Genomic DNA, 53,079 nt, shown 5'->3' on the forward strand with positions numbered 1-53,079 from the left:
CCTTAGCGTCGTACTCATGAGGCCACAAACCCTGATCGCGGTGCGCGATGTCGAGAAGAGCAGTGCCTGGTACTGCGAGGTGCTCGGAGCTGTCAGCGGTCATGGCGGGCCGGAGTACGAGCGGCTTGTCGTCGACGACGTACTGGTGATGCAACTGCACCAACTGCAGGTCGAGCACCACCACGGGGAGTTCGGGGATCCCGCGCACCCGTTGGGGAACGGGGTCGCGATCTGGTTCGAAGTCGACGACCTGGAGGCGGCCGCCGAGCGGGCTCGTAGCCTCGGCGCCACCGTCCAGACCGACATCCATCACAACCCCAACGCCGACCACTTCGAGCTCTGGCTCCGAGACCCGGACAACTACCTCGTCGTGCTCGCGTCGGTGTGATCAGGCGGTGCAGAGGAGTTCGCCGTGGAGGACGGAGATCCAGCCGTCGGGGCGGGCGGCCCAGGTGCGCCAGGCGGCTGAGATGCGTTCGAGTGTCTCCTCGGGTACGCCGGAGCGGCGGGCTTGGTCGGCCATCGCCGACTGCAGGACGCGGTCCGCCCACATACCGCCCCAGAACGCGCGCGAGTCCTCGTCGGCGAACGCCCAGTTGCTCGCGCTCGCGTGGACTTTTTCGAAGCCGGCTTCCACGGCCCAGGACAGCAGGCGTCGGCCGGCATCCGGCTCGCCCTGGTTGGCACGCGCCATCCGCTGGTAGAGGTCCATCCACTCGTCCAGCTCGGGCAGCGCCGGGTACCAGGTGAAGCCGTGGTAGTCGGAGTCCCGGACGGCGACGATCCCACCCGGTTTGCACACGCGGCGCATCTCTCGCAGCGCTCGCACCGGATCCGCCACGTGCTGCAGGACCTGGTGCGCATGTACGACGTCGTACGAGTCGTCGGGCAGCTCCAGCGCGTGGACGTCGCCGACCACGAACTGCACGGGCAGGTCGAGCTCGGCGAACGTCGCCTTCGTGATGTCGAGAGCCGCCTCGGTCGCCTCGAGTGCCGTGACCTTCCCCGGATCGACCAGCCGGGCCAGGTCGGCGGTGATGGTGCCCGGGCCGGCGCCGACGTCGAGCAACGACATCCCGGGCCGCAGGTGCGGAAGCAGGTAGCCGGCCGAGTTCTCCGCGGTCCGCCAGCTGTGCGACCGCAGTACGGATTCATGGTGGCCGTGCGTGTACACGTTGTTCATTACAGGCTCCCTTGCCCTTGGCGACAGATTTCACCGTAGTACAGAGTCTTGCTAAATGAGACATATTGTCTTGCATAGTGATACATATAGTTGCCTGCGGCAAGACACGCCAGCACGTCGGACTCCGGACGTGGGTCTTACGCCGGGTAGCGACCCGGTGCGGCGGCTGGCTAGGGTGCGGCGGTGCAGTCGAAGCCGATGGTGGTTGTCGTGAGCGGCCCGCCGGGGACCGGGAAGACGACGCTGGCGCACCGGGTGGCGGCCGCGATCGGGTGTCCGGCGATCTGCCGGGACGAGATCAAGGAGGGGATGGCGCACGCGACCCCGGGTTTCGTGCCCGGGCCGGGCGATCCGCTGACGATGCGGACACTGTCGACGTTCTTCGACGTGATCGGTTTGCTGGTCGGCCGCGGTACGACGGTCGTCGCCGAGGCCGCGTTCCAGGACCGGCTGTGGAATCCCGGCCTGACCCCGTTGCTCAGCCGGGCCGACGTACGCATCATCCATTGCACGATTCCGGCCGACCTCGCGCTGGCCCGGATCCAGGCCCGGACCGCAGCCAACCCCAACCGCGGCGCCCACGAGGACGCCCAGCTCAGCGACGACGCGCGGCTCCGCACGCACAACGCCTTCCAGCCCGTCGACCTCCCCGTCCCGACTCTCACCATCGACACTTCCACCGAGGCTTACGACCCGCCACTGCCAGAAATCCTCAACTTTCTGTCGCGTTGACCTGCGGAGCACATTGCCTGACTAAGGTCAGGGGATGGAGCGGTTCGAGAAGTTGACCACCGCGCATGTCGCGGACGCGTGTATCCGGGCCGGCCTCCCAGTGCGAACGGTTGCACTGACGGCTGTCGCGGGTGGACGAGTCGCCGGGCGTGTGTTGCCGGCTCGGCACGTGGGCAGTGTCGACGTGTTTCTGGAGGCATTCGAGTCGGCCGGGGAAGGCGACGTACTGGTCGTCGACAACGGCGGCCGACGGGACGAGGCCTGCGTCGGAGACCTGGTCGCGCTGGAGGCCAAGGAAGCCGGCGTCGCGGGGCTCGTCGTGTGGGGACTGCATCGCGACACTGTGGACATCGCCGCGATCGGGTTGCCGGTGTTCAGTCTCGGCGCGCTGCCGACCGGCCCGTTGCGACTCGACCCGCAGCCCGCCGATGCGTTGTCCTCGGCAACCATCGGCGACTGGACCGTCACCCGCGACGACGTCGTACTGGGTGACGAGGACGGGGTCGTATTCGTACCGGCCGACCGGCTCGACGAGGTCTTCGATCTGGCCGAGTCCATCCGCGACACCGAGCATGCGCAGGCGGACACGATCCGGGCCGGCCGGTCGTTGCGGGAGCAGGTGCGGTTCGCCGACTACCTGACCGCCCGGGCAGCGAACCCATCACTCACTTTCCGGCAACACCTCCGCGCCGTCCGAGGCGCCATCGAAGAGTGATCCACCTCAACTGACCGCGGCGCGGACGGCTGGGGCGATTTCCTGGGCCCACCTCGCGAGTTGTACGTCGTACGCGTCCGGGCCGGTCGGGAACAGCGTGAAGCCGGCGGCGCCGTGGTTGAGGACGGCATCGGTCAGCTCCTCGATCCACTGGTCCGGGGAGCCGCCGATCCATCGGCCGTCGTCGTCGCGAGTACGGCGTACCGGCGACGACGTGATCGCGCCCGGGAAGTTGTAGATGGTGGCGACGTCGGACGGTTTGCGGCCGGCCGCAAGGGCCGCCTCGTCGATGATCGGGCGGGACCAGCGGTAGCGCTCGCTCAGCCAGTCCGCGGCGCGGCCGGGGATCCAGCCGTCCGCCTGCCGGCCGGTCGCGGCGAGCGACTTCGGGCCGTTCGAACCCGTCCAGATGAGCGGTGCCGCGACGCTCGCGGGCTTCAGCGCCCCGATCGGATAGTGCTTCGTCGGGGCCGGGCGGCCGCCGTCGGACATGGCGCGGACCAGCTGCATCGCCTCTTCGAAGGCCTGGACCGCCTGGCCGGGCCGTAGCTCCGGCACGCCCATGCTGGTGATGTGGTTCCACGCTCCGCCGGCGCCGAGACCGAGGATGAACCGCCCACCGGACAGCGCCGACAGCGCGGACGCCGTACGGGCGAGAACCGGGGCCGGGCGCAGCGGCAGGTTGGTCACGTTGACGAACGCCGACAGACGCTCGGTCCGGCCGAGCAGAAAGGCGATCGTCGCGTAGCCGTCCAGCAAGTCGGCGACGTACGGGTGGTCGGAGAGGCTGACGTGGTCCAGCCCGTCCCGGTCGGCCTGCGCGGCCAGCCGCAGGATGCGGTCGACGTCGCGGAGCTTGTCGGGTGAGCCGTAGCCGAAACGCACATTCATATCGGGTCTCCTCAAATGCTTCGTAGACCTAAATAGTAGCTCTACGAACTATCAGGAGCACAAACTGTCCGTGGTACGGACTACAGTGGAGGGATGGCGACCACGACAGCGCAGGCGACGGATCTGGCGGGCGCCCTCGTCCAGGCGATGCACGTCCTCCAGGACCTGTACGCCGAGACGAGCCGGCCGCTCGGCCTGACCCCGCAGCAGGCTCACCTGCTCTGCGTACTCCTCAGCGGCCCGCTCGGGATGACAGAGCTGAGCCGCATCCTCAGCATCGAGCGCTCCAGCCTGACCAGCATGGTGGACCGGCTCGAGCGCCGCGACCTGGTCGCCCGGATCCCCGACCCGAAGGACCGCCGCGCCTACCAGATCGAACTCACCGACCCCGGCCGCGCCCTGGCCCATGACGCCCACAACGCCTTGACCACCCGGATCGAAGACCTCACCGCCCACCTCAGCCCCACAGCCCGCCGCACCCTCACCGCAACCCTGATGAGCACCTTCAACCGGGACTGATCACCCAAGCGGCGGCCGGCGCTGGCGGTTCCAGCCTCGGGTGGCCAGCGTCAGACCGGCAGCGGCTATTACGGCGGCGGTCAGGAAGCCGCCGTTGCGGGTTGTGGCGGCGGCGGCCAGGCCGAAGGTGGCTGGGCCCAGGCCTTGGGCCAGGTCGATGCTCATGCTGACCACGCCCATGACGGCGCCGCGTTCGGAGGCGCGGGCGCGGTCCAGGGCCAGCGTCATGATCGCTGGGGTACCGAGGGCGACGCCGATTCCGAGGACCACGGTGCCGAGGACGAGACCTGGCACGGATCGCCAACCACCCATCAGGGCCAGGCCGATCGTCGCGCAGAGCAGCGAGAGTCGGACGCTGCGGGCCGCACCCAACCGGTCGGGGATGCGAGCGCCGGCACTCCGGATCACCACGACGATCGCGGCGAAACCGAACAGCAGGAAGCCGGCTCCCGGCAGCCCGAGATCGAGCGCGTACAGCGGCACGAACGCCAGGAATCCCGCCATCCCCCACACCAGCGCGAGCAGCAGCAACGCCGGTACGACGGCCGCCCGCGGGATCAGCCTGACCGGCCCGCCGCCCGCTTCGCCCGTCGCGGGCTCACGGGTCTCGCCGACGCGCAGGGCCAGGAGTACGGCGAGAAGCGCACAGCCGGCCGCAACCAGCCAGACCGTGGTGAAGCCGGCGGCGCCGACGACCGACTCCCCGATCGGCGGGCCGACCGCGAGACCGACGTACAGCGAAAGGGAGAACAGGCTGATCGCTTCGCCGCGGCGTTCGGCCGGGGCAAGGTCGCTCATCGCAGTGACGGCGCCGACGAAGAAGAACGCGTCACCCACCCCGGTGAGCAACCGGAGCGCCGCCAGTACGCCGACGGAGTCGGCCAGCCCGTAGCCCGCGACCGAGACGGCGAAGATGATCCCGCCGACGACCATCGCGATCGACCGGCCGTGCCGGTCGGCGAGTCGCCCGGCCCAGGGACGCAGGATCAGGGCGGACAGGCTGAACACGGCGACCGCCAGGCCGACGGCGATGTTACCGCCGGTAAGTTCGCCCGCCACGTAGCGCGGCACCGCGGGAACCAGCATTCCGTCCGCGAGGAAGTAGGCCAGCGCGGCCGAGCCCAGCAGGACGAACTGCGGTGTGACGAGACGCGGTCTGGCCATTGCCCTTGTGCTCATGAGGCTCACAATGGCCGTACGGGGAAGCGCGGGCATCGGTAGTTCTGCCCATCTCCGGGGAGGGTGCGATGGCACAGCAGGAGGTGCGGCTCGCCGAACTGCTCTGCGCGCTGTCGGTGACACTGGACGTCGCCATGGCGCAGCCTGCGGAGAAGTCGATTCGGAGCTGCCTGGTCGCGACGCGCCTCGCCGACCGACTCCACGTCACCGACAAGCGCACGGTGTACTACGCGACCCTGCTGCGTCACCTCGGATGTACTGCGACCACCCACGAAGAGGTCCACCTCGCCGGACCCCGCGCGGCCGACCTGCGCCCGTTGGCCGAGCGTACCGACTCCAGCAGCGTGAGGGAGTCACTCAACTACCTCAGGCACGTGGGCAAAGGCGCAGGCGTCAAGAGACTTCAGTACGTCGCTCGCACCCTGACTACAAGTCCAGACGACCTGCTGCGAGCCGTCTGCGAAGTAGGCAGCATGCTCGCCGAGGGCCTGGGACTTGGCCCGGACACCGCCGAAGCCATCTACCAGAACTTGGAACGCTGGGACGGCAAAGGTACGCCGAGAGGCCTGGCCGGCAAGGAGATCCACATCGCCACCCGCATCGCTGAGGTCGCGACCCAGGCGGTCATCGCGGGAGACCGCACACTCCGGAAGCGAAGTGGCGGCTGGCTCGACCCGTTCGTGGTCGCCGAGTACGACGACAGCCTCGTCGCTGACCTGGACGAGATCGACGTGTGGCAAGCAACTCTGGATGCGGAGCCACGACCCTGGTCCGCCGCGCACGACCTGGACGAACTGGCACGCACCTTCGCGTACTTCGTCGATCTCAAGTCGCCGTACCTCTTCGGCCACTCCACTGGCGTGGCAGCACTCGCGGACGAAGCTGGGCGCCTACTGCACCTCGAAGACGCCGAGAGAGCCACTCTGCGACGTGCAGCCCTACTGCACGACCTCGGCCGAGTCGCGGTGCCTACTGCCGTGTGGGAACGCCCCGGCCTACTAAGACGAACAGAGTGGGAACAGGTGCGCCTCCACCCGTACCATGCCGAGCGGATCCTCGCCCGATCACCAGTGCTGGAGCCCATCGCCGTACTGGCGGCTCTGCACCACGAGAGGCTTGACGGCAGCGGCTATCCGCGGCAGGCAAAGGGGGCTGAGCTCTCGACCGCCGCCAGGATCCTTGCCGCGGCCGACTGCTACCAGGCACTCACGCAGGACCGCCCTCATCGGTCCGCGCACTCACCTAAGGGCGCTGCGGAGCTCATCCTGGGGCAGGTTGCGGCCGGACGACTCGACGGCCGCTGTGTCAAGGCAGTGCTCGCGGCGGCCGGGCAACACGTGCCCGGCCGCCGTATGAGCCGTCCCGCCGGTCTCACCGAGCGGGAGATCGACGTACTGCGTCTACTCGCTCGCGGCACGTCCAACGCGGACATAGCGCGCGAGCTGGTGGTGTCACGCCGTACTGCCGAGCATCATGTCCAGCACATCTACGGCAAGATCGGTGTGTCGACCAGAGCCGCCGCAGCGCTGTACGCCATGCAGCACGGGCTCTTTACGCCGTGACGTCTACAGGGACGTCTACAGGGACGAGCTTCTCGAAGAAGAACTCGTGCTTGAGGAACGACACGTCGTACTCGTGCCCCGGGAAGGGTGGCAGCAGCTGCGCGGCCTGGAACAGCCGCCAGCCGTCCTTCAGCGCGTCGAGCCCGGTCGCGTACGGCGGGACATCGCTGTCCCCAGTCGTGGGCGATGTCGCGCCGGTGCCGTCGTAGGTCGACCAGCCGACCACCCGCGCGTCGAGCGCGGAGGAGGCCAGGTAGAGCACCAGCACCTGCTGGCGGACCGTCTGCTGGGCGGACTCTGTCAGGGCTGCGCTGGTCATACCATCTCCTTCTTCGCATACGCGGCGTGCGGGTTGAGGCTGCGCTGGGCGACCACGCGGGTCGGCCGGTTGGACACCCGGGTGACCCAGAACTCGGGGTCGAAGGTGTCATCACCGGTGAGGGCCTGCCACAGCTTGATCCGGTTGTACTTCTCCAGCCGGCCGGTCGCGTTCTCGTACCACGGGAACGACTGATCGAGCTCGCGCGCGACCTCCTCGTCGTACAGGTCGTCGGTGTTCCACAGCTGGACCTGGCGGACGGTCGGGTTGAACCGGATCTTGAACATGTAGCGGTCGATGTCGCTGTCGTTCCTGCGGCCGCCGTGCCAGATGCCGTGGTGCAGGAACACCACGGTGCCGGCCGGGCAGACCAGCCGGGTCTGGCCGAGCAAATTCTGGTACCGGCCGGTGTCGGACTCGTTGGTCCGGCGCAGGTGGCTGCCGGGCACGCTCAGGGTGCCGCCCATCTCGAGTGTCACGTCCTGCGGGTAGTACATGAGCTGTACGTCGAACGCGTCCGGGCGGACGTCGATGATCGCGTCGCCGTGCAGGTTCTGCGCCTCACCCTCGTTCGCCCTGCGGATGTGCACCGCGTGGTGGTCGACGGTCGGCTCCGGCCCGACCAGGCTGTGGATGGCGCCGGCGACCTCGGGCAGCTGCACCAGCCGCTGGACGAACTCGCTGCCGGTGAACGCCTCCGACAGTGGAGTGCCGTACGGGACACCGGGAATGCCGGCCTTCAGTACGTCGATCGCCTGCTGGTTCATCTCGTCCGGTACGACGGCGTCCATCCGGAACGATCCGGTGGCCACGAAACGCGCCATCTGAACCGAGGTGAGCAGGTTCTTGCGATGCGGATGGGGCATGAGTCTCCCTCTCGGGGGTAGTGGTAACTACTCCACCAGGCTATGCAGAGACCGCGTTGCCGCGCGTGGGATGTGATCACCACTGGTGGTAATTTCTCACCATGATCGAGCTGCACTTGGCCGCACCGCCGGACGTGGTGAACGTCGGTGCGGGCATCCACGGCGTGCGCAGCCTGCGCGACGTGTTCCGGCTGCCGGACCTGTGGCAGCTGCATCTCTACAGCTACTCCGCCGAGCTGACGCTCGACGGTACGACGTACGCCGTGGCGCCCGGGTGCGTCAGCCTGACGCCGGCCGGGGCGCAGGTTCAGTTCGACTATCGGGGTCGGTCGGAGCATCTCTACGCGCACTTCCGGCCGGCGCTTGTCGGCGAGCCGTCGTACCTGCCTGTCGTGCAGGACGCAGGGTCGGCCGCGCCGGTGCTGGCCGGTCTGCTGCGCTCGGCCCTGGAGGCGTCCCCGTCGGGGTCGGCGCGGGTGACGGCCGAGGTGTGGACGGCGTTGTGGCGGATCGCGGAACTGGGGTCGTCGGCCAGCTCCGAGGCCGCGACCCACCCGGCGGTGTCGGCGGCGATCGCCTACATCGAGGCGCATCTCGCCCAACCGCTCACGATCCCGGCGCTGGCCCGGATGGCCGGCGTCTCGCACAACCACCTGACCCGCCTGTTCCACGCCGAGACCGGCCTGACCGTGATCGCGTACATCCGCCGGCGCCGGATGGCCCGCGCCCGCCACCTGCTCGTCTCGTCGACCCTGTCCATCCCCGCGGTCGCCGCCTCGGTCGGCATCCCGGACCTCCAGGCCTTCAACAAGACCTGCCGCCGCGAGCTGGGCGGCTCACCCCGCGCGGTCCGAAACGCGGTGGCCGGGACGGCCTCGGGCACCTAGCCTTCGGCGCATGGACGATCTGATACCGGTCGGGCAAGCACCTGAGCTGGACGACGAGGCGAGCAAGCGGTTCGCCGAGGACTGGCCGGAGTTCATCTTTCACGATCTCGAGGTGAAGAAGTACACCGATCGGCGGGTGAAGTACTTCCGCGACTGGGAGTTCTACCTGGTCAGCGAGGAGCGGCGGTTGATCGCGGGCTGCTGGGGTGTGCCGATCGCATGGGACGGGACTGTCGACGACCTTCCGGGCGGGTTCACCGACTCGCTCGCTCGGGCGGTCACGTCGTACGAGGAAGGCGTCGTACCGAACACGTTCGTGCTGATGGCGGCCGCCGTACGTTCGGACGAACAGGGTCGCGGGCATGCCGGCCGGGTGATCAGTGCGGTGCGGGACCGGGCGGCCGCCGGTGGGCTGCCGCAGGTGATCGCACCGGTCCGGCCCACGTTGAAGTCGCGGTATCCGCTGGCCGGCATCGAGTCCTTTATGACGTGGACGCGGGAGGACGGGCTGCCGCTCGATCCGTGGGTGCGTACGCATGTCCGGCTGGGCGCGACGATCCTCGCCCCGGCCCCGGTCTCGCAAACCATGACCGGAACCGTCGCCGAGTGGGAGAAGTGGACCGGGATGGTGTTCCCGGAGTCCGGCTCCTACGTGATCCCCGACGGTCTGGCTCTGCTTGAGATCGATCGCGAGGCCGGCACAGGGTGCTACCGCGAACCGAACATCTGGATGCGTCACCGCTGAAACACCCTCCGCAGCGGTCACTGATTGTGATCGCTTGTGCTCTTGAAACCTGATGGGCTGTGCTGGCACAGTGCTCGAATTCGCGGGCAGTCAGGCCCGCGTGGGGGATGGGGGAACATCATGAACAAACTGCTTCGCCGTGCGCTCATGACCGGAGCAGGTGCGGTCGCGATCGTGGGACTTGCCACCGGTCCGGCCAACGCACACTTCTGTTTCAAGACCAACCTGAATGCCAAAGCGGCGCAGGGCATGGCCGGATCGGCCAACTGGGTGTCGTTCGGCAGCCTCGCGGCCGAGTTCCTGCCCGGCCTGTGCCAGGAAGGCATCGAGCACCTCGCCACCGCCGGTGGGGTGACGCCGTCGACACTGATCAACACCCACGGCACGATGGCCGGCGGCACCCTGAAGAAGGGCGCCGACGCCGGCACACCGTCGATCTCGCACCTCAACTTCGAGGCGATCGACGCTGCGGTCCCCGACGCGTTCGCACTCTGCGCCGGGTAGTTCGCCAGGTGGTCCGTTCGGCCCCGGCTCGTCATCCGGCGAGCCGGGGCCGCACGCGTCAGGCTGTGTCGGCCAGCGGGAACGCGGTCGCGACCGCGGCCGTCCGGCTCGTCACCCCGAGTCGCTCGTAGATGTTCTCCAGATGTTTGCGCACGGTGCCCTCGGCAACAAACAGCCGGCGGGCGATCTGCGTGTTGCTGTGGCCGGCGGCAACGAGTCGCAGCAGTTGCCACTGCCGGGTGGTCAGATCGGGGATGCCGGCCCGGCGGCGCTCGAGATCGCGGTGGACCTCGATGAGGTGCGGCCGGAGCATCCTGAGCAACAGTCGCTCGCGCTCACTGAAGTCGCGACCGGGTCCGCGGAACATCAGGAGACGACGGTCCTCGGGACCGGTCGCCGGGAGCGGTACGGTGATCTCGCTGCGCGCGCCGATCAGCCGGAGCCACTCCCCGAGCGGCGACCTCGCCAGTTCACGGGCGGACAGGTAATCGGAGAGCTTCCAGATGCTCTCGTAGTCGCCGGTACGTTGCGGCCGGCTGCACACCTCGGCGTACCAGTAGGACTGCCAGAACAGGTCCTCCCAGCCCTCGCCGAGCTCGGCCTCCTCCTCGGTGACCTCCTCCATCGCGACGAACTCCCGCTCCAGCGGACGACTCACCTGAAACGTGATGTCGTCGGCGGGTATCAGCTCGGCGAGCCCCTGCATCAACTCCCGCGGAAACACCTCGTCGGGTCCTGCCTGCCGCCCCAGGTCGATGACATCAAGCATCCGGCGCAGATCCCGCTCGGTGACGGTCAACTGCTCCATGACGTAGCCCTCCCTCATCCTCAGGCTAAGCCCCGCGCGGCGGTCGGCGAATACGTCGAACTGCGTATGGCCGCGGGTGGTCCGCGGCGGCGACGGTTGGTCGCAGGAAGAACCACCAATTGGGGAGGAAACTCATGAACCCGCTGTCCCGCCTGGCCGCCCTGTCGGTCACGCTGCTCGTCACGGTCGTCGCGCTGTCCGGTACGGCGTACGCCAAAGTCCCACCGGCAGATCCGGACACCGTGACGAGCCCGGTGTACGACGCGTCCCAACCGGCCGTCGTGGTCGAGGCCGGCCTGTCTGTACTGCAAGTGGTCGGCCTGATGCTGCTGGCAGCCCTGGCCGCCGCCGCCGTCACCGCGCTCGCCAGCCGGCGCGTGGTCCGGATCTCGGCTGGCGCGGCCTGATGTTCCGACACGCTTGGAGGTGGCCGGCTCTGCTGGCCACCGCTGTGCTCAGTGCGGGCGGCCTGTCGCCGGCAGCAACCGTCTCGGCCGTGTCCACCACGGGCGCGGCCGGATCCGCAGATCCGGTGCTCAAGTGGAGCCGGGTGGCGACGCAGGCGATCGTCGCCACCCGGCCACCGGCCAGTGCCGAGGTGATGCTGGGAATCGTGCACGTCGCGATCGCGGACACGGCGGCCGGGCTGGGACACGGCCTGCCGTACGTGGCCGCCGTACGCCCCGATCGGCACGCGTCTGCCGCATCCGCGGTCGCCACCGCGACGTACGACGTACTGAAGGCTCGGGTGCCGACTGCGTCGCTCGAGAGCACGTACGCCGACTATCTGGCCGGTGTGCCGGATGGGAACGCCAAGTCCCGTGGGATCGCGCTGGGGCGTGCGGTAGCAGCCGCCGTACTCACGTGGCGCGCGGGAGACGGTCTGGACAACCAGGTGGCTTATGAGCAGCGGAAGCCAGGCCCTGGCGTGTGGGAGCCGACCGCGGCGACTTCGCCGGTGGATCTGGTCCTCACACAGGTCAGGCCGCTGACACTGCGCTCACGCGCGCAGTTCCGTCCGGACGGCCCGGACGCGCTGACCGGCGAGCGGTACGCGCGTGACGTCGCGGAGGTCGCTGCGCTTGGCCGCAAGGACAGTACGACGCGGACCGCCGGACAGACCGAGACGGCGATGTTTTGGTCCGAGCACGCTGCTCAGCAGTGGAACCGCACGCTGGTGCGGCTGGCAACCGACCGGCAGCTCACACTGTCCGAGGCGGCCAGGATGCTGGCGCTGGTCCACGTGACCAGTGGTGACGCCCTGGTCGCGTGCTGGGAGGCCAAGTACCGCTACCGCTTCTGGCGACCGGTCCACGCAATCCAGCGCGCCGACACCGACGGCAACCCGCGTACGACGGCCGACCCGACCTGGCAACCGCTCCTCGGGGCCAACCACCCCGACTACCCGTCCGGCCACGCCTGCTTCACCGCAGCGGCCACCCGTGCGCTACAAGCCTTCTTCCACACCGACAGGCTGAAGCTGACGATCGACAGCCAGGTCACCGGCACGACCCGGTCCTACCACCAACTGTCGAGTGTCCGCGCCGAGGTCCGGGAAGCGCGGATCCTGTCCGGCCTCCACTTCCGCCACGCCATGCAGGACGGCGAGCAGCTAGGCACTGATGTCGCCAACTGGGTCACCCACCGCTTCCCTTAGGACAGCGCCAGTTGGGCGAGGCCGCCGGGCCCGAGTACGCCGCGAAGGATGTCGATGCAGTCCTCGCGGTCGGGCCCGGCGAGTGCCTGCTCGGCCCACAGCACAACGTCTTCGAGAGCTCTGGCGTGGCGGTAGTAGGTGACCGCGGGCTGGTCTAGCTCGACGTCGCCGTACCCGGTGAAGAAGGCTGTCAGATGCTCGTCCGAGGTGGGGCCGAGAGAGCCCAGGCCGCCGAGCATGAACATCAGGTCTTGCTCGCGTGGCGCCAGTACGACGTCGTCCCAGTCGATCAGGTGGACCCGGCCGTCGACGAGGACATTGCCCAGGTGCGGGTCTGCATGGCAGACCACTCTCGGGGTGCTCGGCTCCGGTGCCCTAGCGGTCAGGAGGCCGGTGATGGTGTCCTGATGCTCCTCCCAAACCTCGGCGAGCTCTGCCTCGACGTCGTCCGCCGGCGGCTCGGTGGTGAGCCGGAGCTGGAGCTGCTGACCGAGCGCGGGGATGCGGGCGTTGACCGGACTGTGCCGGGGTAGCGCGTTGCGGAGCCGTTCGGGTGGCTCGGCTTCGTGGACCCGCCGCAGGAGTACGCCGTACTCCGTCCACTGCTCGCTGGTGAGACCCGCCTCACCCGCCCGTACGCCGTCGATCCACGGCGTGACCGTGAGCCGCTTCTTCCCGTGGAAGCTCCACAGGCCGCCTTCGCTCGTGCGGACCAGCTCCGGGATGCCGGGGATGCCGCTGTCGGCCAGGAACGACGCCACCTGGTGTCCCGTGTTGGTGCCCGCCCCACTCCACTTCACGGCGTACGTGTTAGTGACTGTGGCCGCCTTCCACACCTGCGCCGCGACATCAGCCCCATGCCGAACCGGTGAGAGCTCCCCCACATCCAGCCCGAAGTCCTCCCGCACCCACCGACGCACCTTCTCCACGCCGGCCAGCATGCCCGCTCCGCCCTGCTCAGACCACAGATTTGGCCCCGCAGGCTGGCACGATCCCCCGGATGGACCACGATCACAGCGCCTGGGAGCGCGTCGTACAGGACGCTCACAACCGCGCCGCCGACCGCCAGCAGCAACTGATCGACCGGCTCGGCGACGATGCGCAGTACCAGTGGGACCTGGACCAGGGAGCCATCGCCTGGTCACGGGCCGGCCGCACCTTCTGCACCGCCCGCCTCACTCTGATCGGCACAGTCAGCCTGACCGAGTCCAGCTGGCTCTGGTCCTGGGCGAACGACTCCCTACCACCGGCCGCAATCGGCGACATGCACGCCGTCCGCGAGTACGGCGAGAGCAACGGGTATCCCGTGCTGCCGTGGCCCTCGTTCAACCACCACCCCGGTCTGGTGAAGGAGGCCCGGGTGGTGTCAGCCGCCGTACTGGACGCCGCCGGGCTCTGGACGGACCAGGCCGGCGACATCCAGCTGCACTTCCTCCTGCACGACCTCAGCGGAGTCCGGCCTGAGCTGTAGTGCTCGAGCGGTATTGCCTCAGCGGTAGTTGACGAACTGGACGGCGAAGTCGAGGTCCTGGCCCTTGATCAGCGCCTGGACGGCCTGCAGGTCGTCGCGGCTCTTGCTGGACACGCGCAGCTCGTCGCCCTGGATCTGGGCCTTGACACCCTTCGGGCCCTCGTCGCGGATCAGCTTGGACAGCTTCTTCGCGTTCTCCTGGGTGATGCCGGCGCTGATCGTGGCGTTGATCTTGTAGACCTTCCCTGACAGCTTCGGCTCGTCCGCCTCCAGGCCCTTCAGCGAGATCTGCCGCTTGACCAGCTTGTCCTTGAACACGTCCAGGACGGCGTTCACCCGCTCCTCGGTGTTCGCTTGCATGTCGATCGCCTCACCGGACCACTTGATGCCCGCGTCCACGTTCTTGAAGTCGAACCGCGGGCTGATCTCCTTCGCCGCCTGGTTGACGGCGTTGTCCACCTCCTGACGGTCGACCTTGTTCACGATGTCGAAGGAGGACTCCGATGCCATGGGCAGTTCCTTTCCGATTTGCTGTCAGGGGCACTGTCTGTTGTATCGTCTCTCCCGCTGGTCCTAGTACCGGCACCACCCCGGCGGGTTGCCCGAGCGGCCAAAGGGAGCAGACTGTAAATCTGTCGGCGTTAGCCTACGCAGGTTCGAACCCTGCACCCGCCACCAGCAAGAAGAGAGCCTCTGACCTGCGGAAACGCAGCTCAGAGGCTCTCTTGCTGTGTCCGGCGGTGTCCGGCCAGATCCGGCGAGCTACGGCTCTCCTTGCCCTGTTCCTGCCCTGGGGACTGTTTCAGAAGTAGCGGCAGGCGGGGCTGACAGTGGGGCTGCAAGGATGCGGGCATGGAACAGATATTGAGTCGGCAGGAAGCGTCGGAGGCGGTCCAGGACTCTGGGTGGCGCTTCTTGCTGGGCACCTTGCGAACGTCGGTCCCGGTCGGGTCGTTGGCTCGGGCGATCGGCTTGGCAGCGGACGCTGTCGCGGTGTGCGGCGACGACGCCGACCGGCACCTTCAGGTCGATGCCCGCCCCGATCGGGTCGTTTTCACTCTGCAGTCGTTGGAGCACGCAGCGGTTACCACCCGGGATGTCGAACTCGCGCTGCGGATCTCTGCCACCGCGGACACGTCCGGGTTTCTGGCGGAGCCCGAAATCGGAACGGGGGCACCGCGATCCGTCCAGATTGTGGAGATCGCGATTGATGCACTGGACATTGCCGGGATTCGGCCGTTCTGGAAGGCGGTGCTGGGCTATACCGATGAGGCGGGTGCCGAGGGACCGGAGGATCCGCTCGTCGACCCGGTCGGGCAGGGCCCGGCCATTTGGTTCCAGCAGATGGACCGGGCGCGCCCGCAGCGCAATCGCATCCACTTCGACATCTGTGTTCCGCATGACGAGGCACCACGGCGCATCGAGACCGCACTGGCGGCTGGGGGCCGACTTGTGTCCGCGACGCGTGCCCCCGCTTTCTGGGTGCTTGCCGACGCGGAGGGGAATGAAGCCTGCGTGACCACATGGCAGGGCCGAGACGGCTGAAGCCATCATCCGACCTGCTGGTCACAGCCACTCGGTTGATGGCTGCGACCAGTACGGTTGCCTCATAGCGGTCCTCACAGGTGACTGAATATGCGTCTCCGGGCCCGCCACATGGGGCTGAAGTCCCTGGGCCTCACTGAGAACTATCGCAAGCCAGGAAACGCAGATCAGGGGCTGTCTCGTTGTGTCTGTTGGCTGCGATCGTCACCGGCCCCGGTCACCCGCACGACGTACGCCGGGGCCACCTTCCGGACGACGGACGCCGGGGCTGCCGTCCGCACGGCGGACACCGGGGCCACCTCCGGTACCAGGGCCACTGCCCAGGAGTTGGTCGACCATTCGACGCAGCTTCTCGTCTTCGTCGTGGCGGTCTCGCACCGCCGCCGGGAGCACCTTCCCCACCTGCTCGGGGTTGGACGTGGACTGCTCGGGCTCGAGCGGCGGGTGGACGGGTAGCGCGGGTAGCACGAGGCCGTTTGGTACGCCGGCCTCGCGCCACAGTCGGCCGGCCTCCTCCAGGGTCTGGTCGAACTGTTTCTGCACGTACGCCCGCGACTCGTCGGTTCCGTGGATCGCGTGGTGGTCGACGGCGTCCGCGGCGCGCGCAAGCTGCTCCAGCGTGATCAGCCGTTCGGCGAGCAGCGGTTTCCCGCTCGGTTCCGCGACCAATCGGCGTACCGCTTGCTCCACGCCGGAGCGGACCTGATCCGTAGCCCCGCCGACGACTCGCCGACCGTGGGCCGGGTCGACCGCGCCGAGGTCCGGGAACGCCCGCCGCATACCGTTGCCGTCGGCAATCGACTCGTAACGCTCGATGGCGAACCGCACCCTCTCGCGCGCCTTCGTGAGCGGCTCATCCGGGACTCCCAGTGCTTCCAGCCGATCGAGCTCGGCCGCCCACCGGTCGACCTGTTCGAGCGCCTGTACCCGCTCGACCCGGGCGTCCTGGTCGAAAGCCGTCTCCGGCTGCCCCGAAGGCACGTTGTCGAGCTCCGCACGGCGTACGGCGGCTCGGACGTGGTCCGTGTAGAACGGAGACGTCTCCGACGGCGACCCCATCACCCGGCGCGGCGCGGTGTGCTGGACGATCGCGTCTGCTCGCATCGACAGCTGCGTCATCAGGTAGCGCGTGATCGCCCGCTGTTCGAGTAGCTCGGACTGGTTGACCGACCTGACCGCTTTGTTCGTCTCCAGGTCTTCGTGGACCTGCAGCTCGCGATGACGGAACAGATAGCGCGCGACCGGTGTCGCGGTCATCGACCCCGTCGCACCGGCAACCGTCAGGACGACCGCGAGATCCGGGAGGTCGAGGACCAGGTCGAGTCCGACCGCGCCGGCCACTCCGCCGAGCGAGCCCGCGGCGACCTGGGCGGCGTACGCCGACCACGGTGCCCGCGCCGGCGGACGCGGACCGGTCGGCCGGTCGGTGATCACGGGCAGGCCCCGGTCGGCGGCGCGTGCGGACAGGTCCCCAGGCAGGCCGGTCAACTCCTCCAACCGGTCGGTGAGCTCCCGGAACAGGCGCAGCCGCGGCTCGAGGATCCCGGCGAGCGCCGCCGCCTGCTCGGCCTCCTGATGGCTGCGCGACCACCGCTTGGAGGCATCACGGGCTGCTTCATCGCGGTTCAGGAAGTACTTGTCACCCATCGCACCGGTCACCGCGCCCAGCAGGCCGGGACCGACCGCGCTCAGCAGGCTCTCAGCCTGCGCGCCGACATGGCGGGCGAGCGCGGTCGGGTCGACATCGACCGCGGACCTGCCGCCGACGAACGCGCGGCGCGCGGCACCCGACACGTTCTCGATCAGCTGGGCGGAGAGGCTGACCGTGAACGGCGGAGCCCCCGGGACGTCCGAAGAGGCCGGCGTCACGCCCGGCCAGGTGCTGGGATCGGTGCCCGGGGCCGTCCCGAGCTCGGCGACCACACGGTCGAGCCGCGTCCGCAGCTCGGAGAACTCGGTGGCCAGCTGGTTGACGTAGAGGGTGGGGTCGGACAGCCGGAGCCGCTCGGTGGCGTCGATGCGACGGAGCCGGAACTCCAGTTTCTTCGTGTCGACCAGCCGTTCCGCGAGGGACTTGGCGAGGGCCGACGACGCGATGACCATAGCCGTCGGCAACGCCGGCACACCGAACGGCGTGAGCGCGCCGGCGACGGCGGCCGCGGCCAGCGTCGGCATGCTGTGCCGGACCAGGTAGTTGCGCCAAGCCGTTGCCCTCGGCATCTTCACCACCGGCGGGCGCGTCCGCTCCGGGCCGTCGAGAAGCTCGAGCAGCCCCGGGTAGTCGTACTCGCGTTGCTTGCGATCGGCGGCGTACGCAGGCTTCCGGCCGGACGCCTTCTGACGGTCCAGGCGCCGTTCGGCGACCGAGCCGACGGCCGCGTTGACAATCGTCGGGACGGCGATGCCGACACCGACGAGCGGGTTGCCGGTGAACGCCGCCGCGGCCGTGCCGATCACCACCGAGGAAACACCCGAGCCACCGAGCGCCTTCGCGAGATACCCCGGCGGACCGACGCGCTCCTCCAAGGGCCGCCGGGCGGGGTCTTTGACCCGGTCGAGGATCGCACGCTCGTCCTCGGTGAGGAGGGTACGGAGCAGCTTGGCGTTCGGCTGTCCGTCGGCCACTCCCATGGTGAGGGCGAGCTTCCGGATCTCCTTACGCACCGCGGCCCGGCGTACGGCGTCAGCGGTGCGCCGTCTGCTGCGTTGGCCGCCGGGCCCTTGGGCCTTGGACTCGCCGGAGAGCCGGCGTTCCAGCAGGCCGCGTTGCCGCAATTCGGCGCGGAGACCGGCGTCAACAGGCCGCTGTACGGCATCGACGTCAGGCGTACCGCCGGGCCCGAACACCCGGTCGGCATCGGTCTCCTGCGCGCTCCCGACGTCGACGCCGGTCGAGTTCTGCGTGCCGGCCCCGCGGAGGACGGCGGTGGACTCGGCCAGGACCTTGGCGAGCATCGGCGCGACCTCATCGTCCACCAGCCGCTCGGAGAGCGTGAGGTCGATGGTCGGTACGTCGTCGCCGGTGTACTCGGGACTCACACCGGGCAGGTCGACGGCGTACTCGAGCTTCACGCCGGGATCGAGTGGGCCGACGCGCTTGATCAGCCGGAACTTCTCGTCCGTACTGGTGGTGATCGCATAGACGCCGTTGCCTTCGTGCCGCACGCTGGCGAGGTCGACGGCCAGCTGATCCGGGTCCTCCAGCAACCGGCCGGACTCGGTGCTCACCATCACCCACCCGGGGAGAAACCGCTCCGTCCGGCGCCCCGACCGCTCGTCGTCCGGCAACGATCCACTCACGCCCGCGCCCTCACCGACCCCCGGCGTCGCCCCGGCCACACCCCTTCCCAGCCGTGCCCCACGAAGCACCTCCAGCAAGAATTGCCATTGGGATCAGAACGCCTGGTTTAGCGCAGCCTAACCTAACCGCAAACGAGGTCACGAGCGTCTTCCCCGACGCGTACGGCCGCCGCAGGCGCCGGGTGGTGACCTGGCTCATGTGGTGTCACAGGTCGGGGGTCGGCGGCATCTGGTGGGCGAGATTGCCGACGACGTACGTAGGAGAGAGCTGTGAATGTTGCGCTGTGGATCGTGGCCGGAGCGCTTGCCGTGGCGTATTTCGCCGGGGGTGGGGGCAAGGTCATCGTGCCGAAGGAGAAGATTTACGCGTTCGGACCTAGCGCGCGATGGGTCGGGGACTTCAGTGCCGGCTCGGTCAAGGCCATCGGGGCGCTCGAGATGCTGGCGGCGGTGGGGTTGATCCTGCCCGCTGTGCTCGACATCGCACCGGTTCTGGTGCCGGTGACAGCGGTCGGTCTGGTGCTGCTGATGACGGGCGCGGCGATCACGCGGTTCCGGCGCCGTGAGTTCAAGTTCATGGTGGCCGACCTGGTCTACCTCGTGCTGGCCGCCTTCGTCGCCTGGGGCCGCTTCGGCCCCGAGTCCTTCACCGCCTGACCTGCCGCAAGAACAGCCCCTGACCTACCCGTTGACTGCACAGGCACTCCCGACCGGTCCTGACCGGCCTTTGCCCCGGTTGTACTGCGGCTGTGTCGCCGACGGACACTCACCAGGGAGACAGCGTTCCGCAACCAGTTGGTCGCGCTAAGCATGCGGCGGCGTGCGGAGCCTTGAGCTGAACCAACCCCAAGTACCGCGGCCGCGGATGCCGTCATTCCACACCCGGAATGGCGGCATTTCTCTGTCCGGATCGGGGTTGCGGAGCCACCCCGGGAACGCACCCCCGCAGCGACCGGCGTCCGACCGCCTCCCCTGACAGCTCCCTTGACAGGTTGACTGAGTGCGCTCATTATTGAGTCAACTCAGATTACTGTCCAGAAGTCATCAGAAGAAGAAGGAAAGTGACCATGCGCGCGTTTGTTGTCAGCAAGTACAAGGGGCCGCTGCACGAAGCGGAGGTCCCCGAGCCCGTGGTCGGGGAGCACGACGTACTCGTGAAGGTGCAGGCCGCCGGGCTCAACGTGCTGGACGAGAAGATCCGGTCGGGGGCGTTCAAGGCGTTCCTCCGGTACGAGCTGCCGCAGGTCATGGGCAACGACGTCGCCGGAACGGTGATCGGCGTCGGCGCCAAGGTGCAGGGGTTCGCGCTCGGCGACGAGGTGTACGCCCGGCCCGACAAGAACCGCATCGGAACCTTCGCGGAGCGCATCGCGGTGGCCGAGGCCGACCTGGCGCTCAAGCCGGCGACAGTCACCCTCGAGGAAGCGGCCTCCCTGCCGCTGGTGGCCCTGACCGCATGGCAGGCTCTCGTCGAGAAGGGCACTGTGCAGCCGGGGCAGCGGGTCCTCATCCACGCCGGCGCCGGCGGCGTCGGGACGATCGCGATCCAGCTCGCCAAGCACCTCGGCGCCACGGTCGCCACCACGGTCAGCGCCGGCAACGTCGACTTCGTGCGCGAGCTCGGGGCGGACTTTGTCATCGACTACCGCAGCCAGGACTTCGAACAGCTCCTGGACGGGTACGACTTGGTGCTGGACAGCCTCGGCGGCCAGAACCTCGAGAAGTCGCTCCGCGTGCTGCGCCCCGGCGGCAAGGCGATCGGCATCGCCGAGCCGCCCGACCCCGCGTTCGCCAGAGAGGCCGGACTGAACCCGGTCTTGCGCCTCGCGATCGCAGTGCTCAGCAGGAAGATCCGCCAGCAGGCGAAGAAGCTCGGTGTGACGTACGAGTTCCTCTTCATGCGCGCGAGCGGCGACCAGCTCCGCCAGATCACTGCCCTCATCGACAGCGGCGTACTGCGCCCCGTCGTCGGCCGGGTCTTCGACTTCGACCAGACCGTGCAGGCCGTGCAGTCCCTGAAAACGGGCGGCATTCGCGGCAAGGCCGTCATCACCCGGGCCTGACAAGCCCTTCTCCCCAGTCGCACACCAGAAACAGGAGAGCATCATGAGCCACAACGACACCTCGAACGAACCCGCCATCACCTCATACGCGCAGGCCCCGACCCGCACGGTCGCCGGCGGCGGCGTTACCTACGCCTACCGGGAGCTGGGACCGAAGGGCGGTATCCCCGTCGTCTTCTTCGTCCACCTCGCCGCGACCCTCGACAACTGGGACCCCCGAATCATCGACCCCATCGCGCAGAATCGTCACGTCATCACCTTCGACAACCGGGGCGTCGGCGCCTCCACCGGCAGCGTTCCCGACAGCGTCGAGGAAATGGCCGACGATGCCTACACGTTCATCAAGGCCCTCGGCTTCGACAAGATCGACATCTTCTCCTTCTCCTTGGGCGGCTTCATCGCCCAGGACCTCGTGGTCAAGCACCCCGAGCTGGTCCGCAAACTCGTCCTGACCGGCACCGGACCCAGGGGCGGCAAGGACATCGCCAAGGTCGTGGCCACCACCTACTGGGACATCCTGCGCGCGTCCCTGACTCGGTCGGACCCCAAGGAGTTCCTGTTCTTCAACCGCAACGCCACCGGCAAGCCCGCCGCTCGCGCATTCGTGCAGCGCCTGCAGGAGCGCACCGTCGACCGCGACGCGGACATCAAGGTGCGCGCGTTCCAGACCCAGCTGAAGGCGATCCAGAAGTTCGGGCGCTCGGCCCCCGCCGACCTGTCGAAGATCACTCAGCCCACCCTGATCGCCAACGGCGACAACGACCGGATGGTGCCCTCGGTGCTCTCCGAAGACCTGCACCGCCGGATCAAGGGCTCGGAGCTGGTCATCTACCCCGACTCCGGCCATGGCGGCATTTTCCAGTTCCACGACAAGTTCGCCCCGGTCGCCGTCGACTTCCTCGCCCGCTGACCGTCACCGCGAACGAGCCATCGAAGGAATGAGCGACATGAGCAAGGCACTGTCGAAAGCGCAGGTCGAACCGAGGAAGCAGTTCGCGTCCTCCATCCTGCTGTGGGTACGCGCCGATCAGCCTCGTGAAACATCGATGGGCGACTGGAGGGGGCCGCACTCGAAGATCATCTCGGCGACCAAGGGCTTCCAGGAGTACCGGCAGATCCACCTCGCCGCCGTCAATCCGGGGCTGTGGCCGGCGACCCCCGGCATCGAGACGGAGATACCCGTCGAACGCAGGATCGACGGAATCGCGGAGGTCACGTTCCAGTCGGCACTGTCGCCGCTGCGGGGCCGGAAGCAGACCCGGCTGGCATTCAAGGACGAAGTGAACGTCTTCCGGCGGACGCTGCTTTACATCGGGCCGCCGAACTCGTCGCGCTGGTACAAGGTGGCCGAGCCCGGCGAGCAGGTCGGCGCCCGAGCCCTGATCTACCTCAGGCGGCGGGACGGCGTACGTGCCGGCGATTTCCGCAAGCACATCATCGAACTCACAGGCGCTCTCGCCCGCACGGGCGTGCTGAAGGAACTCAGAACCCAGACCTTCCTGCCGTGGATCGAGAAGCTCTGGGACACCCCGAACGTTGCGCACGACAACCCGGCAGACCAGCGGTTCCACGCGTCGCTGATCCTGGGCTTCGCGGATCCGGCGGCGCGAGCGGGCTTCTTCAAAAGCCCTGAGATCGAGAGCCTGTCCCACGCGCTGGCTCCCTTTGCTTCCGCCGTCCACGCCTACGAAGCGTCCGAGGCGCTGACCTTCGTGAAAGACGGCGCGGCTCTTCCGCACTACCAGCAGTAGCGGCATTGACCCGCATAGCCGCGCACGCTATCCGGAGCTCCGCGACGCGAGGGCCCCTCTCGTCGCCGTGGAAGAATGAGTGCCGGCACATTCGAGCTCACACAGCAGGAGCCCACAGCAGACAAGGACGCAGCCATGCCCCTCGCCTCCCAACCAGTCGGACGGCGCGAGCGGAACAAGCAGCAGAAGCTCGACCGCATCACCGCCGCCGCCCGAGAGCTCTTCGCCGAGCGCGGCGTCGACGAGGTCACCACCCAGGAGATCGCCGACAAGGCCGACATCGGTGCGGGCACGCTGTTCCTCTACGCCAAGACCAAGGGCGAGCTCCTCCTGCTCGTGCAGAACTCCACCTACGCGGATGCGCTCGCACAAGGCAGGTCGGCGGCCGAGAGCATTCCCGACGTACTCGACGCGGTGATGGCGATCGTCCGCCCGGTCGTGGAGTGCAACCGCAAACAGATCGACAACGGGCGGACCTACCTGCGGGAGATCGTCTTCGGCGACCCCGAGGAGCCCCACCACCGCGACGCGCTCGTCCTGACCGTGCAGACCGAAAAGGCGATCGCCGACGTGCTACAGCGAGACGAGCGCATCAGCTCCGGCGACGCCGCGACGCTCGCGCACATCGTCTCCGCGATCATGTTCGTCAGCATGGCGGCGACAATCAACATCGCCAACCCGGTCGACGACGTCGTGCAGGAGATCCGAAACCAGGTCCGGGTTCTGCTACCGAGGTGATGCCGACGGCGGTCACCCGACCGAGTCGCTCGTACGGCGTCAGCGGGTGACTGGGGTTTCCTGCTCGACGCGGGAGAGTTTCTCGGGGTTGCGGACGACGTAGAGACCGGTGATGAGGCCGTTGTCGAGGCGGAGGGCGACGACGTCGTCGATCTCGCCGTTGATCCGGACGATGAGGGCGGGGTGGCCGTTGATCTGGACGGGCTCGACCACGACGTCGCCGGGGAGCTTGGGCAGGCCGGCGGACAGCAGGCGGCCCACCTTGTCGGCGCCGACGACGGGGCGCGGGACGGCTTGTTTGACGCCGCCGCCATCGCCCAGGAGTACGACGTCCGGGGCGAGCAGATCGAGAAGGTTCTGCAGGTCGCCGGTCTCGACGGCGTGTTTGAAGGCCTCCACCGCGCCCCGGGACTCGGCCGCTGTCACCAGCCCGCGGGGGCGGCGGGCGGCAACATGGGAACGGGCCCGGTGAGCGATCTGGCGGACCGCGTCCTGGTTCTTGTCGACGGCTTCGGCGATCTCGTCGTACTCCAGGGCGAAGACCTCGCGCAGCACGAAAACGGCCCGCTCGGTCGGCGTCAGCGTCTCCAGCACCAGCAGCATCGCCATCGAGACGCTGTCGGCCAGTTCGACGTCCTCGGCCACGTCCGGCGCGGTCAGCAGCGGTTCCGGCAGCCACGGACCGACGTACGACTCCTTGCGGCGGCCGAGCGTACGCAGCCGGCTCAGCGCCTGGCGGGTGGTGATCTGGACCAGGTACGCGCGCTGGTTCCGCACGGTGTCGAGGTCGACGTCGGCCCATCGCAGCCAGGCCTCCTGCAGGACGTCCTCCGCGTCGGCGGCCGAGCCGAGCAGCTCGTAGGCGACGGTGAACAGCAGGTTGCGGTGGGTGACGAAGGCCTCGGTGGCGGAGTCCATGCGCTCGCTCATGTCTGCATCCTCTCTGTATCTCTCCCGCACGAGACGCCGACCCCCGCCGGTCTGTGACACCTGACCCCGGTGGCTCACGTCACAGTCACAGGGTCAGAGCCGCCGGCGTCTCGTGGTCAGACAAACCAACTTCACGAGTGAGGGACGAATCATGGATGCTCGCTTCAACATGCTCGAGAACGCCTGGGCGGTCCGGTTCGGCAAGCGGTTCGCCGGCCTCAACCAGCTGCTCGAGCAGTCTCCGCTGCCGAAGACCACCATGGAGCTGGTGATGCTGCGGGCCAGCCAGATCAACGGCTGCGCGTTCTGCGTCGACATGCACACCAAGGACGCCGAGGCCGGCGGCGAGTCCTCGGTGCGGCTCAACCTGGTCGCCGTCTGGCGCGAGGCGATCGTGTTCACCGAGGCCGAACGCGCCGCGCTGGCACTGGCTGAGGAGGGCACCCGGCTCGCCGACGCCCACGAGGGTGTGTCCGACGAGACCTGGGCCCAGGTGCGCAAGCACTACACCGACGACGAGATCGCCGCGCTGGTGTCGGTGGTCGCGCTGATCAACGCCGCCAACCGGATGAACGTGATCGTGCGCAACCCGGCGGGCTCCTACCAGCCCGGGATGTTCGCCGACTTCGTCGCCAACTGAAAGATCCCGGCCCGGCCCGGCGGAATAGCCGCGGGCCGGGCCGTGGTTTCCTCTGAAGACCGTAATGGCCGAGAGGAGCGGGCGTTGAAACCGACCGAGTTCGTGAAGGTGAACACTCAGTTCTGGGGGGATCACCTCAAGAGCGTGAGTGAGCACCTGCCCACCAGCCACGGCGGCGAGCTGCCCGGCCAGCTGCTCTATCCGCGGATGATGGTGCTCACCGAGACCCCGGACTGGAACATCCTCGAGCTCGTCGGCGTGAGCCGCGAGTACCGGAACCTCGACGTACGTCGGCAGAAGGCCAACAGCGTCGAGGAGTACTTCGGCATCGCCGACGGAACGCCCGTCCTCACGCTGCCCGGGGAGAACTTCGTCAAGGACGCGACCGTCGCCACCGAGACCGGCCGTCGCGAGCTGGACAGCAGGTTCCCGGCCGCCCGGAAGATCCTGGGAGCCGAGTACGTCGGTCCCGGCGACCAGCTGCTGCAGTTCGCGCCCGGCAACTACTCGACCTTCGACCGGGTCCTGCTCGTCCACACGGCCGGTCCGTCGATCCGGGTCCACTGGACGTTCTTCGCGCTCGCGATCCACCGGTCGGAGCCGGCCGGCAAGTATCTGGACTTCCTGCGCAACTTCGCCTCCGCCGCGCCCCACCTCGACCCGGTCGGCACCTTGTCCGCGCCGCGGGGTGACGAGGGCCTCAAGAGCGAAGCCTTCACCAGCACCTACCTCACCCACGGCCTGCCGAACGCGACCGTCGAGAGCTTCCTGGCCGAACACGAGAGCCTCCTGCTCACCGCGTTCGACGCGACCCGGCTGATCCAGCGGCCGCTGCTCGAGTGGCGCGACGGCGACGCGACCGACGAGGTCGGGCTCACCCCCGACTTCATCCTGGAGCGCGCCGACGGTAGCCACATCGTCGGCGACCTCGGCCTCCCGCTCCGCGAGCCGGGCAAGAAGCACCGCCGCGCGACGACGATCCCCGAGGGCACCGCACAGCTCGCCCGCTACGACGACTACTTCAGCACCCCGGAGAACCAGGCCTTCGCCCAGACGAAGTACGGCGTCACCGCACCCCGCAAGCTCCTGGTCACCAGCACCCAGCAACTCGTCACCGCGGCCGAGCTGGCCCAGTCCCCCGTCGAAATCGTCGACTACGACACCATCCTCCGCCTCTACCTGGCAGCAAAGGCAGAGTCCTAGACCGGCAGGATGCAGACCGGCTTCGGCCAGGTGATCGGTTCGCCGGCGGGGATGAGGGTGCCGTCGGTGGTGTCGATGACGAAGGTGGCGATCGTGTCGGAGCGTTCGTTGGCGGCGTAGAGGCGGGTCCCGTCGTTGCTGAAGGCAAGGTGACGGGGCCAGTCTCCGCCGGAGCCGACGCTCTGGACGAGCTCGACCGACAGGCCGTCGGCGGCGACGGCGAAGACCGCGACGGTGTTGTCGCCGCGGTTGGAGCCGTACAGGTGGCGGCCGTCGGCGGAGATCAGCAGCTCGGCCGGGAAGTTCTCGCCAGGTGAGTCGGCCGGCCGGGTCGAGGCGGTCTGGACGATCTGCAGCTTGCCGTCGGTATAGCTGCAGACGGTCAGGGTCGAGTCGAGCTCGTTGATCACGTACGCCGCTCCCGCGCTCGGGTGGAACACGAGGTGCCGTGGACCCGCGCCCGGGTGGATGTGCAGCCGGTCGACCTCCTCGAGCTGCCCGTCCTCGGTCAGCCTGGACACGTAGACCGAGTCCGAGCCGAGGTCGACGTCGAAGGTGTACGTGCCGGTCGGGTCGAACGCGATCTGGTGCGCGTGCGGGCCTTCCTGGCGTTCCTTGTTCGGGCCGGTGCCCTCACGCTGCAACACCTGGGTCGCCTCGCCGAGCGAGCCGTCCGCCGCGATCGGGTGGACCGCGACCGAACCGGAGCTGTAGTTGGCCGACAGCAGGAACCGGCCGGATGGATCGATGTCCAGGTGGCAGGGGTGGTCGCCGCCGGTCGGCTGCTCGTTCAGCAACTCCAGGCCGCCGTCCGGCTGGATCGCGAACGCGCTGACCTTGCCGTCCTCGGTCTCGTTCGTGACATAGAGGAACCGCCCGTCCGCGGACCTGACCAGGAAGGACGGATCGACGGTTGTCGCCACGACCCCGATCCCCTCCAGCGGCCCGAACCCGATGCCCTCCCCGCCGCCTGGCTGACTCGTGTAGCTCCCGACATAGATCCGCTCAGAAGTCATGCCTCCTACCCTGCCAGGTCACGGTTGCACCGGCAGGACGGTGTCCAAAAGTTCAACGCATCCTCAGCCCGTAAAGCGCCGACCCCCACCCCAGATCCGGGACCAGCACCTGCCACCCCTTCCGCCGGTACAGCCTCGGAGCCGTCCGATCGTCGACGTACGTCGACAGCAGCGCCTTCTCGTGCGGAAGGTCCGCCATCAGTACGTCGTGCAGCGCCGAACCGATCCCGCGCCCCTGTGCCTCGACCATCACAGCCAGCTCCACGAACTCGAAGTGCCCGCCCACCCATTCGGTCACGATCTCCGCGGGAGCGGCCTCGGCGATCCGGTCCGGCCACCACTGCCCCCGCTGCCCGGTGAACCCGTACGCGAACCCGACGATCCGGTCGTCCGCCCTGGCAGCGACGAGCTTGAACCCGTCCCGCTCTGAGTGCAACGGCAATTGCTCATTCCCGAACCGCTTCGCCGAGGCGGCGTCCTCGTCGTATCCGGACGCCCCGAAGGCGGACAGGTAGACGGCGGCCAGCTCGGGCGCGGCCTGCAATGACTGCTGTACGTCGAGTACGTCGATCACCCGGTGAATCCTGCCGTGCTTCGAGACATGCCGGAAGATGCAACCCGGTCGCGGCGGTCCCGGACCGGCAAGTAGCCTCGCGCGAGTGGACACTCAGGCGTTCCTGAAGCGGATAGGCATCAGCAAGTACGACGGGCCACCCACGCTGGAGGGGTTGTCGCAGCTGCACCAGGCCTTCGTCGACAGCGTTCCGTACGAGACCGTGCAGTACCAGTTCGGCCAGGGCGGGCCGCTCGAGCCGGAGGACGCCGCCCAGCGGATCATCGCGCGGGAGACCGGCGGCTACTGCTTTCAGCTGAACGGCACTTTGGCGCTGCTGCTGACCGAACTCGGCTACCGGGTGACCATGCATCGCGGCGGCGCCGAGACGCCGAACCGCCCCGGCGACGTCGATGCGAGCCACATGGTGCTCACCGTCCGCGGCCTGATCGAGGATCCGGAGCGGGACTGGCTGGTCGACGCCGGACTCGGCGACGGTCTCAACGCGCCGCTGCCGCTGGAGGTCGGCAGCCGCGCCTACCAGGAGCCGTTCGAGCTGCGGTTGCGTGCCTCCGAGAAGGTGGACGGCTGGCGGCTGGACCTCGACCCGCCGCGCAGCGGCGTGATCGGGATGGACTTCGAGTCTGCTCCGGTCGGCCTCAATGCCTTCGCCGCCCAGCACGCCCGGTTGTCGCTCGATCCCGACTCGCGGTTCGTCCGGTTGGCGTCCGCTTTCCGCCGGAAGCCGGCGAGTGCCGTCGTACTGCGCTCTGTGGGCCTGACCGAGACGTTCGCCGACCGGGTCGACTCGACCATCATCGAGACCCCGGGTGACTACTTCGCGGTGCTGGCCGACGTGTTCTACCTGCCGCTTCCGCACCTGGACGACACTCGGCGCGACCAGCTCTGGCGCCGGGTCTGGTCGCAGTACGAAGACTTCCTCAGGCAACAACAATCCGCCTGAGCCTCGAGCAACGCCGCCTGGCCGTGGGCGGCCTATCCCCTGGTCCTGAGGATCAGGATCGCGGTGGCGCCGTCGGCGGCTTTGACCGCGGCGCTGTGCATCGGACCGCCCATCGAACCCCAGCTGGACATGCCGTTGCCTTTGACACTGATGTCGAAGCTGGGGCCCTTGAGCTTGATCGCTTCGTCCACCACGGTGACGGCCACCTTCTTGCCGTCCAGCTTGAGGGTGGCCGCCTTGCGGATCAGCACCTCGCAGTTGCCGTCGCTGCAGGCCGCGTAGTTCTGCCCGTCCTTCGCGGTCGGGAAGGAAGGGGTCGGCGTCGGCGTCGGGGTCGGTGTCGAGGGCTCCTCCATCGGCGTCCCCGAGGGCACCTCGGAGGTCGGCGCCGACGACGTGGTCGCGGGCGAATCACCTCCGGCCGCCGTGTCGTTGCCGGACGAGCACGCGCCCAGCGCCAGCACTGCCATCACCCCGAGGACTCCACGCACGATCACCCGCACCAGGCTAGGCCGCGTCCTGTCCGACCGTTGAGGTTGTCCGGAACCTGTCAGGTGGCGAGGGCGAAAAGCGTGCTCGGCAGCACCGACAGCACGGCGGCCGTCGCCGCGCAGAGCGAGATCATCGCCACGGCCGGCGTCTCGATGTCGACCGAGAACGGATCCTCCGCGGGCAGCCGGAACAGCTCGGCCACCCAGCGCAGGTAGACGGCCAGGCCGATCATCACGTTGATCGCCATCACGATCGCGAGCCAGCCGAGATGCGCGTCGATGACGGCCTGGAAGGCGGCGAACTTGGTGAACAAACCGGCCAGGCCCGGCGGCAGACCGGCCAGCACGACCAGGAAGAAGATCAGCGCGACCGCCAGCCCGGGCTCGGACCGCACCATGCCACGGTAGTCCGACAGCAGCCCGCCCGGCCGATGCCGCTGCACCACGGCGACCGCTCCGAACGCGCCGAGCGTGACCACGACGTACGCCGCCAGATACCCGACGACGGCCTGGGCGTCGCCGACCGCCAGCGGCGCGAGCAGGAACCCAACCTGGCCGATGGACGACCAGGCGAGCAGCCGCACCGCCTCCACCTGACGCAGGGCGGCCAGGTTGCCCACCGTCATCGTCACTGCCGCGAGTACGGCGACCACCGTCCGCAGGTCCGATCCGTCCGGGGCGACGCCGGCCGTCACGAGCACCAGCAGACCGGCGACACCCGCCGACTTCGACACCACCGCGAGGAACGCGGTCACCTCGACCGGCGCACCGACGTACGTGTCCGGAAGCCAGCCGTGGAACGGCACCGCGGCGATCTTGAACGCGAACCCGACGATCACGAACAACCCGGCCGCGAACGCCACCCGCTGCAGATCCGGGTCGAGGCCGGTCAGCCGGTTCGCGATCGTGGTCAGGTACAGCGAGCCGGTCACGCCGTACAGATACGAGATGCCGAACAGCATCACCGCGGTCGACAGCACCGACACCAGGAACGCCTTCAGCGCACCCTCGGACCCGCGGCGATCCCGGCGCAGCGCGACCATCGCGAAACTCGGCAGCGACACGACCTCGAGACCGATCACCACGGTGGCCAGATCGCGCGCCCCGGCTAGCACCGTCGCGCCGGTGAGCGCGCTGAGCAGGAGGAAGTGGTACTCCCCGATCGGGATGTCCGCCGCCAGCAGCCGGTACGCCGACAATCCGACGACTCCGAGCCCGCCGATCAGCAGCACCGCCCACAAGCCCGCGGTCATCGGCTCGAACACCAGACTGCACTCGGCCGGCCCTTCGACCGCCGGCCGGCAGAACGCGGGCTTGAAGTCGTTGCGCTGAGCCCACACGAAGACCAGCCCGAACAGGATGACCACGCCAGTGAGGAATGTGACCAGAGTGTGCCGCAACTGTGCCGACGCACTCCGCCAGAAGCCGTCGATCAGCAGTACGGCGACCGCCCCGAGCGCCAGCACCAACGGTACAGCGATCGCCTGCCAATCGGTCCAGGTCAGGGTCATGGGGCCTCCCGCCCTGGACTGAGGAGCGTAGGGAGCCCGGTCATGGGGCCTCCCGCCCTGGACTGAGGAGCGTAGGGAGCCCGGTCATGGGGCCTCCCGCCCTGGACTGAGGAGCGTAGGGAGCGAAGCGACTGAAGCGACGAGGGAAGGGCGGGAGTAAAAGCCCCAGGACCCGCCGCGCCGGAGGCGCGGCCAACAACACAGCGACTGAAGCGACGAGGGAAGGGCGGGAGTCAAAGCCCCATGACCCCGCCGGCGCCGAAGGCCCGGCCATGAGTACGGTCACAGGTTCCCCCACTGGTGCAGAAGGAGGCCGGGCCAGACGCCGAGGAGGACGGTGAGCGCGACCAGCGGTGCCCAGGTGATCAGCTCGATCCGGCTCAGGTCGACCGCGAACGCCGCGGGCGGGTGCTCGGCGGGATCACCTTGGCAGAGGTTGCGGACCAGGCGGAGGAAGTACGCCGCGGTGAGCACGGTGCCGAGCCCGGCGAGCACCATGAACACCAGATACGTTGCCCGCGGCAACACGTCGGCCGGCTCGTAGGCGCCGAGCAGAACGAGCATCTCGCCCCAGAACCCGGCCAGCCCGGGCAACCCGAGCGACGCCAGCGAGGCGAACGTCAGCAGCGCGCCGATCCGCGGCAACCGGGCGTACAGCGCCCGCCCGATCGCCCGTAGGTCGCTGGTGTCATGGCGGTCCTTGATCGCACCGGCCAGGAAGAACAGCAGGCCGGTGATGATCCCGTGCGCGATGTTCGCGAACAGCGCGCCGCGCAGACCGGCCGGCGACAGCGTGGCGATGCCGAGCCCGATGAACCCCATGTGCCCGACGCTCGAGTACGCGATCAGCCGCTTCACGTCGGTCTGCGCCAGACAGGCCACCGACCCGGCGATGATCGCCACGGTGGAGAATCCGGCCAGGTACGGCGCGATCGTGACGGTCGCGTCCGGCAGCACCGGCACCAGGATCCGGATCATGCCGTAGGTGCCGAGCTTCAGCAGCACGCCCGCGAGCAGGACCGACCCGACCGTCGGCGCCTTCGCGTGCGCGTCCGGCAGCCAGATGTGCAGCGGCCACAGCGGCACCTTCACCGCGAGACCGACCGCGATCAGCACCGCGGCGGCCAACGGGACGCCGTGCCCGCCGAGCACCGGCGAGTCGGTCAGCCGGACGATGTCGAACGTCCCCGCCTGCCGGTACACGAGCAGGAACCCGAGCAGCATCAGCGCCGACCCGAGCACGGTCATCAGCACGAACGTCGTCGCGGCCCGTTTGCGCCCGGCCGGGTCGTGCTCGTCACCCCAGATGTCGATGACCAGCCACATCGGGATCAGCACGATCTCGAAGCAGACGAAGAAGAGCACCAGGTCCATCGCCGAGAAGGTGCCGATCACCCCGGCCTCGATCACCAGCAGCAACGCGATCAGCGACCTGGTCCGGCCGATCCGCGGCGTGATCCGCAGCGAGTACAGGCAGCACAGGAACGTCAGCAACGCGGTCAGCACGATCAGCGGCATCGAGATCGAGTCCACCGCGACGTGGAACCGCACCCCGAGCGAGGGGATCCACGGTACGTCGGTGACCGCCTGCAGCGGCCGTTCACCGTTCGGTGCGTAGGCGAACCAACCGTCTTTCCACGGCCAGAGCAGCAGGGACCCGACCAGCACCAGCCCGGAGATCACCGAACCGTAGAGGGCCGCCAGCCGATCGCCGATCGCGGCCGGAACCGCCCACAACGCAAGGGCCGCCAGCAGCGGCAACGCGAGAATCCCGAGCAAGATGGCGTTCACGAGCCGATCACCCCGGCCAGCACAGCCAGTGCGACCACTCCGACCGCAGCCGCGGTCAGGTACGTCTGGACGTTCCCGGTCTGCAACCGCCGGAACCCCTGCGACGTCAAGGTGCCGGTCCGCCCCGCCGCCCGCACATAACCCCCGATCACGTCCTGATCCCCGGCCACCGTCAGCCGCGCCAGCCAGCGCATCGGTACGGCGAACAACCGGTGATACACCGTGTCGACGCCGAACTCACGCTCCAGCACGACGGGCCGGGGATCCGCACCCCGCGACCACAACGAGTACGCCGGAAGCGCGCCGAGCACGGCCAGCACGGTCGTGACCAGGCCGACGATCCAGTTCAGATGGACGCCGTCGACGTACCCGAGAACGATCGAGGCGAGGGCGAGCAGGACGAGGGGGGACAGCATCACCCAGGGCGCGTCGCGCAGCTTGGAGGTGTCGGGCTCCTCGAGGTCGGCCATCGGGTCGTCGTCCTCGAAGGCTCCGAGCGCACCGGCGAGCGCGGGCGTCCGGAAGAACACCCACAGCCACAGCCGCACGCAGTAGAACGCGGTCAACGCCGCGGTCAGGCACACCGACACCAGCACGATCCATCCAACGACCGAACCGTCCCGCGCGTGATGCCAGGCCGCCTCGACCACGGTGTCCTTGGAGAAGAACCCGGCGAACCCCGGTACGCCGGCCAGGGCGGCAAGCCCGACCGTCATCGTCGCGAACGTGACGGGCAACGCCTTACGCAACCGCCCGCGCCGCGTGTAGCGACCCAGTACGACGAACGCCGCACTGCCGACCTGGTGGAGCAGGACACCGGCGCAGAGGAACAGCAGACCCTTGAACGCGGCGTGGGTGACCAGGTGGAACAACGCGGCATGCCGGCCGTCCGCCGTCCCCAGGGACAGCCCGGCGAACATGATCGCCAGCTGACTGACGGTCGACCAGGCGAGCACGCGTTTCACCTCGACCGCGGCCATCGCGCACAACGCGGCGAACAGCATCGTCACCGAGGCGACGATCGCCAGCACGGTCAACGTGGTCGCGGCCGCCGCGAAGACGTCGTACAGGCGAGCGATCAGGAAGACGCCGGCGGCAACCATCGTCGCGGCGTGGATCAGCGCGCTGACCGGGCTCGGGCCGGGCATCGCGTCCGGAAGCCAGGTCTGCAACGGAACCTGGGCCGACTTGCCGACCACGCCGACCAGGAGCAGCAGCGTGCCGGTGGTCAGCACTCCTGAGGAGAGCTGCCCGGGATCCAGCTCGGAGATCCGGAACGTCCCGGCGCCGACACCGAGGACGAAGATGCCGAACAGGAAGCCGACATCGCCGAGCCGCGTCATCAGGAACGCCTTGACCGCGCCGGAGCGGGCGTCGCGGCGCTCCCAGTAATGACCGATCAGCAGGTACGAGCAGGCACCCATCACCTCCCACCCGATCAGCAGCAGGAACAGGCTGTCCGCGACCACGACAGTCACCATCGCCGCGGTGAACAGCGTGACGAGAGCGTGGTACGACGCCGCACGCTGGTGGAGATAGCCGAGTGAGTACACCTGGACGCAGGTCGCGATCACTCCGACGACCGCGAGCAACAGCACCGTCAGGTCGTCCGTGCGCACCGCGAAGCCGATGGTGAGGTCGCCGATGGATGAGTTCAGAAAGCCGATCCGCTCGGGCTCGGCGCCGTACAGCAGGCCGGCCATCAGGACGACGAGCAGGGAGAAACCGACGCCGATCACCCGCCAAGCCGTAGCGATCATGTCGTCTTCTCCTGCTCGACCAGGTGCTGCTGCTCGACCAGGTCACGCGCCGCGTCCGCGTCGACATGACCGTGACCGCGGAACAGCAGCAGCACGATCGCCAGCCCCAGACCGATCTCGGCCGCGGCCAGGGTGATCACGAAGACGGCCAGCGTCTGACCGGTGGCGAGGCCGTCGAGCCGCCAGGCGTCGAAGGCGACCAGGTTGAGGTTCACCGCGTTCAGCATCAGTTCGAAGGACATCAGCAGGGTGATCGCGTTGCGCCGCGCGAGCACGCCGTACACGCCGAGGCAGAACAACACGACAGCCAGCAGCAGCGGCACCACGAGCGGCATGTCAGTCCTCCTTCCCCGGGGACGACACCTTGCCAGCACTCTCCGACACTTTGTTCTCAGCCGGCGCAACCCTTTGAGACAAGGCGATCGCGCCGATCAACGCGGCCAGCAGGAGGACCGACAGCACTTCGAAGGGCAGCACCCAGGTCTTGAAGACAGCGGTGCCCACCGCCTCGGCGGACCCGTCCGGGACCGGCCCGATCTTCTCGTTGCCGAAGGCAAGCACTACCCCGGTGCCGAGGAGCAGGGCCAGGACGCCGGCCACCACCGCGGCGAACGGACCCCGGCCGGTGGTCGAGGTGGGCAGTGGATTCGTCGGCGCCTTGGTGAGCATCAGCGCGAACAGGACCAGTACGACGATCGCGCCGACGTACACCAGGATCTGGACCAGGGCGACGAACTCGGCCTGCAGGGCGCCGAAGCAGCCGGCCATCGCGCCCAGGGCGACAACCAGCCAGAGGGCGGCGTGCACGATGCGGCGGGAGGTGACGACGATGACGGAGGCGATGACGGCGACTACCCCGGCAACGCAGAAAAGTGCAGTTGTCACGCCTCACCCTCCGGCGCCGGCGTCACGGTGGGGCCGGGGTCGATCGGCTGCGGGGCGGGGACGGTCCACATCCAGTCGCGGAGGCGGTCCTTCTCGTGGGTCAGATTCCGGATGTCGGTCTCGGCGTACTCGAACTCCGGCGACCAGAACAGCGCGTCGAACGGGCAGGCCTCGATGCAGATCCCGCAGTACATGCACAGGCTGAAGTCGATCGCGAACCGGTCCAGCACGTTCCGGCTGCGCTCGCGGGCCTGCTCACCGACCGACGGCGCGGTCTCGGTGTGCGAGTCGATGTAGATGCACCAGCTCGGGCACTCCCGGGCGCACAGCATGCAGGAGGTGCAGTTCTCCTCCAGCAGCGCGATCACGCCCCGGGTCCGCGGCGGCAGCTCGGGCTGGACATCGGGGTACTGCTCGGTGACGGACCGGCGGGCCAGCGTCTTGGCGGTGACCTTCAGACCGTCGATCAGCCCCTTGCCAGGTACGCCCACGCCTCCTCCTCCCGTCAGTACGAGCCTGTTAGCAGGACACTAGTCGGTTCCGGCCCGATCCGGTGCGACCCGGTGTCGCAGTTCCCGTTCCAGCCGCGCGCTGACCTGGCGGTAACGGCTGACCGGGATCAGATGGACCCCGTCGAAGGCGCCCGAGTCGCGGATCTTCAGGATCAGTTCGCAGGCGTGGTCGACGCCGGCATCGCGGTCCTGGTCGACGGCTTCCACCAGTGCGGGCGGGATGCTGAGCTGTGGCAGGGCGGCCAGGTTGTGGGCCATCTTCGCGCTCGCCAGCACCATCACCCCGGCGTACACGGGAATGTCCAGTACGACGCTGTCCCGCCAGCGGAGCAGCTCGTCCAGGTCGTAGCTGACCTGGACGTACAGGAAGTCGGCCTCGGCCTTCCAGCGCGGCACCGGCCGCAGCCGGGTCGCGGCCCCGACCTGGAACGGGTTGCAGCCCGGGTACGACGTGTCGCGCGCCTGCTCGATCATCGTCCGAACGGTCAGCTGGCTGGTCCGGGCACCCTCGGCCGGGTCGTCGCCGTGCACGAACAGGAACTGCTCGACGCCGTACGCCGCCGCGGTCAACAGGTCCCGGCGGAAACCGAGCAGGTTCCGGTCCCGCGAGTTGAGGCACGCGATCCCCCGCGACCCCATCGCCTGGACCTCGTTCGCCACCGCCACACTCGACACCGTCGCCCGCCCGATGTGGTTGTCCGGGATCAGGAACGCGTCCGCGATCGGACTCATCACGCCGATCTGATGCCGCACCCTCTTCAGGTCCGGCCGCGTCGGCGGCTCCACCTCACACACCAGTTCGAACCCGTCCGCAGCCATCCCCAGACCCTACTCAACCGACCGCCGCGCCGAGTCCGGTTTCCACATGCCGTCGGCCCACCTACGGTCGGGAGATGAGGACCTCCCGGCCACTGGCAGGCGCCGTCATCGGCGCCCTCGTGCTGGTTGTCGCCAACGTCGCCTTCGCCCGGTTCGCCGGCGGTTCCGAGTGGACCGATCCAGCCATCTTCATGAGCCCGTTCGCGGCCGCCTTCGGCGCCATCGCCGGCGCCGCCGTCGCCGCCCTCACCCGCCCACCGGGCCAACGCCGCCCCGACGACCGCAACCACCACCGCTCACGCAGGCGCCCTGACAAACGCAAGTACAGGTAGCCCACGCGTCGCCCTGCCCGCTCCAACCGGTCGGCGCGCGGACGAAAACCTCAGAGCAATACACGACACAGGTTGTCGTGATTGGTTGGGAGGCTCGTCACCACGACGTCAAGGCGGCTACCGAGCCGACGTACGTACTCCCAACGAATCGAATGGAGCTGATGTGGCAACAGAACGAACGGCAGTCAACCCGGTGACGTGGTCGGTGGAGATGGGATTCAACCAGGGTGAGGTCGTCTCCGGGCACACCCGGACCCTGTACTGCTCGGGACAGACCGCGATGAGCGGCGACGGCAAGCCCCAGCATGACGGTGACATGGCGGCGCAGTTGGCGCTGAGCCTCGACAACCTGGAGGCCGTGCTCGACGAGGCCGGCATGTCCCTCGCGAACCTCGTCCGGCTCAACGTCTACACCACCGACGTCGATCTGCTGTTCCTGCACTACGGCGTGCTGGCGTCGCGGCTGGGCGCCGCCGGGGTGGCGCCGACCACCACGATGCTCGGGGTGACCCGGCTGGCGATCCCCGGCCAGCTGGTCGAACTCGAGGGAACCGCAGTCGCCTGATGCGACGCCTCTGCTACTCGTGCCGGTCCAACCGGCACGAGTAGCAGGCCGATGGGCGATTCCCGGTGCTCCGCTTCACCGCACGTAGCGCGCAATGGCGTGCACGTGCTGAACGCAGTTCGGCGACACGACACAGGTCTCGGTGCCGCGACGCGAGAGTGCCTTTGTCCCGTCCCTTCGAGCTTGATCGCTTCGGCGGCGGTCAGGCTTCGGGCTGCGGAGGAGACGACAGGTGGTAGCGCGCGAGGACATCACCGAACCATGGGGGCATGGTGAATTCGATGCCGTGTTCGGCGGCGAGGGTCTGGAAGGTCTCCGGGTCCGGCGGACCGTCCGCTACCAGGTCGCGGATGGCCCAGAAGAAGTGTTCGAGGCCGGCCGGACTGATGACCTCGATCATCCGCGCTGGGGTCTGCCCGGCGTTCCACATCATGTGTGTCTGCCCGCGTGGCTTGGTGATGTATCCACCACGACCCAATACGACCTCCCGGTCCCCCGAGCGGAACCCGATCTCGCCCTCGGTGACGATGGAGTACTCGTCCTCACGCGTGTGTACGTGCGGGTCGACAAATGCTCCGACGGCAAAGGGATGCTCGACGATCGAGACATTGCCGTTGGTCTGCTCACCGAACAGCTTGAACACCACACCGACGCCGTCAACCTCGCCGTAGTCGCCTTCGCCGGGCTGCACCACGGTCACCCCGGCCGCCCTCATTCGTTCCATGACTACCTCCGCTGATTCCCATTCACGCGCTGTTGCTTCTCGGTGATCGCGGCCAGTCGATCGAGGGTTGCCGCCATGCCGGCGTGCAGGTCGGCGGCGCGGTCCTTCAGCCCGGACACCTTGTCGATGAGGAACCAGCCGATGACCGAGATCGGTTTGGTGACTGTGTAGGACTCGAGGACCTTGGTGCCGGAGCCTTCCGGGACGAACCGGTAGCGCCACTCGAGCGTGCCGGCGAAGGGCTCGGTGCGGCTGAATGCGAACTCCTTCGGGCGGTCGGCGGCAATCACAACTGGCCAGTTCGGCCAGTCGGGCCCGCGGCCAGCGGAATTGACGGCCCTGAAGCGAGCGCCTACCACCGGGCCGGTCGCCCCCTTGACCCACGTGCACCTCACGACCTCAGGTGAAAGCTCCGGCGTCCGAGTCACGTCGGAGACGAGGTCGTAGAGCAGCTCCGGCGGCGCTTCGATGTAGCGTTCGACGGTGTCTGTGGTCAGGTTCTGCCTCATCGCCTGACCTTCCTTTCTGGTGCTGAGTAGTGGCTGACGAACATGTCCAGCACCTCTTCTGTCAACGAGGTGAAGAGGCCATCCTCGAACCGGGCTCCCGGCTGATTGGCCAACTGCTGGGAGGACACGCCGGCGATCGCCGCTGTCAACATGCGCATCGCCTCGTCCGAGTCCGCAGCTTTGATGAGCTGATGCCTGTGCACAGCGGTCCGGAGCTCATCACGGCCGCGTTGCCAGAGCGCCTGTGCCGGCGCATAGGAGTCCGCGCTGGGCTCAAACCCGGGGATCGGTCGCCACAACAGCAGCGGTGCGAGGCCGACCTCGCGGGTGCTCCAGCGGATGAACGCACGCTGGCCCTCGAGCAGGCAGTCAAGGCCGGGCTCGCAGCCATGGAGCGCGTCATCGATGTACTGGGCGAGCTGGACGTTGCCTCGCGCGAACAAGCCGTCGTAGATCGCGTGCAGGGAGGGGAAGTACTTGTACAGCGATGGTGCCCGCATACCCATCCGGCGTGCGATCTCCGAAACCGTGACGGCCCCGGCGCCCTGCTCGGCCACGATCGCCTGCGCATGGTCGAGAGCCTCCTCCACCGTGGCGAGGCGACGCGCCGAAGCCCGGCCCGGAGCAGCTTGGCTAATCATCGTAGCCATAGCTACAGGGTATAGCCAAAACGTCCGGCGTCAATCCCGCTCTAGTCCAGGCTCGCCCGCGTGCGGTGACGGAGAACCGATTCGTGATCGGTCCGCGGTCGGCCGACGGCTCGTCCCGACTCTTGCGCATGCCGGACGGGTTGCGGGCGCGGTCGTAGCGCATGGTGGTTCGTGGGTCGGCGTGGCGGGCGGCGATCTGTACATCGCGTAGGTCGACGCCGGCGTCGAGCATGGTGGTGACGAAGGTGTGCCTGAGCATGGACTTTCGCCCTCGTCGGTGTGGATGCGGGACTGGCCTGCGAAGCGCGCCAGATAGGCGGCGACAGCTATCCGCAGGACGCGAGACGTGGTGACGACGACGCGGGAGACGGCCGGTCCCGGTTCTGAGTTCTCCATTCGCCTAGTGCCCAGGGCGCTGCAGGTCGCGTCAACGGCCTCACAGGTTCACATTGCGGCTACTAGGAGACTTGGCGCCGGATCGGTGTCTGGCCAGACCGGGTCCAGGTGTCCGGCGGGACGCTCTCAGTTCGCGACTGCATGTCCGTGAGTCGGCCCGGCGCGTGAGAGGCGATCGCCGGACAAGTTTGATTCGTCGCACAATCAGCAGCGATCCGGTGGCCATGTTTCGCTGATCAGACGAAGCTTGTCACGCTTCGCTCGCCTCGTCTCCGTGGCCGTAGATGTCCAGGCTGAGCATGATGCGGCGCCGTGCGAGAGCCATCAGTGTTGCTGGTGAGATTTCGATCCCCTCGTTGAGATGCTCCATGAACCAGTTCCGGAGATCGGCGACTGCACGGCTTAGCTGGGCCATCGACGCAACGCTACGTTGTACAGATCCGTGCATCCATCAGAAAGGCGCGCTCATCGCCAGTTGAACGCACGGTCGGCGGCATGACAGGACGTTCAGGTACGCAGGAACTTGTCCTCGATCATGACGGCGGGCGTCACCTGGATGTGGGCACTGCCTACGGCGTCGGCGGCGCGGCGCCGCCCGGGCCACGGGCATGCGTTCCTGCCTCGTGGTTCTCCTTGCCACATCGCTGACAGCGCAGGAAGGTACCTGTGGCCTCCCCCTCGGCAGACGGGGGATAGGCGACCGTGGCCCAATCGTGGCCCGCCAACTTGCAGACGGTGAACCGCTTCAGGTTGTTCATGAGACTCGACGCCTCCTCGACTCAGGCCCCTTCAGTGTGTCTCCTTGCGACGAGCACGGCCAGTGCCGCAATGAACTCACAAGCGGTCGCGCGCACATATCGAGGCGTACCTCCGGCACCCTCCGCTCATCGAGGACATGCCGCGGCAGCTGGGCGAACTGACCGACCGGGAGCGCCAGGTGCTGGTCTTGATGGCCCGCGGGATGTCGAACGACGACATCGCGGCCCAGCTGGTCGTCGCACAGGCGACCGTCAAGACCCACGTGAACCGGGTGCTCGCGAAGTTGGGCGTGGTCACCCGCGTGCAGGCGGTTGTGCTCGCCTACGAGTTGGGCCTGGTGCGCCCCGGCGGGTGAACTCGAGCTCTTTTGTCACCGGTCGGCAGCGGGCGTAGCCGGTTGCGAAGGGGGTTCGGCTAGAGAGCTTTCAGGCGGGTTTGGAGGAAGGCTTGTTCGGGTTGGTTGGTGGTCAGGGCGAGGGCTGCTTGGTAGGCGGTGCGGGCTTCGGCGGGGCGGTTGAGGCGGACCAGCAGGTCGGCTCGGATGGCGTGGAAGAGGTAGTAGGAGCCGAGGTCGAGGTCGTCGATCAGGTCGAGGGCGGCGGCCGGGCCATCGACTTCGGCCACGGCGACGGCGCGGTTGAGGGCGATGATCGGGGTCGGGTCGAGGGTGAGCAGGTGGTCATAGAGCTGGAGGATCTGCGGCCAGTCGGTGTCCGCGGCGGAGGCGGCATCGGTGTGTACGGCGTTGATCGCGGCCTGGAGCTGATACGGACCGGGCTGGTTGCGGCGGAGGCAGCGTCGTACCAGGTCGTGGCCTTCGGCGATCAGCGTGCGATCCCAGAGGGTTCGATCCTGGTCGGCGAGCACGACCAGAGAGCCGTCGGATCGCACCCGCGCCGGACGGCGGGAGGCCTGCAGGAGCATCAGGGCGAGCAGGCCCACGGCCTCGGGTTCGTCCGGCATCAGCTCGACCAGCAGCCGGCCGAGGCGGATCGCCTCCGCACACAGTTCGTCGCGGACGAGGGCTTCGCCGGACGAAGCGGCGTACCCCTCGTTGAAGATGAGGTAGACGACGGCCAGTACGCCGCGGACGCGCTCGGGCAGGTCGGCCTCGTACGGGACGCGGTACGGGATCGCGGCCGCGCGGATCTTCGCCTTCGCGCGGACCAGCCGCTGTGCCATCGTCGGCTCCGGCACCAGGAAGGCACGGGCGATCTCGGCCGTGGTCAGCCCGCCGAGCATCCGCAGCGTCAGCGCGACGCGGACGTTGAGTGCCAGCGCAGGGTGACAACAGGTGAAGATCAGCCGGAGGCGGTCGTCCTGCACGACGCCCTCCTCCACCGGTTCGGCCGCGGCCTGCAGCAATGCGGCCTGGGCGTGCTTGTCCTCTCGCACCGACTCACGCCGGAGCCGGTCGATCGCGCGGTTCCTGGCGGTGGTGATGATCCACCCGGCCGGGCTCGGCGGTACGCCGGTCGCCGGCCACTTCTCCACCGCCGCCGCGAACGCGTCCTGGACCGCGTCCTCCGCGATCTCGAGGTCGCCGAACACGCGCGTCAGTACGGCGACCGCGCGCCCGTGCTCGGCCCGGAACACCCCGGCGATGTCAACGCTCACGTCACGAACGGCCGAACCTCGATCGGCAGGTTCCGCAGCACCTGAGCCAGCCGCCGCCCCCAGCTGAGCGCCGCATCCAGATCGTCCACCTCGATCACGGTGAAGCCGCCCAGATGCTCCTTTCCTTCGGTGAAAGGCCCATCGGTCACGAGCACGTCGTCCCCCGCGGCCCTCAGCACCGTCGCCGTCTCCGGCGGGTGCAACCCGGCCGCGAACACCCAGACCCCCGCCGCCTGCATCTCATCGTTCAGGGCGCTCAGCTCGCGCATGATCGGCTCGAGGAACTCCGGGTCGGGAGCGGGCCCGTCCGGCTGGTAGATGCTGAGCAGGTACTGGTTCATCGCCACCTCCTGGTGAGTGCTGTCACCACCTACACGAACGCCCTCACCCCGCATCGACAGGCAGTGACACCCTAATTTCCAACCCGCCACCTTGCCGAGGTGTCGCGATCACCGTTCCGCCGTGGGCCTCGGCGACCGAGCGGACGATGGAGAGCCCGAGGCCGGCGCCCTTGCCGGTGACGAGGCGTTCGGAGCCCAGGCGGTAGAACGGCTTGAAGAGGGATTCGACTTCGTACGGCGGGATGTCCGGCCCGGTGTTGGTGACGACGACCTCGGCCCGGTCGCCGACCGTCTTGCTGAGGACCCGGACCCAGCGGTCGACGTCGGACAGGTTGTGGCGGATCCCGTTCTCCACCAGGTTGTGCACCAGGCGCTCGAGCAGCAGGGCGTCACCGCGTGTCGGGGCGTCACCCGGGCCGCGGATCACCTCGACCCCCGCCGCGGCAGCCTCGTGTTCGAGCTGTCCGGCGACGTGGTTGACGATATCGGCGAGGTTGACCGGATAGACCGTGGTCAGCTGTTTCTCGGAGTCGGCCAGGATCAGCAGGCCGTCGATCAGTTGCTCGTGGCGGGCGTTGATGGTCAGCAGGCTCTCGCCCAGTTCCTTCACGTCGGCGGACGCCGTACGGCGATGCATCGCGACCTCGACCAGCGCTCGGCCGAGGGTGAGCGGCGTACGCAACTCGTGGGAGGCGTTGGCGACGAAGCGGCGTTGACCGTCGAACGAGTGGTCCAGTCGCTCGACCATGGTGTCGAAGGCGTCGGCCAGGTTCTTCACCTCGTCGTCCGGTCCGCGCAGGGCGATCCGCTCGTGCAGGGCCGCTGGTGACGCCGCTATCCGCCGGGCGGTGTCGGTGACGCGGTGCAGCGGCGCGAGCACCCGGCCGGCGACCAGCCAGCCGAAGCCGGCGGCCAGTCCGCCGACGACGACCAGGGCGATGCTGCCCTGGGTGAGTAATGACTTGATCGCCGCCTGCCGTACTTGTTCCCGCTGCTCCTGGATGACCTGCTCTGCCCCCGGACCGGTCAGTACGTCGCCGTCCTTGTTCAGCACGAACAACTGGTTCGGCGGCTTTGGCGCGGGGGTTACTCCAGGGGTCGGCGAGTTGTGGTACGTGCCCTGCACCAGCACGCGGTAGCCACCGGTGAGGTTGTTGCTGAACAGCACGTAGATGACACCGAGCAGCAGTACGCCGGCGATCATGAAAAGACCGCCATAGATCAGCGTCAGCCGCCCGCGCAGCGTCAGCCGCTTCATGGGATGCGGTAGCCGACGCCGGTGACGGTCTCCACCAGCCCCGGCTCCCCCAGCTTGCGCCGCAGCTTGAGGATGGTCAGCCGGACCGCCCCGGTGAACGGATCCACGTGCTCGTCCCATGCCTTCTCCAGCAGTTGTTCGGCCGAGACGGTCGCGCCGTCGGCTCGCAGCAGTTCCGCCAGTACGGCGAACTCCTTCTTCGACAGGGGTACGTACCGCCCGTCCCGGAACACCTCGTGCCGGGCCGGATCCAGGGTCACTCCGGCCCGACGCAGTACCGGCGGATCCGCGGGACGACTCCGCCGCCCGAGGGCCAGCACGCGCGCGGCCAGCTCGGCAAAGGCGAAGGGCTTGGTCAGATAGTCGTCGGCGCCCAATCCCAGTCCCTCCACCCGATCGGTGACGGCCGCCGCGGCCGTCAGCATCAGCACCCGCGTGGCCGACCCGGACTGCACCAGCCGCCGGCACACCTCGTCGCCGTGGACGACGGGGATGTCACGGTCCAGCACGAGTACGTCGTACTCGTTCACCGTCAGCCGCTCCAGCGCGGAACCGCCGTCACCGGTCACGTCGACGGCATGTGAGTCGTCCCGTAACCACTCAGCGATCGCTGCCGCCAGCAACGGTTCGTCCTCGACCACAAGCACTCGCACGCACTCCATGATCCCCGACGCGTGTGTTTCCTCCGTGTTATCGCGCTCGGAAACGGCAGGGAAACGGCCCGCGGCCAAGGCTTGGCGCCAGAACCGACCCAAGGAGATGTCATGCGTAAGACCATTGTGGCCGCGACGTTGCTGGCCGCCGCCGTACTGCTGACCGGCTGCGGATCGGAGGAACCGGCCGACCAGGTGGCCTCGGGCACCGGGGGCCAGGCACAGGCGACCGCACCCAGCAGCGCGCCGCCCAGCCTCAGCCGGGACGAGATGGCGATCAAGTTCACCCAGTGCCTGCGTGAACAGGGCCTGAACGTCCCGGACCCCGAGCCGGGCAAGGGCCCGATGCTGAAGTTCGACCGGAACTCGGGTGTCACGCAGGAGAAGGTCCAGCAGGCGATGGAGGCCTGCAAGCAGTACAACCCGCAGGGCGAGAGCGGCGCGAACCCGCAGCAGGAGGAGAACGGCCGCAAGTACGCCGTGTGCATGCGGGAGAACGGCGTGGAGAAGTTCCCGGACCCCAAGCCCGGCCAGCGCGGCATCATGATCGGCCCGGGTGTGGCTGACGACCCGGACTTCCAGAAGGCACAGGAAGCCTGCCAGAGCATCCTGGCGGGTAAGTGATGCGCAAAGCACTGACCGCTGTGGTCGTCCTGGCCGCCGGAGGGGCAGCGAGCGCCTTCCTGGTGAACCGGGGCGACACCAGCCAGGCAGCAGACCAGACCGCCGCCGCACTACCGGTCAACACCACGAAGGTCACCCAGCAGACCCTCAAGGACACCGAGACCGCGGACGGCGAGCTCGGCTTCGGTACGACGTCCTCCGCCGTCAACCGCACCGCCGGGACCATCACCGCCGTACCCGACAGCGGACAGGAGCTCAAACGCGGCGAGCCCGTCTACAGCGTGGACAACAAGCCCACCACCCTCCTGTACGGCGCTCTGCCGGCGTACCGGAAGCTGGTCGACGGCAGTGAGGGCACGGACGTCCTGCAGCTCGAGCAGAACCTCAGCGCGATGGGCTACACCGGCTTCACCGTCGACGACGAGTACACCGACGCCACGGCCGAGGCAGTCGAGGAGTGGCAGGAAGACCTCGGTCTGGACGAGACAGGTGTCGTCGAACTGGGCAGTGTGTTGTTCGCACCCGGTCACATCCGGGTGGACAGCGTGGAGGCACAGGAAGGCGCGCCGATCGGCCCTAATCAGAACGTCCTCACCTACACCGGCACGAAGAAGGCCGTCACCGTCCAGCTGGACGCCGCCGACCAGCGCCTCGCGAAACCTCAGTCGAAGGTCGAGGTCACGCTGCCCGACGGCGCGACTGTGCCAGGCCGGGTGGAGAAGGTGTCGACGGTGATCATCCCGGCCGAGAGCCAGGACAAGGACCCGGAGACCAAGGTCGAGGTGATCGTTGCCATCGACAACCAGAAGGCGGTGGCCGCCTGGGCGCTGGCGTCCGTCGACGTGACCTTCACCGCCTCGGAACGGAAGAACGTGCTGACCGTCCCGGTGGCCGCGCTGGTCGCCTTGCGCGAGGGCGGCTTCGGCGTCGAGGTCTCCGACGGTACGGCGTCGCGCTACGTGCCGGTCGAGACCGGGCTGTTCGCGAACGGCCAGGTCGAGATCAGCGGCGCCGGGATCAAGGCGGGCACCGTGGTGGGGATCCCCAAGTGATCGAGCTGACCGAGGTGACCAAGGTGTACCCGGGCGGTGTCACGGCCCTCGGCGGGGTCAGCCTGCGGATCGACCGCGGCGAGCTGGTCGCCATCGTCGGGCCGTCCGGTTCGGGCAAGTCGACGATGCTCAACGTCCTCGGCACCCTGGACCGGCCGACCTCCGGCACGGTCCGGATCGATCGGTACGACGTGGCACGGCTGTCCGACTCGAGTCTGTCCGCGCTGCGGGCGACCCGGATCGGCTTCGTGTTCCAGCAGTTCCACCTGGCCTCCGGCGTACGGGCGCTGGACAACGTGGCGGACGGGCTTCTGTACTCCGGTTTGCGGCCGTCGGTACGGCGGAAGCGGGCGGCCGCCGCGTTGGAGCGGGTCGGCCTCGGACACCGGATGGACCACGAGCCGCACGAGCTCTCCGGTGGTGAACGGCAACGGGTCGCGGTCGCCCGGGCGGTCGCGGGCGAGCCCGCCGTACTCCTGGCCGATGAACCGACGGGTGCGTTGGACTCGGCGTCGGGTGCGGGCGTCATGCAACTGCTGCGCGATCTGCACGCGGCCGGTACGACGGTCGTCATCATCACGCACGACCGGGACATCGCGGCATCGCTGCCGCGCCAGGTCCGGATGCGCGACGGCCGCATCCTCGAGGAGGTGCACGCATGAGCGGCTCACACGGTCCACGCCCGAGCAGCGAACTGAAGCCGGCGAAGCTCTGGCCGCGCGATGTCGTCCGGGTCGGCGCGGTCGGGTTGCGCACCCGGCCGATGCGGGCGTTCCTGTCCGCGCTGGGGATCGCGATCGGAATCGCCGCGATGGTCGCCGTGGTCGGCATCTCGTCCTCGTCCCGGGCCGAGCTGGACAACCAGCTCGATGCCCTGGGAACCAATCTGCTGACCGTCGCACCCGGCACCAGGCTGACCGGCGAACAGGCCCAGCTGCCGCTCACCGCGGAGGCGATGGTCGGCCGGATCCGCCCGGTCCGGGCCCAGTCGGCGATCGGCCGGGTCGACGACGCGTCCGTCTACCGCAGCGACAAGATCCCGGCCGTCGAAACCAACGGCATCATCGCGTACGCCGCCCGGCCCAACCTGCTGGACACCATCGGCGGGGTCGTCCGCAGCGGCAAGTGGATCGACGCGGCGACCGGCCGCTACCCGGCGACCGTGCTCGGGGCGAGCGCCGCCGAGCGGCTCGGGATCACCCGCGCCGGTCCGGACACGCAGGTGCTGATCGGCAACACGTGGTTCACCGTGCTCGGCATCCTCGAACCGGCCGCACTGGCTCCTGAACTGGACAGTGCCGCGCTGATGGGCTGGCCCGCGGCCGACACCGCCCTCGACTTCGACGGGCACCCGACGACCATCTACACCCGGTCGGACGACGCCCAGGTCGAGGCGGTCCGATCGGTGCTCGGGGCAACGGCCAACCCGGAGGCGCCGAACGAGGTCGAGGTATCCCGGCCGTCCGACGCGCTCGCCGCCAAGCAGGCCGCCGGCGAGGCGTTCACCGGCCTGCTGCTCGGGCTCGGTGCGGTCGCGCTGCTCGTCGGCGGGGTCGGCGTCGCGAACATCATGGTGATCTCGGTGCTGGAGCGCCGGGCGGAGATCGGGCTGCGACGCTCGCTCGGGGCGACCCGTGGTCAGATCCGCACCCAGTTCCTGACCGAGTCGCTGCTGCTGTCCGCACTCGGCGGAGTCGGCGGCGCGGCCCTCGGATCCGCCGTCAGCGCGGGGTACGCGGCGTACCAGAACTGGCTGACGGTGATCCCGCTGTGGGCGCTGGCCGGTGGTATCGCGGCCACCCTCGTCATCGGCGGACTGGCCGGCCTCTACCCGGCGATCCGCGCCTCCCGCCTCTCCCCCACCGAAGCCCTCGCGACCCCCTAACCAACCCCGTCCCGGGAAAGTTTCTCCGACTTCGGGGAGGATTTTGTGCCGATCCGGGCCCAAAACCCTCCCCGAACGGTCAGAAGATGGTGACGCCGATGCCGGTGATGGCCAGCTGGAGGAGGGCGATCGGCACGAGGGCCTGCCAGGCGAGCTTCTGCAGCTGGTCGGCGCGCAACCGGGGGAACGAGACCCGCACCCAGATCACCACGACCGACACCATCGCGATCTTCAGGATCGACCAGATCCACCCGATGGAATCCGGCCCGGGCCCACTCCACCCGCCGAGGAACATCACCGAGGTGAGGCCGGCCAGTACGACGATGCCGGCGTACTCGGCGAGCAGGAACATCGCGAACCGGAGGCCGGTGTACTCCGTGTACGGACCGAAGATGACCTCGGAGTCCGCGACCGGCATGTCGAACGGCGGCCGCTGCAGCTCGGCCAGACCGGCGATGAAGAACACGATCAGGCCGGGCAGCTGCCAGAGCAGCCACCACGGGTTCCACGCCTCCGCGATACCGGTGAGGCTCAGCGACCCCGCCGCGACCGCGACGCTCGCCGCGGACAGGACGAACGGCAGCTCGTAGCTCATCAGCTGGGCGGCGACCCGGAGACCGCCGAGCAGGCTGTACTTGTTGCCGCTGCCCCAGCCCGCCATCAGCGAGCCGAGCACACCGATGCTCATCACGGCCAGCACGAAGAACAGGCCGGAGTCGAGGTCCGCGCCGACGACGCCGGGGGCGAGCGGGATCGCGGCGATCGCGGCCAGGTACGGCAGGATCGCGACGATCGGGGCCCACTCGAACACCCGCCGATCCGCCGCGGCCGGGAGCACGCTCTCCTTCTGCACGAACTTCACACCGTCCGCGACCAGCTGCGCCCAGCCGTGGAACGCACCGGCGTACATCGGGCCGAGGCGTGACTGCATGTGCGCCATCACCTTGTGCTCGGCCTGACCGACCAGCAAGGGCGCCACCAGGAAGGCGACGATGACGCCGACCACCCGCACCACGAACTCGACCATGACCGCACCCTACCGATTCCCGCTTGACCTCAACCATCGTTCAGGTCGCAGGGTGAGTCGTATGGAAACGCAAACGACCACCGTCCTCGTCACCGGAGCCACCGGCCGCGTCGGCCGTCACGTGGTGGCCGGCCTCCGAGCAGCCGGCGCCACGGTCCGCGCCCTGGTCCGTACGCCGGACACCGCCGGCCTGCCCTCAGACGTCGAGTTGATCCAGGGCGACATCTACGATCCGGACGCCGTACGCCGAGCCGCGTCCGGCGTGGACGCGGTGTTCCTGCTGTGGCCGTCGTTCAGCGCCGACGGCGCCTCGTCGATCATCCCGGCACTGCCGCAACGCGTCGTCTATCTCTCTGCGCTGACCACAGGCGGCGTGTGGGGCGACATCGAGCAACTCCTCGTCGAGGCCGGAAAGGACTGGACGTTCCTCGATCACGGCTCGGGGTCGGCCGGGGGTGGTTGCTCGGTCGGCGGAGCGGCCTCGGTTTGTTTGCGGGTACGGCGTTCCGCGCCGGCTCGGCGGGGACGCGCCGGAGTCGACGCCGCCTGGGCGGGCGCCAACGGATCCGGGTCCGGTGAACCGGGTTGGCGGGGTCCCCAGGTGTCTGGGTCGGGGACGCCTGGTGGGAGGGTGCGTCGGCGGCTGGGAGCGCCGTGCGAGGGAGCGTGATCCGACTCCCCCGGCTCTTTGGCGCCGGGCCAGGGCTTGGCGACGCGGGAGGCGAGGATGAACTCCTTGCGGAGCGGGTTGCCTTCGAAGCCGTCGGGCAGCAGCAGGGGAATGAGATTCGGGTGATCGGAGAACGTGATGCCGAACATCTCGTGCGTCTCACGCTCGTGCCAGTTCGCCCCGGCGTACAACTCGGACAGCGTCGGCAGGACCGGCTTGTCCCGCGGGACCAGCGTCCGCACCAGCAGGTGCTCGACATGCGCGCCGCCCCAGAAGTCGGCGAGATGCGACACCACCCGGAACCCGTCGGTGAGCTCGTCGCTCGCGGTCAGGAAGTCGAAGAACGTCAGCCCGACCGCGTCCCGCAGCACCTCGTGCGCCGCCACCCACGACTCCGCCGGTACGTCGATCGCCACCGGGCCGAAGCTGTCGGCCCGGGTCGCGGCGATCCCCGCACCGGTCAGCGCGTTCAGGGCGTCATGATTCGAGTCGGGGCTCAAGGTTTCACCAGACCGCGGGTCAGCGCCGCCGCGGACGGCTCGTCGTACCTGTTGCCGAGGTTCTCGCCGGCGATCTTCTCCTGCAGCTTGAGAATGCCCTGCAGCAGCGCCTCCGGTCGCGGCGGGCAGCCGGGCACGTAGACGTCGACCGGGATGATCTGGTCGACACCCTTGGTCACGCAGTAGGAGTCCCAGTACGGGCCGCCGGAGTTCGAGCAGGAGCCGAACGAGATGACGTACTTCGGCTCCGGCATCTGGTCGTAGAGCCGCTTGATCGCCGGGGCCATCTTGTCCGTCACGGTGCCGGACACCACCATCAGGTCGGCCTGCCGGGGGCCGGGCGCGAACGGGATCACGCCGAGCCGGATGAAGTCGTGCCGGCCCATCGATGCGGCGATGAACTCGATCGCACAGCAGGCGAGGCCGAAGTTGAACACCCACAGCGAGTACTTGCGGCCCCAGTTCAGCAGGTACCGGACCGGCTCGGGCGCGAGCTTGGCCAGCGCACCGACATCCGGCCGCACAGTCGGCAACGGCAGCTCGGTCTGGGCCATGACGTAAGCCTAGCCGCCACGATCGCCGGCAAACCCGTTGACCGTCGCTGCGGCGGCACCTACCGTGATTGAACAGGACTGGACAGGTTCATTCGGGTTGGAGACGGCATGGCCGATCAGCTTGAGGTGCGGGGACCGGAGTCGCGGGCGCTCGCGGTGGAGAGCAACGGGCTGAACGTGATCGCGGACGACGAGCGGAAGGGCCGGCCCAGCCAGCTGTTCTGGCCCTGGTTCGGCGCGAACGTCTCGGTGCTCGGCCTGAGCTACGGCGCGTTCGCGCTCGGCTTCGGCATCTCGTTCTGGCAGGCACTGGTCGCCGGTCTGGTCGGCATCGTGTTCTCGTTCCTGCTCTGCGGCCTGATCTCGCTGGCCGGCAAGCGGGGCTCGGCACCGACGATGGCGCTCAGCCGGGCCGCGTTCGGCGTCCGGGGCAACAAACTGCCGTCGCTGGTGTCCTGGTTGCTGACCGTCGGCTGGGAGACCGTGCTGACCATCCTCGCCACCCTCGCGACCGCGACGGTGTTCGAGCGGCTCGGCTGGGGCGGCGGCGCGCTGACGAAGGTGATCGCGCTGATCGTGGTCTGCGTACTGATCGTCGCCTGCGGTGTGCTCGGGTTCGACCTGATCATGCGGGCGCAGGCCGTCATCACGATCGTCACCGGCGTCCTCACCGTCGTCTACGTCATCCTGGTCGCCGACCGGATCAGCTGGAGCACGGTGTCCGAGCTGCCGAGCGGATCCAGCCAGCAGGTGATCGGCGCGCTGGTGTTCCTGATGACCGGCTTCGGCCTCGGCTGGGTGAACCTCGCGGCCGACTACTCCCGCTATCTCCCGCGCCGGTCGTCCGGCCCGGCCGTGGTCGGCTGGACCACGTTCGGGGCGTCGGTCGCACCGGTGATCCTGTTCGGCTTCGGTCTGCTGCTGGCCGGCTCGTCGACGGACCTGAGCAGCGCGATCGCCGCCGACCCGATCGGCGCGCTCGCGGAGGCGTTGCCGACCTGGTTCCTGGTGCCGTTCGTGATCGTCGCCGTCCTCGGCCTGGTCGGCGGCGCCGTACTCGACATCTACTCGTCCGGCCTGGCCCTGCTGTCGATCGGCCTGCCCGCGCCCCGGTACGTCGCCGCGTTCATCGACGGCGTGGTGATGATCGCCGGGACCGTCTACGTGGTGTTCTACGGCGACGAGTTCCTCGGTGAGTTCCAGGGCTTCCTGATCACGCTGGGCGTCCCGGTCGCGGCCTGGTGCGGCATCATGCTCGCCGACATCGCGACCCGCCGGCGCGACTACGCCGACGCCGACCTCTACGACCCGCGCGGCCGGTACGGCGACGTGCGGTGGCTGCCGGTGGTCACGATGATCGTTGCCACCGGCATCGGGTGGGGCCTGGTCACCAACACGCTGGCATCCTGGCTGACCTGGCAGGGTTACCTGCTCGAGCCGTTCGGTCTCGGCGGCAAGGAAGGCGCCTGGGCCTACGCGAACCTGGGTGTGCTGTTCGCGTTGGTCGCCGGGTTCGTGGTCCAGCTGGCCGGCGGGACGTCCGCCGTACGCAAGCAGGAAAGGGTGATGTGATGGCGCCGGTGCTCGCGCTGATCGACCTGCAGCGGATCTTCGCCGATCCGGACTCGGGCTGGGCCGCGCCGGACTTCCAGCGGGTGGTGAAACCGGCCAAACGGCTGATCGAGATCCTCTCGCCCCAGGTGATCTTCACCCGGTTCGTCGCCCCGGAGAAACCAGTCGGTTCCTGGGCGACGTACTACGAGCTCTACCCGTTCGCGCTGCAACCGCCGGACGCGGACGACTACCAGCTCGTCGACGAGTTCAACGGCGCGCCGACGCTGGACAAGACCACCTTCGGCGCCTGGGGACCCGAGCTGGCGGAACGGGTCGGGACCGGCGGTCACCTGGTCCTGGCAGGTGTGACCACGGACTGCTGCGTGCTCACCACCGCACTGGCCGCTGTCGACGCCGGCGTGTACGTCCAAGTGGTCGAGGACGCGTGCGCCGGCGCCGACGAGGCGAGCCACCGGAACGCGATCGACATCATGCGGCTCTACTCGCCGATGCTGGAGATCGTCACCGTCGACCAGATCCGCGCGCTGAACCAGTGAGCCGCCGATGCCCGAGATCTCGCTGAAGCACGAGCGCATCGCGGCCTCGCTGGCCCGGGAGATCCGGTCGGGCCTGGTACGGCGGGGCGCGCAACTGCCCGGTGAGGTCGAACTGGCCAAGCGGTTCTCGGTCAGCCGGAACACGGTCCGCTCGGCGCTCGCCGTACTGGCCGAACAAGGGCTGATCGCCACCCGGACCGGTAAAGGGTCGTTCGTGCTGTTCGACGGGCGGCCGCTGGACGGCCGGCTCGGGTGGACGCACGCGCTGGCCGAGCATGGTGTCGAGACCCGGCTGCGGACGGTGAAGATCGCACTCGAGCCGGACCCGGATCTGGCCGGCCG

Annotated in this window: 60 protein-coding genes, 1 tRNA gene and 3 pseudogenes (1 of these 64 cut by a window edge); 32 read left to right on the top strand and 32 right to left on the bottom strand. The window is 68.6% G+C overall.

Annotation, left to right across the window (positions count from 1 at the left end):
- Nucleotides 1–16 precede the first annotated feature (16 nt).
- A complete protein-coding gene (locus tag AB0F43_RS32965) occupies nucleotides 17–388 on the top strand; it encodes a VOC family protein (RefSeq protein ID WP_360485878.1) in 372 nt (123 codons plus the stop codon).
- On the opposite strand, the gene AB0F43_RS32970 is transcribed toward AB0F43_RS32965, so the two are convergent.
- Complete coding sequence (locus AB0F43_RS32970) at nucleotides 389–1,183, bottom strand: methyltransferase domain-containing protein (RefSeq protein ID WP_360485881.1); 795 nt, start codon at nucleotides 1,181–1,183, stop codon at nucleotides 389–391.
- 183 nt (nucleotides 1,184–1,366) lie between these two features.
- On the opposite strand from AB0F43_RS32970, the gene AB0F43_RS32975 reads away from it, so the two are divergent.
- Together AB0F43_RS32975 and AB0F43_RS32980 are read left to right on the top strand one after the other, a co-directional pair.
- Complete coding sequence (locus AB0F43_RS32975; protein WP_360485884.1) at nucleotides 1,367–1,915, top strand: AAA family ATPase; 549 nt, start codon at nucleotides 1,367–1,369, stop codon at nucleotides 1,913–1,915.
- Between the two features lie 34 nt (nucleotides 1,916–1,949).
- A complete protein-coding gene (locus AB0F43_RS32980; protein WP_360485887.1) occupies nucleotides 1,950–2,630 on the top strand; it encodes an RraA family protein in 681 nt (226 codons plus the stop codon).
- Nucleotides 2,631–2,636: 6 nt separating this feature from the next.
- On the opposite strand, the gene AB0F43_RS32985 is transcribed toward AB0F43_RS32980, so the two are convergent.
- Nucleotides 2,637–3,521: an LLM class flavin-dependent oxidoreductase gene (locus tag AB0F43_RS32985; RefSeq protein ID WP_360485890.1), complete on the bottom strand. Its 885-nt coding sequence runs from the start codon at nucleotides 3,519–3,521 to the stop codon at nucleotides 2,637–2,639.
- Between the two features lie 93 nt (nucleotides 3,522–3,614).
- Here AB0F43_RS32985 and AB0F43_RS32990 point away from each other — a divergent pair, with 93 nt between their 5' ends.
- Complete coding sequence (locus tag AB0F43_RS32990) at nucleotides 3,615–4,040, top strand: MarR family transcriptional regulator (protein WP_360485892.1); 426 nt, start codon at nucleotides 3,615–3,617, stop codon at nucleotides 4,038–4,040.
- Here the strand turns inward: AB0F43_RS32990 and AB0F43_RS32995 are convergent, their stop codons facing one another.
- Nucleotides 4,041–5,219, bottom strand: coding sequence for an MFS transporter (locus AB0F43_RS32995; protein WP_360485895.1), 1,179 nt, complete (start codon nucleotides 5,217–5,219; stop codon nucleotides 4,041–4,043).
- A 68-nt stretch (nucleotides 5,220–5,287) separates the two neighbouring features.
- On the opposite strand from AB0F43_RS32995, the gene AB0F43_RS33000 reads away from it, so the two are divergent.
- Nucleotides 5,288–6,781 carry an HD domain-containing phosphohydrolase gene (locus tag AB0F43_RS33000; protein ID WP_360485898.1) on the top strand — a complete coding sequence of 498 codons (1,494 nt, stop codon included), beginning with the start codon at nucleotides 5,288–5,290 and terminating at the stop codon, nucleotides 6,779–6,781.
- Here AB0F43_RS33000 and AB0F43_RS33005 read toward each other — a convergent pair.
- Together AB0F43_RS33005 and AB0F43_RS33010 are read right to left on the bottom strand one after the other, a co-directional pair.
- Nucleotides 6,771–7,100 (bottom strand): hypothetical protein, encoded by a 330-nt coding sequence (locus AB0F43_RS33005; protein ID WP_360485901.1) that lies wholly within the window; start codon nucleotides 7,098–7,100, stop codon nucleotides 6,771–6,773. The genes AB0F43_RS33000 and AB0F43_RS33005 overlap by 11 nt on opposite strands.
- Complete coding sequence (locus tag AB0F43_RS33010; RefSeq protein ID WP_360485904.1) at nucleotides 7,097–7,966, bottom strand: phytanoyl-CoA dioxygenase family protein; 870 nt, start codon at nucleotides 7,964–7,966, stop codon at nucleotides 7,097–7,099. Before AB0F43_RS33010 ends, AB0F43_RS33005 begins: the two co-directional genes overlap by 4 nt.
- 101 nt (nucleotides 7,967–8,067) lie before the next feature.
- Between AB0F43_RS33010 and AB0F43_RS33015 the strand changes: the two genes are divergently transcribed.
- The 3 genes from AB0F43_RS33015 to AB0F43_RS33025 all read left to right on the top strand — a co-directional run bounded on the left by AB0F43_RS33015 (nucleotide 8,068) and on the right by AB0F43_RS33025 (nucleotide 10,102).
- Nucleotides 8,068–8,853 carry an AraC family transcriptional regulator gene (locus AB0F43_RS33015; RefSeq protein ID WP_360485907.1) on the top strand — a complete coding sequence of 262 codons (786 nt, stop codon included), beginning with the start codon at nucleotides 8,068–8,070 and terminating at the stop codon, nucleotides 8,851–8,853.
- A gap of 10 nt (nucleotides 8,854–8,863) precedes the next feature.
- Nucleotides 8,864–9,598, top strand: coding sequence for a hypothetical protein (locus AB0F43_RS33020; RefSeq protein ID WP_360485910.1), 735 nt, complete (start codon nucleotides 8,864–8,866; stop codon nucleotides 9,596–9,598).
- A 120-nt stretch (nucleotides 9,599–9,718) separates the two neighbouring features.
- Complete coding sequence (locus AB0F43_RS33025) at nucleotides 9,719–10,102, top strand: hypothetical protein (protein WP_360485913.1); 384 nt, start codon at nucleotides 9,719–9,721, stop codon at nucleotides 10,100–10,102.
- 58 nt (nucleotides 10,103–10,160) lie between these two features.
- Here the strand turns inward: AB0F43_RS33025 and AB0F43_RS33030 are convergent, their stop codons facing one another.
- Nucleotides 10,161–10,910, bottom strand: a complete 750-nt coding sequence (locus AB0F43_RS33030; RefSeq protein ID WP_360485916.1) for a response regulator transcription factor — start codon at nucleotides 10,908–10,910, stop codon at nucleotides 10,161–10,163.
- Between the two features lie 134 nt (nucleotides 10,911–11,044).
- Between AB0F43_RS33030 and AB0F43_RS33035 the strand changes: the two genes are divergently transcribed.
- Nucleotides 11,045–11,317: a hypothetical protein gene (locus AB0F43_RS33035; RefSeq protein WP_360485919.1), complete on the top strand. Its 273-nt coding sequence runs from the start codon at nucleotides 11,045–11,047 to the stop codon at nucleotides 11,315–11,317.
- A gap of 89 nt (nucleotides 11,318–11,406) precedes the next feature.
- Nucleotides 11,407–12,567 carry a vanadium-dependent haloperoxidase gene (locus AB0F43_RS33040; protein ID WP_360485922.1) on the top strand — a complete coding sequence of 387 codons (1,161 nt, stop codon included), beginning with the start codon at nucleotides 11,407–11,409 and terminating at the stop codon, nucleotides 12,565–12,567.
- Here AB0F43_RS33040 and AB0F43_RS33045 read toward each other — a convergent pair.
- Nucleotides 12,564–13,496 carry a phosphotransferase gene (locus tag AB0F43_RS33045; RefSeq protein WP_360485925.1) on the bottom strand — a complete coding sequence of 311 codons (933 nt, stop codon included), beginning with the start codon at nucleotides 13,494–13,496 and terminating at the stop codon, nucleotides 12,564–12,566. The genes AB0F43_RS33040 and AB0F43_RS33045 overlap by 4 nt on opposite strands.
- A 71-nt stretch (nucleotides 13,497–13,567) precedes the next feature.
- Here AB0F43_RS33045 and AB0F43_RS33050 point away from each other — a divergent pair, with 71 nt between their 5' ends.
- Entirely contained in the window at nucleotides 13,568–14,038 is a 471-nt protein-coding gene (locus AB0F43_RS33050) for a DUF6882 domain-containing protein (protein WP_360485928.1), read from the top strand.
- 18 nt (nucleotides 14,039–14,056) lie between these two features.
- Here the strand turns inward: AB0F43_RS33050 and AB0F43_RS33055 are convergent, their stop codons facing one another.
- Nucleotides 14,057–14,548 (bottom strand): YajQ family cyclic di-GMP-binding protein, encoded by a 492-nt coding sequence (locus AB0F43_RS33055; protein ID WP_360485931.1) that lies wholly within the window; start codon nucleotides 14,546–14,548, stop codon nucleotides 14,057–14,059.
- A gap of 82 nt (nucleotides 14,549–14,630) precedes the next feature.
- Between AB0F43_RS33055 and AB0F43_RS33060 the strand changes: the two genes are divergently transcribed.
- A tRNA-Tyr gene (locus AB0F43_RS33060) sits at nucleotides 14,631–14,716 on the top strand.
- A gap of 174 nt (nucleotides 14,717–14,890) precedes the next feature.
- Complete coding sequence (locus tag AB0F43_RS33065) at nucleotides 14,891–15,583, top strand: VOC family protein (protein WP_360485934.1); 693 nt, start codon at nucleotides 14,891–14,893, stop codon at nucleotides 15,581–15,583.
- 204 nt (nucleotides 15,584–15,787) lie between these two features.
- Here AB0F43_RS33065 and AB0F43_RS33070 read toward each other — a convergent pair whose 3' ends face one another.
- Entirely contained in the window at nucleotides 15,788–18,883 is a 3,096-nt protein-coding gene (locus AB0F43_RS33070) for a hypothetical protein (RefSeq protein WP_360485937.1), read from the bottom strand.
- Between the two features lie 291 nt (nucleotides 18,884–19,174).
- Here AB0F43_RS33070 and AB0F43_RS33075 point away from each other — a divergent pair, with 291 nt between their 5' ends.
- From AB0F43_RS33075 to AB0F43_RS33095, 5 genes are all read left to right on the top strand, one after another.
- A complete protein-coding gene (locus AB0F43_RS33075; protein ID WP_360485940.1) occupies nucleotides 19,175–19,540 on the top strand; it encodes a DoxX family protein in 366 nt (121 codons plus the stop codon).
- Nucleotides 19,541–19,950: 410 nt separating this feature from the next.
- Nucleotides 19,951–20,946, top strand: coding sequence for an NADP-dependent oxidoreductase (locus tag AB0F43_RS33080; protein ID WP_360485943.1), 996 nt, complete (start codon nucleotides 19,951–19,953; stop codon nucleotides 20,944–20,946).
- A gap of 43 nt (nucleotides 20,947–20,989) precedes the next feature.
- Complete coding sequence (locus AB0F43_RS33085; RefSeq protein ID WP_360485945.1) at nucleotides 20,990–21,856, top strand: alpha/beta hydrolase; 867 nt, start codon at nucleotides 20,990–20,992, stop codon at nucleotides 21,854–21,856.
- 37 nt (nucleotides 21,857–21,893) lie between these two features.
- A complete protein-coding gene (locus tag AB0F43_RS33090) occupies nucleotides 21,894–22,697 on the top strand; it encodes a hypothetical protein (RefSeq protein WP_360485948.1) in 804 nt (267 codons plus the stop codon).
- A gap of 135 nt (nucleotides 22,698–22,832) precedes the next feature.
- A complete protein-coding gene (locus tag AB0F43_RS33095; RefSeq protein WP_360485951.1) occupies nucleotides 22,833–23,435 on the top strand; it encodes a helix-turn-helix domain-containing protein in 603 nt (200 codons plus the stop codon).
- Between the two features lie 39 nt (nucleotides 23,436–23,474).
- On the opposite strand, the gene AB0F43_RS33100 is transcribed toward AB0F43_RS33095, so the two are convergent.
- Nucleotides 23,475–24,365, bottom strand: a complete 891-nt coding sequence (locus AB0F43_RS33100) for an RNA polymerase sigma-70 factor (RefSeq protein WP_360485953.1) — start codon at nucleotides 24,363–24,365, stop codon at nucleotides 23,475–23,477.
- Between the two features lie 151 nt (nucleotides 24,366–24,516).
- On the opposite strand from AB0F43_RS33100, the gene AB0F43_RS33105 reads away from it, so the two are divergent.
- The gene (locus AB0F43_RS33105) at nucleotides 24,517–25,005 is read left to right on the top strand and encodes a carboxymuconolactone decarboxylase family protein (RefSeq protein WP_360485956.1); all 489 of its coding nucleotides are present in this window, start codon (nucleotides 24,517–24,519) and stop codon (nucleotides 25,003–25,005) included.
- An 84-nt stretch (nucleotides 25,006–25,089) separates the two neighbouring features.
- Nucleotides 25,090–26,208, top strand: coding sequence for a hypothetical protein (locus tag AB0F43_RS33110; protein WP_360485958.1), 1,119 nt, complete (start codon nucleotides 25,090–25,092; stop codon nucleotides 26,206–26,208).
- Here AB0F43_RS33110 and AB0F43_RS33115 read toward each other — a convergent pair.
- Entirely contained in the window at nucleotides 26,205–27,224 is a 1,020-nt protein-coding gene (locus AB0F43_RS33115) for a lactonase family protein (RefSeq protein WP_360485961.1), read from the bottom strand. The genes AB0F43_RS33110 and AB0F43_RS33115 overlap by 4 nt on opposite strands.
- Nucleotides 27,225–27,276: 52 nt before the next feature.
- Nucleotides 27,277–27,798, bottom strand: a complete 522-nt coding sequence (locus AB0F43_RS33120; protein ID WP_360485964.1) for a GNAT family N-acetyltransferase — start codon at nucleotides 27,796–27,798, stop codon at nucleotides 27,277–27,279.
- An 85-nt stretch (nucleotides 27,799–27,883) separates the two neighbouring features.
- On the opposite strand from AB0F43_RS33120, the gene AB0F43_RS33125 reads away from it, so the two are divergent.
- A complete protein-coding gene (locus tag AB0F43_RS33125) occupies nucleotides 27,884–28,741 on the top strand; it encodes an arylamine N-acetyltransferase (protein WP_360485967.1) in 858 nt (285 codons plus the stop codon).
- Between the two features lie 32 nt (nucleotides 28,742–28,773).
- Here the strand turns inward: AB0F43_RS33125 and AB0F43_RS33130 are convergent, their stop codons facing one another.
- The 8 genes and pseudogenes from AB0F43_RS33130 to AB0F43_RS33165 form a co-directional block, all read right to left on the bottom strand.
- On the bottom strand, nucleotides 28,774–29,238 hold the full coding sequence (locus AB0F43_RS33130) for a hypothetical protein (protein WP_360485970.1): 465 nt from the start codon (nucleotides 29,236–29,238) through the stop codon (nucleotides 28,774–28,776).
- Between the two features lie 53 nt (nucleotides 29,239–29,291).
- On the bottom strand, nucleotides 29,292–30,743 hold the full coding sequence (locus tag AB0F43_RS33135; protein WP_360485973.1) for an NADH-quinone oxidoreductase subunit N: 1,452 nt from the start codon (nucleotides 30,741–30,743) through the stop codon (nucleotides 29,292–29,294).
- Between the two features lie 282 nt (nucleotides 30,744–31,025).
- On the bottom strand, nucleotides 31,026–32,534 hold the full coding sequence (locus tag AB0F43_RS33140) for an NADH-quinone oxidoreductase subunit M (RefSeq protein ID WP_360485976.1): 1,509 nt from the start codon (nucleotides 32,532–32,534) through the stop codon (nucleotides 31,026–31,028).
- Nucleotides 32,531–34,294 carry an NADH-quinone oxidoreductase subunit L gene (locus AB0F43_RS33145; RefSeq protein ID WP_360485979.1) on the bottom strand — a complete coding sequence of 588 codons (1,764 nt, stop codon included), beginning with the start codon at nucleotides 34,292–34,294 and terminating at the stop codon, nucleotides 32,531–32,533. The genes AB0F43_RS33140 and AB0F43_RS33145 overlap by 4 nt, the downstream gene beginning before the upstream one ends.
- Nucleotides 34,291–34,629: an NADH-quinone oxidoreductase subunit NuoK gene (gene nuoK, locus AB0F43_RS33150; RefSeq protein ID WP_360485982.1), complete on the bottom strand. Its 339-nt coding sequence runs from the start codon at nucleotides 34,627–34,629 to the stop codon at nucleotides 34,291–34,293. The genes AB0F43_RS33145 and nuoK overlap by 4 nt, the downstream gene beginning before the upstream one ends.
- Nucleotide 34,630: 1 nt before the next feature.
- Nucleotides 34,631–35,179 carry an NADH-quinone oxidoreductase subunit J gene (locus AB0F43_RS33155; RefSeq protein WP_360485985.1) on the bottom strand — a complete coding sequence of 183 codons (549 nt, stop codon included), beginning with the start codon at nucleotides 35,177–35,179 and terminating at the stop codon, nucleotides 34,631–34,633.
- Nucleotides 35,180–35,313: 134 nt separating this feature from the next.
- Nucleotides 35,314–35,547 (bottom strand): annotated as a pseudogene (locus AB0F43_RS33160) (4Fe-4S binding protein); the annotation flags it as partial.
- Between the two features lie 162 nt (nucleotides 35,548–35,709).
- Entirely contained in the window at nucleotides 35,710–36,510 is an 801-nt protein-coding gene (locus AB0F43_RS33165; protein ID WP_360485988.1) for a methylenetetrahydrofolate reductase, read from the bottom strand.
- A 74-nt stretch (nucleotides 36,511–36,584) separates the two neighbouring features.
- Here AB0F43_RS33165 and AB0F43_RS33170 point away from each other — a divergent pair, with 74 nt between their 5' ends.
- On the top strand, nucleotides 36,585–36,842 hold the full coding sequence (locus AB0F43_RS33170; RefSeq protein ID WP_360485991.1) for a hypothetical protein: 258 nt from the start codon (nucleotides 36,585–36,587) through the stop codon (nucleotides 36,840–36,842).
- Nucleotides 36,843–37,053: 211 nt separating this feature from the next.
- Nucleotides 37,054–37,407, top strand: coding sequence for a RidA family protein (locus tag AB0F43_RS33175; protein ID WP_360486071.1), 354 nt, complete (start codon nucleotides 37,054–37,056; stop codon nucleotides 37,405–37,407).
- Between the two features lie 202 nt (nucleotides 37,408–37,609).
- Here AB0F43_RS33175 and AB0F43_RS33180 read toward each other — a convergent pair whose 3' ends face one another.
- From AB0F43_RS33180 to AB0F43_RS33200, 5 genes are all read right to left on the bottom strand, one after another.
- A complete protein-coding gene (locus AB0F43_RS33180; protein ID WP_360485994.1) occupies nucleotides 37,610–38,131 on the bottom strand; it encodes a cupin domain-containing protein in 522 nt (173 codons plus the stop codon).
- A 2-nt stretch (nucleotides 38,132–38,133) separates the two neighbouring features.
- The gene (locus tag AB0F43_RS33185) at nucleotides 38,134–38,640 is read right to left on the bottom strand and encodes an SRPBCC family protein (protein ID WP_360485997.1); all 507 of its coding nucleotides are present in this window, start codon (nucleotides 38,638–38,640) and stop codon (nucleotides 38,134–38,136) included.
- Entirely contained in the window at nucleotides 38,637–39,290 is a 654-nt protein-coding gene (locus AB0F43_RS33190) for a TetR/AcrR family transcriptional regulator (RefSeq protein WP_360485999.1), read from the bottom strand. Before AB0F43_RS33190 ends, AB0F43_RS33185 begins: the two co-directional genes overlap by 4 nt.
- Entirely contained in the window at nucleotides 39,274–39,549 is a 276-nt protein-coding gene (locus tag AB0F43_RS33195) for a site-specific integrase (protein ID WP_360486002.1), read from the bottom strand. Before AB0F43_RS33195 ends, AB0F43_RS33190 begins: the two co-directional genes overlap by 17 nt.
- 387 nt (nucleotides 39,550–39,936) lie before the next feature.
- Nucleotides 39,937–40,101 carry a hypothetical protein gene (locus AB0F43_RS33200; protein ID WP_360486005.1) on the bottom strand — a complete coding sequence of 55 codons (165 nt, stop codon included), beginning with the start codon at nucleotides 40,099–40,101 and terminating at the stop codon, nucleotides 39,937–39,939.
- A gap of 492 nt (nucleotides 40,102–40,593) precedes the next feature.
- On the opposite strand from AB0F43_RS33200, the pseudogene AB0F43_RS33205 reads away from it, so the two are divergent.
- Nucleotides 40,594–40,800: pseudogene (locus AB0F43_RS33205) on the top strand (helix-turn-helix transcriptional regulator); the annotation flags it as partial.
- A 59-nt stretch (nucleotides 40,801–40,859) separates the two neighbouring features.
- Here the strand turns inward: AB0F43_RS33205 and AB0F43_RS33210 are convergent.
- Genes AB0F43_RS33210 through AB0F43_RS33225 form a run of 4 tightly spaced genes read right to left on the bottom strand, consistent with a single transcriptional unit; the run spans nucleotide 40,860 to nucleotide 44,314 of the window.
- Nucleotides 40,860–42,062 carry an RNA polymerase sigma factor gene (locus AB0F43_RS33210; protein ID WP_360486008.1) on the bottom strand — a complete coding sequence of 401 codons (1,203 nt, stop codon included), beginning with the start codon at nucleotides 42,060–42,062 and terminating at the stop codon, nucleotides 40,860–40,862.
- Nucleotides 42,059–42,403 (bottom strand): YciI family protein, encoded by a 345-nt coding sequence (locus tag AB0F43_RS33215; protein WP_360486011.1) that lies wholly within the window; start codon nucleotides 42,401–42,403, stop codon nucleotides 42,059–42,061. Before AB0F43_RS33215 ends, AB0F43_RS33210 begins: the two co-directional genes overlap by 4 nt.
- Before the next feature lie 43 nt (nucleotides 42,404–42,446).
- Nucleotides 42,447–43,661, bottom strand: a complete 1,215-nt coding sequence (locus tag AB0F43_RS33220) for a HAMP domain-containing sensor histidine kinase (protein WP_360486013.1) — start codon at nucleotides 43,659–43,661, stop codon at nucleotides 42,447–42,449.
- Nucleotides 43,658–44,314: a response regulator transcription factor gene (locus AB0F43_RS33225; protein ID WP_360486016.1), complete on the bottom strand. Its 657-nt coding sequence runs from the start codon at nucleotides 44,312–44,314 to the stop codon at nucleotides 43,658–43,660. The genes AB0F43_RS33220 and AB0F43_RS33225 overlap by 4 nt, the downstream gene beginning before the upstream one ends.
- 111 nt (nucleotides 44,315–44,425) lie before the next feature.
- Here AB0F43_RS33225 and AB0F43_RS33230 point away from each other — a divergent pair, with 111 nt between their 5' ends.
- Genes AB0F43_RS33230 through AB0F43_RS33245 form a run of 4 tightly spaced genes read left to right on the top strand, consistent with a single transcriptional unit; the run spans nucleotide 44,426 to nucleotide 47,875 of the window.
- Nucleotides 44,426–44,938: a hypothetical protein gene (locus tag AB0F43_RS33230; RefSeq protein WP_360486019.1), complete on the top strand. Its 513-nt coding sequence runs from the start codon at nucleotides 44,426–44,428 to the stop codon at nucleotides 44,936–44,938.
- The gene (locus AB0F43_RS33235; protein WP_360486022.1) at nucleotides 44,938–45,990 is read left to right on the top strand and encodes a peptidoglycan-binding protein; all 1,053 of its coding nucleotides are present in this window, start codon (nucleotides 44,938–44,940) and stop codon (nucleotides 45,988–45,990) included. Before AB0F43_RS33230 ends, AB0F43_RS33235 begins: the two co-directional genes overlap by 1 nt.
- Complete coding sequence (locus AB0F43_RS33240) at nucleotides 45,987–46,652, top strand: ABC transporter ATP-binding protein (RefSeq protein ID WP_360486025.1); 666 nt, start codon at nucleotides 45,987–45,989, stop codon at nucleotides 46,650–46,652. Before AB0F43_RS33235 ends, AB0F43_RS33240 begins: the two co-directional genes overlap by 4 nt.
- Nucleotides 46,649–47,875: an ABC transporter permease gene (locus AB0F43_RS33245; RefSeq protein WP_360486028.1), complete on the top strand. Its 1,227-nt coding sequence runs from the start codon at nucleotides 46,649–46,651 to the stop codon at nucleotides 47,873–47,875. Before AB0F43_RS33240 ends, AB0F43_RS33245 begins: the two co-directional genes overlap by 4 nt.
- 79 nt (nucleotides 47,876–47,954) lie before the next feature.
- Here the strand turns inward: AB0F43_RS33245 and AB0F43_RS33250 are convergent, their stop codons facing one another.
- Nucleotides 47,955–48,902 carry a complex I subunit 1 family protein gene (locus AB0F43_RS33250; RefSeq protein WP_360486031.1) on the bottom strand — a complete coding sequence of 316 codons (948 nt, stop codon included), beginning with the start codon at nucleotides 48,900–48,902 and terminating at the stop codon, nucleotides 47,955–47,957.
- Between the two features lie 61 nt (nucleotides 48,903–48,963).
- Between AB0F43_RS33250 and AB0F43_RS33255 the strand changes: the two are divergent.
- Nucleotides 48,964–49,212, top strand: a pseudogene (locus AB0F43_RS33255) (NAD(P)H-binding protein); the annotation flags it as partial.
- Between the two features lie 122 nt (nucleotides 49,213–49,334).
- On the opposite strand, the gene AB0F43_RS33260 reads toward AB0F43_RS33255, so the two are convergent.
- Nucleotides 49,335–50,072, bottom strand: coding sequence for an NADH-quinone oxidoreductase subunit C (locus tag AB0F43_RS33260; protein ID WP_360486034.1), 738 nt, complete (start codon nucleotides 50,070–50,072; stop codon nucleotides 49,335–49,337).
- Nucleotides 50,069–50,626 carry an NADH-quinone oxidoreductase subunit B family protein gene (locus tag AB0F43_RS33265; RefSeq protein WP_360486037.1) on the bottom strand — a complete coding sequence of 186 codons (558 nt, stop codon included), beginning with the start codon at nucleotides 50,624–50,626 and terminating at the stop codon, nucleotides 50,069–50,071. The genes AB0F43_RS33260 and AB0F43_RS33265 overlap by 4 nt, the downstream gene beginning before the upstream one ends.
- A 108-nt stretch (nucleotides 50,627–50,734) precedes the next feature.
- Between AB0F43_RS33265 and AB0F43_RS33270 the strand changes: the two genes are divergently transcribed.
- The 3 genes in view from AB0F43_RS33270 to AB0F43_RS33280 are tightly spaced (at most 7 nt apart) and all read left to right on the top strand, a layout consistent with a single transcriptional unit that may run on beyond the window.
- Nucleotides 50,735–52,198: a cytosine permease gene (locus tag AB0F43_RS33270; RefSeq protein ID WP_360486040.1), complete on the top strand. Its 1,464-nt coding sequence runs from the start codon at nucleotides 50,735–50,737 to the stop codon at nucleotides 52,196–52,198.
- Complete coding sequence (locus AB0F43_RS33275; protein WP_360486043.1) at nucleotides 52,198–52,737, top strand: cysteine hydrolase; 540 nt, start codon at nucleotides 52,198–52,200, stop codon at nucleotides 52,735–52,737. Before AB0F43_RS33270 ends, AB0F43_RS33275 begins: the two co-directional genes overlap by 1 nt.
- Before the next feature lie 7 nt (nucleotides 52,738–52,744).
- On the top strand, nucleotides 52,745–53,079 hold the 5' portion of the coding sequence (locus AB0F43_RS33280; protein WP_360486046.1) for a GntR family transcriptional regulator. It continues 373 nt past the right edge of the window; only the first 335 of its 708 coding nucleotides appear in the window; it begins with the start codon at nucleotides 52,745–52,747; its stop codon lies beyond the right edge, outside the window.

This window comes from Kribbella sp. NPDC023972 (genome assembly GCF_040639075.1).
Taxonomy (GTDB): domain Bacteria; phylum Actinomycetota; class Actinomycetes; order Propionibacteriales; family Kribbellaceae; genus Kribbella.

What these genes read in the sequence shown, in the direction of transcription:
- AB0F43_RS32965 (WP_360485878.1), top strand. Translation starts at nt 17, where the DNA reads ATGAGGCCACAAACCCTGATCGCGGTGCGCGATGTCGAGAAGAGCAGT.
- AB0F43_RS32970 (WP_360485881.1), bottom strand. Translation starts at nt 1,183, where the DNA reads ATGAACAACGTGTACACGCACGGCCACCATGAATCCGTACTGCGGTCG.
- AB0F43_RS32980 (WP_360485887.1), top strand. Translation starts at nt 1,950, where the DNA reads ATGGAGCGGTTCGAGAAGTTGACCACCGCGCATGTCGCGGACGCGTGT.
- AB0F43_RS32985 (WP_360485890.1), bottom strand. Translation starts at nt 3,521, where the DNA reads ATGAATGTGCGTTTCGGCTACGGCTCACCCGACAAGCTCCGCGACGTC.
- AB0F43_RS32990 (WP_360485892.1), top strand. Translation starts at nt 3,615, where the DNA reads ATGGCGACCACGACAGCGCAGGCGACGGATCTGGCGGGCGCCCTCGTC.
- AB0F43_RS32995 (WP_360485895.1), bottom strand. Translation starts at nt 5,219, where the DNA reads ATGAGCACAAGGGCAATGGCCAGACCGCGTCTCGTCACACCGCAGTTC.
- AB0F43_RS33000 (WP_360485898.1), top strand. Translation starts at nt 5,288, where the DNA reads ATGGCACAGCAGGAGGTGCGGCTCGCCGAACTGCTCTGCGCGCTGTCG.
- AB0F43_RS33005 (WP_360485901.1), bottom strand. Translation starts at nt 7,100, where the DNA reads ATGACCAGCGCAGCCCTGACAGAGTCCGCCCAGCAGACGGTCCGCCAG.
- AB0F43_RS33010 (WP_360485904.1), bottom strand. Translation starts at nt 7,966, where the DNA reads ATGCCCCATCCGCATCGCAAGAACCTGCTCACCTCGGTTCAGATGGCG.
- AB0F43_RS33015 (WP_360485907.1), top strand. Translation starts at nt 8,068, where the DNA reads ATGATCGAGCTGCACTTGGCCGCACCGCCGGACGTGGTGAACGTCGGT.
- AB0F43_RS33020 (WP_360485910.1), top strand. Translation starts at nt 8,864, where the DNA reads ATGGACGATCTGATACCGGTCGGGCAAGCACCTGAGCTGGACGACGAG.
- AB0F43_RS33025 (WP_360485913.1), top strand. Translation starts at nt 9,719, where the DNA reads ATGAACAAACTGCTTCGCCGTGCGCTCATGACCGGAGCAGGTGCGGTC.
- AB0F43_RS33030 (WP_360485916.1), bottom strand. Translation starts at nt 10,910, where the DNA reads ATGGAGCAGTTGACCGTCACCGAGCGGGATCTGCGCCGGATGCTTGAT.
- AB0F43_RS33035 (WP_360485919.1), top strand. Translation starts at nt 11,045, where the DNA reads ATGAACCCGCTGTCCCGCCTGGCCGCCCTGTCGGTCACGCTGCTCGTC.
- AB0F43_RS33050 (WP_360485928.1), top strand. Translation starts at nt 13,568, where the DNA reads ATGGACCACGATCACAGCGCCTGGGAGCGCGTCGTACAGGACGCTCAC.
- AB0F43_RS33055 (WP_360485931.1), bottom strand. Translation starts at nt 14,548, where the DNA reads ATGGCATCGGAGTCCTCCTTCGACATCGTGAACAAGGTCGACCGTCAG.
- AB0F43_RS33065 (WP_360485934.1), top strand. Translation starts at nt 14,891, where the DNA reads ATGGAACAGATATTGAGTCGGCAGGAAGCGTCGGAGGCGGTCCAGGAC.
- AB0F43_RS33080 (WP_360485943.1), top strand. Translation starts at nt 19,951, where the DNA reads ATGCGCGCGTTTGTTGTCAGCAAGTACAAGGGGCCGCTGCACGAAGCG.
- AB0F43_RS33085 (WP_360485945.1), top strand. Translation starts at nt 20,990, where the DNA reads ATGAGCCACAACGACACCTCGAACGAACCCGCCATCACCTCATACGCG.
- AB0F43_RS33090 (WP_360485948.1), top strand. Translation starts at nt 21,894, where the DNA reads ATGAGCAAGGCACTGTCGAAAGCGCAGGTCGAACCGAGGAAGCAGTTC.
- AB0F43_RS33095 (WP_360485951.1), top strand. Translation starts at nt 22,833, where the DNA reads ATGCCCCTCGCCTCCCAACCAGTCGGACGGCGCGAGCGGAACAAGCAG.
- AB0F43_RS33100 (WP_360485953.1), bottom strand. Translation starts at nt 24,365, where the DNA reads ATGAGCGAGCGCATGGACTCCGCCACCGAGGCCTTCGTCACCCACCGC.
- AB0F43_RS33105 (WP_360485956.1), top strand. Translation starts at nt 24,517, where the DNA reads ATGGATGCTCGCTTCAACATGCTCGAGAACGCCTGGGCGGTCCGGTTC.
- AB0F43_RS33115 (WP_360485961.1), bottom strand. Translation starts at nt 27,224, where the DNA reads ATGACTTCTGAGCGGATCTATGTCGGGAGCTACACGAGTCAGCCAGGC.
- AB0F43_RS33135 (WP_360485973.1), bottom strand. Translation starts at nt 30,743, where the DNA reads ATGACCCTGACCTGGACCGATTGGCAGGCGATCGCTGTACCGTTGGTG.
- AB0F43_RS33145 (WP_360485979.1), bottom strand. Translation starts at nt 34,294, where the DNA reads ATGATCGCTACGGCTTGGCGGGTGATCGGCGTCGGTTTCTCCCTGCTC.
- nuoK (WP_360485982.1), bottom strand. Translation starts at nt 34,629, where the DNA reads ATGCCGCTCGTGGTGCCGCTGCTGCTGGCTGTCGTGTTGTTCTGCCTC.
- AB0F43_RS33165 (WP_360485988.1), bottom strand. Translation starts at nt 36,510, where the DNA reads ATGGCTGCGGACGGGTTCGAACTGGTGTGTGAGGTGGAGCCGCCGACG.
- AB0F43_RS33170 (WP_360485991.1), top strand. Translation starts at nt 36,585, where the DNA reads ATGAGGACCTCCCGGCCACTGGCAGGCGCCGTCATCGGCGCCCTCGTG.
- AB0F43_RS33175 (WP_360486071.1), top strand. Translation starts at nt 37,054, where the DNA reads ATGGGATTCAACCAGGGTGAGGTCGTCTCCGGGCACACCCGGACCCTG.
- AB0F43_RS33180 (WP_360485994.1), bottom strand. Translation starts at nt 38,131, where the DNA reads ATGGAACGAATGAGGGCGGCCGGGGTGACCGTGGTGCAGCCCGGCGAA.
- AB0F43_RS33185 (WP_360485997.1), bottom strand. Translation starts at nt 38,640, where the DNA reads ATGAGGCAGAACCTGACCACAGACACCGTCGAACGCTACATCGAAGCG.
- AB0F43_RS33190 (WP_360485999.1), bottom strand. Translation starts at nt 39,290, where the DNA reads ATGGCTACGATGATTAGCCAAGCTGCTCCGGGCCGGGCTTCGGCGCGT.
- AB0F43_RS33195 (WP_360486002.1), bottom strand. Translation starts at nt 39,549, where the DNA reads ATGCTCAGGCACACCTTCGTCACCACCATGCTCGACGCCGGCGTCGAC.
- AB0F43_RS33200 (WP_360486005.1), bottom strand. Translation starts at nt 40,101, where the DNA reads ATGGCCCAGCTAAGCCGTGCAGTCGCCGATCTCCGGAACTGGTTCATG.
- AB0F43_RS33215 (WP_360486011.1), bottom strand. Translation starts at nt 42,403, where the DNA reads ATGAACCAGTACCTGCTCAGCATCTACCAGCCGGACGGGCCCGCTCCC.
- AB0F43_RS33220 (WP_360486013.1), bottom strand. Translation starts at nt 43,661, where the DNA reads ATGAAGCGGCTGACGCTGCGCGGGCGGCTGACGCTGATCTATGGCGGT.
- AB0F43_RS33230 (WP_360486019.1), top strand. Translation starts at nt 44,426, where the DNA reads ATGCGTAAGACCATTGTGGCCGCGACGTTGCTGGCCGCCGCCGTACTG.
- AB0F43_RS33235 (WP_360486022.1), top strand. Translation starts at nt 44,938, where the DNA reads ATGCGCAAAGCACTGACCGCTGTGGTCGTCCTGGCCGCCGGAGGGGCA.
- AB0F43_RS33245 (WP_360486028.1), top strand. Translation starts at nt 46,649, where the DNA reads ATGAGCGGCTCACACGGTCCACGCCCGAGCAGCGAACTGAAGCCGGCG.
- AB0F43_RS33250 (WP_360486031.1), bottom strand. Translation starts at nt 48,902, where the DNA reads ATGGTCGAGTTCGTGGTGCGGGTGGTCGGCGTCATCGTCGCCTTCCTG.
- AB0F43_RS33265 (WP_360486037.1), bottom strand. Translation starts at nt 50,626, where the DNA reads ATGGCCCAGACCGAGCTGCCGTTGCCGACTGTGCGGCCGGATGTCGGT.
- AB0F43_RS33270 (WP_360486040.1), top strand. Translation starts at nt 50,735, where the DNA reads ATGGCCGATCAGCTTGAGGTGCGGGGACCGGAGTCGCGGGCGCTCGCG.
- AB0F43_RS33275 (WP_360486043.1), top strand. Translation starts at nt 52,198, where the DNA reads ATGGCGCCGGTGCTCGCGCTGATCGACCTGCAGCGGATCTTCGCCGAT.